A 57,671-nucleotide genomic window follows, 5' to 3' on the forward strand; every position below is an offset into this window, starting at 1 on the left:
TCCGGTTCGATAAGTCTGAACACCATATCCAGAAAAACAAGGATTGAAACACCCTCCATTTCTTTTTTTAAACATTCAACAGGCATGTCTGAACACCATATCCAGAAAAACAAGGATTGAAACTGTGACAATCAAAACGTCATATAGCTTGAAATCTCCTAAAACAGAAAAAAAGCATGAAAAAGAGCATAAAGATAAAATGCCTGCAAGCAGTTTGGGGTAACATTTATCTCATGAAAGTACTTGAAGTCAATACAATTCAAATGTGTTTGCTCCGGGCTCATTTTGATAAACCCTTGAATTCTATGCTCAGTCAGTGTACAATTTAAAGATTCGGTTTGGTGGTATGTTTGCATAAAAGGCAGCTTACCTGAAAAAATGCCAGGCTTTTTTAATATATTTAGAATCTTTGATCACTGCATTTTAGTGTTGAATGGGTTATATCAATTTCGTTTGTTGTTTGCCTGAAGCCGGAAGGATTTTTCATCTGCTAAGTGATTTAAGAGTGTATCAATTTTCAAGACAAGGAGAAAAGATGGACCCCAATAAATTTAGAGAATCCAGACAGGAAATCAATCGGTTATGCGAAAATATTAATGTATTAATTGAACAAAATGCGCTTGAAGCCTCAAAGGAAGGCTACCAGGAGGTAACCACCCAGCTGGATACACTGAAACCCCAGGCTGAAGGTGAAATCCAGAAGCGTTCCGTAAAAAATCTGAGTGTAAAAATTGGGGCTTTGGCAACCTATATTGACAAATTGAAACCCGAAAAAAAACGGGCAGCCGGAAAAAAAGGAACAAAAACCGCTATAATCTGGGATGAAGAACGTGTGGGTCAACTGTCAACTGCGTTTTTAAAAAAATTATTCGCCAATATGGGAAATGATTCAGATGCCAAGGTCTGTTTCGGAACCACAGGCAAGGGTATCAGACCCAGCTATCAGATTGAATTCAGCGATCAAAATATTATAGCTTTCAGCGGATCAGGCCACAGCCCCCAGGAAAAAACTCTTTCAAGTGCTGCAAAAAAACTATCCCAACCCTTTCCCCATGAGTTGATTGCTTCAATCCTGCGCGAAAAATGAAACAATAGATAAAACAACAGACAAAGTGCGGGGGAAAAGATCCCCCCACTGACCACTTTGCCTGTTTTTACAGTCCTGACATAATTTGTACATCCTGCGCAAAATCATATGTCAAACAAATTGACAATCCGCCCTGAATCATGCATAACATGATCCTTTTTAAAAACAGCTACAGAAGATTATCCAATGCATCAATTCATTACAGGCCAGAGATGGATCAGCCAGGCAGAACCTGAGCTGGGTTTAGGAACCCTTATTAAGGTTAATGACAGAACAATATCCATTAGGTTTGATTCAAGTGACTGCACCCGGCAATATTCACTCCAATCCGCACCGCTAAAGCGCGTTGTTTTTAAACCCGGAGATGAGATTCAATTCAAAGACAATACAAAACTGATCGTCCAAACTCTGTCGGAATCAGAAGGGCTAATCTATTATTCAGGAAAAGACACCATTGTTTGTGAAAAAGAGCTGTGTGATACGATTTCATTTTCCATGCCCCAGGACCGGCTTTTTGCCGGGATCACAGATTCCAGCAAACTGTTTGATTTGAGGTACAGGCTGTTAAAGGCCAAAGCTGACTATGACGCATCCATGGTAAAAGGGTTTCTGGGTGGCAAGGTGGAACTGATCCCCCACCAGTTTTTTATTGCAGACAAGGTAACCACACGGTATATTCCAAGGGTTTTGCTCTCCGATGAAACAGGCCTGGGTAAAACCATCGAAGCCTGCCTGATTCTCCATAAACTGCTCATAACCCACAGGGCGCAAAGGGTATTGATTGTTGTCCCGGAATCCCTGGTTCACCAATGGTTTATCGAATTGTACCGCAAATTCAATTTGTCTTTCATGATCTTTGATGCAGACTGGTGCGAAAGCCTTGAACAGGAAAGCTCAAGAACAAATCCTTTTTTGAACCGGCAACTGGGTATTGTCAGCATAAATTTTCTTAAAAACAAAAAACGCCAGACACAAATCATTGAGGCGGGTTGGGACATGGTTGTCATTGACGAGGCCCACCATATTACGGACGATAAAAAAACCTATGAATTTATTCAAACACTTGCCAGAACAACATTCGGTTTGATGCTGCTGACAGCCACACCGGAACAGATGGGAATTAAAAATCATTTTCTTCATCTTCAACTGCTTGATCCGGAACGGTATTTTGATTTTAACACCTACCTTGATGAAACCAGCCAGTATAAAAAAACCATCCATACGGTCACACAATTGATAAAAAAAAGGAAAAATACGGATCACATTCTTGATTCCTATGGTCCCGGCCGGATAATTTTTAGAAACAAAAGAGATGTGATCAAAGATTTCCCCAAACGCGTGGCCCATTTAAAACCCCTTGCGGCAACAATCTCTCAAATAAAGGCTGCAAACCGGGAATTTTTTGATACCAACGAGACCAAAGCTCATGTATTCTCGGATGACCCAAGAATATCCTGCCTGGTTGAATTGATCAAACAAAAAAAGAAGCTCCTGGTGATTTGCAGTTCTAAAGAGAAGGTAAACGCCATTGCAAAAGCTGTTGCAAACCATATTTTTGTTGATGTGGCCAAATTTGATGAAAACATGAGCCTTTTACAGCGGGACAGAAATGCTGCCTGGTTTTCCAGAAAAGACGGCGCAAGAATTCTTATCTGTTCTGAAATCGGCAGTGAGGGAAGAAATTTCCAGTTTGTGCATCACCTGTTCTTATTTGACCTGCCTCACAACCCGGAACTTTTAGAGCAGCGAATAGGAAGGGTTGACAGGATCGGCCAGAAAAGCGATATCCAAATTCATGTACCTTATATCCTTGGAAGTGTTTATGAAATCCTGGCACGATGGTATATGGACGGCTTGAACCTGTTTGCCCGAAACATCAACGGAAGTCATTTGATCTATGAAAAATTCAAAGCAAATCTTTTCGACCTTTTCAGCCGCTCGGCAGAATCAGCTGCTGTTAAAGCATTTGTATTGGAAAAATTGATTGAAGAAACAAAGGCCTATTGCATCAAAGTGGACAAAAAACTTGCCCATGGTAAAAACATCCTGCTTGAAATGAATTCATTTAAACCGGAATCTGCTAAAAAAATCATTGACCATATCACCCGGACAGAAAAAAACAATGCGTTTGACGATCTTTTGACCATGGTTCTGGATCATTATGGCATTGAAATTGATTTTATTGACAAAACCATCTTCAAACTGAATTCAACCACCATGACGGACGAAAAATTCCCGGCACTGACAAGCCTTTCCAATGCAATGACATTTAACAGAAAAACAGCCATTGCCAGGGATGATATTGATTTTTTCTCCTGGGATCACCCTTTTGTCCAACAGACCTTTGAATATTTTATCACCAATGATACAGGTTCTTGTGCAACAGCTCTTTTAAACGGGCAGCAAGGTCCGGGGATTTTACTGGAAACAATTTTCATACTGGAATGTATTGCTCCCGGAAATTTGAACATGGAAAGATATTTAATGCCCCATCCCATTCGCATTATTGTGGATCATGAAGGCCGTGACACCAGTTTGGACAATCAATTTACAAGTCTTTCAAGCAAACTGAAAAAGAATCAAAGCACCTGGTTCATGGACATGGAACAGGTAAAGCAGGTACTGATCCCTTCCATGATTGAAAAAAGTGTTTCAATTGCCGAAAATCATTGTGAAAAGATGATAAAAAAAGGACAAAACCGGATAAAAGATATCCTTGGCAAAGAGATTACCCGGCTTATGCAATTACAAAAAATAAATCCCGATATAAGAACAGCGGAAATCAAACTTGCCCGGAACCGTATGGCGTCTCTTTTAAAATACCTGGACACATCCCGGCTCAGGATGGATGCAGTAAGACTGATCCGCGTTCAATAGCCCGAAGATTTCGGGTTAATCATCACTTAATCATCACGGTTCAAGTGCCGCAGGATCTCCTGGTAATGGGGTCTTTGCTTGTCCTGGAAAAAGATCCCGCATCCATAAGGTTCATTTTCAGCAGCCCGCATGGCTGTCTCCATGTTCTTGTCATCAATGCGGATATTTAAATCACAAACATTTTCTTTCAGATTCTTCCAGGTCCTGTTTTCCTTGTCAAATGTCACGCAGGGGGTCAAAATCTGGATAAAACTGAATCCCTGGTGCAGGATACCCTCTTTTATGATCTCCTTGAGCCCCTGGGGATTGCCAGCATATCCTCTTGCCACAAAAGATGCGCCATAGGCCAGAGCAAGCTTGATGGGATTAAGCGGCGTATCCGGATTTCCAACAGGATGGGAACTGGTCCTCATTTCATAGGGGGTTGTTGAAGACGACTGGCCTTTGGTCAGCCCGTAAATGGAATTGTCAAACAACAAAAAGGTGATGTTAATATTTTTCCGTGCCACATGTGGCAGGTGACCGCCACCGATTCCCAATGCATCTCCATCTCCTGCAACAGCAAATACGGTCAGATCTTCCCTGGCAAGCTTCAATCCCGTTGCCACGGGTATGGACCTGCCATGAAGGGTATGAAACCCGTAGGAGTTAATAAAAATCGGGGTTCTCCCGGAACATCCTATACCACTGACAGTTACAATATCTTCTTGTTTCAATGCAAGTTCCCGGCAGGCCCTGTACAAGGCATCAACAATTCCGAAATACCCGCACCCCGGACACCAGGTCGGCAGATCCGGTGACCTGTATTGTAAAAAATCAACCTTTCTGACCATGTCTAATTTTTCATCCAAATATGCTGATCTGATCTGTTCCATTACATTTCCCTCATCTTTTGAAGAATATCCTCTGAAGCCATTGGACGGCCGGTAATAAAATTGAGTCTTTCAACAGGTCTTTTAATAATTTGAGTTGCAAACCCGGCAAACTGCCCTGAAAAATTCAATTCAGGTATGAGAATTTTTTTACATTTACCTGAAAATTCCAGCAATAGTTTTTCCGGAAACGGCGACAGCATCATGGAACTGAAAGCTGCGGCATTGATCCCTTCCTTTTGAGCAGACATGACCGCCTCGTGGGCAGCCCCGGCTGATGACCCCCAGGAGATCACTCCAATATCAAACTCATCCTTACCGTTTAGCGACATCTGGGGTTCAGGCGCTTCCGACAATACTGCATTGAATTTTTCAAACCGTTTTTGGGTCATCTTCAGGTGACCTGCCTGGCTGTAATCAGGCCTGCCATATTCATTGTGTTCAAGCCCGGTTGAAAAAAATATCCCTCCTGGCGTACCAGGAATTGCACGAGGTGAAATCCCGTTTTCAGTGATTTTGTACCTTTTATAGTCTTTAAGCGCCTCTTTATCCGGGGCAATATTTGCATCCAGGTATTTTTGAGACGGTTTTTGAGGCCTGTCAATATTCTTGATACTGTTGGACAGAAAAAAATCAAGCAGCACCACCACAAGGGTCTGATATTTTTCAGCAAAATACAGCGCCAGGACAGTGGCATCATAACAGGACTTTGTATCCGTGGGTGCAAGGACAATCCTCGGGCAATCCCCTGTCCCGCCTGATACGGCAATATTAAAATCACTCTGCTCAGTCTTTGTCGGCATTCCTGTAGACGGACCCGCCCTCTGAGAGTCAATAATAACAGCCGGCACTTCCGCCATAACCGACAATCCTGTAAACTCCGTCATCAGAGCAAACCCCGGCCCGGATGTGCCTGTCATGGCGCGTTTACCGCCAAACCCGGCACCAATGACAGCACCAATGGCACAAATCTCATCTTCCGTCTGCAGCAGGACACCCCCATGTTTTGGCAATTCTTTGCTCAAGATTTCCATAATTTTTGTGGCAGGAGTGATAGGATATCCCGCATAAAAACAGAGGTTGGCATCCAGCGCAGCCTGTGCCACCAGTTGATTGCCGTTGATAATGAGTTTTTCTTGTTGCTCTGGCAATCTTACATCTTCAAAAGAATAGGAATCAATTTTTTTAATATTCTCTTTTGTCCAGTCATATCCTTCCAGAAAAGAATTCACATTGGAATCAATCACAACCTGTTTCTTTTTTCCATAACGCGTTTTAATGGAATCGGTAAACCGGTCTTTATCCACACAAAAAAGGGCGGCAAGCGCCCCAAGAGCAACCATATTCATTCCCCTGGCATTTCCGGCTGCTTTATTGGCCAGCATATTCAAGGGAATACCATAGGAAACAATGCCGGGTTTTGCCCACCCCACCACACTCGTATCTTCCTCATGGGGTCTGGGCGGCTGGCTGTCAAATATCAAAACACCGGTTTGCTTTAACGAAGGCAGCTGGGATATGGAATGTTTGTCATTTAAGGAAATCAAAACATCGGCAAACTTTCCCGGAGAATAAATAGGGTCGGAACTGATCCGTGTATGTGCCACACATTTTCCAAACCCTCTGATTTCAGCAGGATACGAATCAAAAGACATGATCTCAAATCCCTGACCGCTCATAAACCTGCTCAATATTTCCCCGGCGGAAATGGTTCCTTCTCCTGCACTGCCGCAGATCTCAATAACTATATTAATATCTTTCATGAATTTATGATCCTTGTTTGCGCATTATCGTTATAGCTCATCATCAATATCTTCCCACCAGGTGGTCTTGATTTTTACGCCTTCCAAATCAAAATATTTTCTGCCTGTAGATTCGACAACCTTATGATCACCCAGAAGGTTCAAGGCTGCGGTCTCTCCCTGGGCCACGGCATTGGGCCATCCAATGGAGACGGTATAGCTTTGAATGTCCCGGTTGTAAATCTGGGCACATGATCCGCATGCATAAATACCGTCAATATTTGTCCTTAAATATTCATCCACAAGAATACCGTGATCCGTATCAATCCCAGATCCTTTTGCAAAATCGATATTGGGGCTCAAACCGTTAAACGAGAACACCATATCAACATTTTTTTCAATCCCCTTTTGCGTCTTTACCCGGTATGATCCGTTTTGAGCATCAATTGTTGATATATCATCTTTCACAATAATATCTGAGGTATATTTTGAAAGGCTTCCAACGATCTGCTTCAGCATGGCATCGTTTAAATTATAAGGCCAGAATGCATTGGGATAGATCAGGACGGTTACGGTTTTTCCCATGTCAGTCAACATTCTTAAAAATTTAAACCCCACAAGATCACCGCCGAAAACAAAAAAATCCTTTGCTTTTTGAATTTTTTCTTTGTACTCAATCACGTCCGCATATGAGGTGACAAATTTCAAATGATCTGAATAACGGGACATGGACGGCAGAACCCTTGCCCGGCTTCCCGATGCAATGATGAGCCTGGAATAGCTGATTTTTTCCATGTGCTGCAAAAAAAGAGTTTTTGAATCCGGATCAATTCTTTCCACTGCCTGCCCACACCGAAGCCTGATATTTTTTTTCCGATAGGATTCCAGGGATGTTACCATGAGTTCTTCTTTGTTGATCTCACCGGCAATAAACCGGGTCAGCTTTGGTTTATAATAAAAAGCAATACACTCATCGGAAATAATTGTGATTCTGGCATCTTTATTATTTTCACGCAAAATTGCGGCAGCATGATTTCCTGCAGGTCCGTTTCCAATGATCACATAATGGTCTTTGAAAGGCATGATTTTCCCCCAAACTTAGGTATCAATTTTTATGTATCAATTTCAATGAGTTCAGTCTTTGTCACACTGATGCAATCCATGGGGCAGACAGCCACGCAATTGCCGCACCGGATACATTTATCATTGTCAATGGCTATGGAGACAACCTTGTTCCAATCCTTTGTTTCCAGGTATGTGCCATAAGTGCCATCGGCATTGATCGGTACATCTTTGATCATTTTAATACAGTCTTTGGGTGCCACATCAATGCATAACGAACAATAGATACAGACCAGCGGATCAATCTCATATTTCAAATTGCAAAGATAACATCTTTTGGCTTCTTCACGGGCCTGATCATCCTTGTAACCTGTTTCCACCTCATTGGTGGATTGGGAAAATCTTTCTTGCATATCAAGGGTATTCATCCCGACCTTGCCGATAAAATCATATGATCTCGGCCTGTCTGTTGTTTCATGGTTCTCAAGCCTGACCACGGTCTGCTTTCTTTGTTCACCAATCAAATATTGATCAACAGCTCTTGCACATTTCCTGCCGCCTGCAATGGCGGAAATGACATCAGAAGAGCCGGTCACAAAATCGCCTGCTGCAAAGACTCCATCAATTGATGTGTTATGCCCCTTTTTATCCAGCCCGCCCAAATCGCGGGAAACCATATTCCCATCCGGGGTCTGACCCAATGCTGCAATAACACAATCTGCAGGAATTAAAAACCGGGAATTTTCTATGGGAACAGAAACTCGATAAGGCGGGGTATCGCTTGTTTCCATGCGGGTTCGCACAAATTCAACGGCAGTGACCTTATTATCGATCCCTATAATTTTTGAGGGCTGGACAAGGCTGTAGGTCTTAATGCCTTCAAACTGTGCTTCATGTTTTTCAGTCTCATCAATCCGCATATATTCAATGGTTTTACGGATATTAATGCTGACATCGGTGCTGCCAAGCCGAAGGGCGGATCTTGCACAATCAACAGCGGTAAACCCGGCTCCGATAACCACCACCTTGTCTCCCACAAAGGGTGTTTGCCCTTCATTGACCGCTTTCATAAACTCAAGCCCGTTGTGAACATTTTCAAGTTCTTCACCCGGAATATCAAGTTTTCTCGGACTTACACATCCTGTTGTCACCACAACGGCATCAAAATCTTTTTTCAACTGATCCAAGGAGATATCAGTGCCGACAGCCGTATTTGTTTTTAATTCAACTCCCAGCCTGAGGATATTTTTGATTTCAAGCATGAGCAGATCCCGTGGCAGCCTGAATTCTGGAATCCCGTACATCAGCATACCACCTGGTTTTTCCATGCTTTCAAAGATCACCACCTTATGCCCCAGACCGGCAAGATCATGAGCGGCTGCCAGTCCTGCCGGACCAGAGCCGATAATGACAACTTTTTTATCTGTGGGTGCATAAAGCGCCTCAATAATCCTATGGGAGGCAGGTTTTAAGTCGGCACAGGATCGTTTTAAATGACAAATCCCCACACTTTGACCATTATCCGGTTCGCCATGGCGACAGGCTGATTCACAAGGCCTTGAGCAGATCCTTCCCAAAACACCAGGCAGGATATTGGCACTGCGGTTTATTTCATAGGCCCGGCCATATCGTTTTTCATAAATGCACCGGATATAGCCCGGAATATTTGTTTGGGCAGGACAGGCATCCTGACAGGGAATGCTCTTGGCGACCTGACCAAAATCCCTGACATCGGTTGAGTAAACAATCTGTTTTACAGACTGGGCGGAATAAATCTTATTTTTATCCTGAAAGAGTTTTTCTTCTTTGGAATAAAGATCTTTTTTTTTCAATATTTACCCCCTAATTCATAATAGCTAAAAATTGGGATTAGAACAGCATGGCTTTATCATAATTAAGCAACATTAAAAAATTGATCTTTCACCATAAAAATTGGGTATCAAAATTAATGACTGACAGGCAATCGCAAAAAAAAAAAAACGATACACGTTCAATTTAATGGAGAAACGAAAAAGAGTGTACCGTTTTCTACAAAGTCTGTCAAAAAAATTTTACCGATCCAAACACGTTGATTTATGCTGTAAAGGAACGGCTGAAAAGATCTTCAATCGCTTTTTCACCTTCTTTGGAAAGATTTCTGGTTCCTGTACCACAAAAAGTTTTATGTGAAATCACAGGTTCATCCGCTACCCATTCATCCCCTTTCCATGTGTACCACCCATTTTTTCCCTGATCAAAAACACTGACAGGTCTGTTAAAAAATTTGGCAAGTTCAACCCCCCAGCCGGTTCCGCCTTTAACTGTTTTATCAGATTGAATCCAACCGACTGCAACCACCTGATACCCTTTGTTAACCATATGAAAGATAACCTGAAAAACTTTTCTGATCTTATCCGCCCGTGAATATCGCCTTCCCATTCGCGCAGAAACGATTTCCATGCTGATATTGCCTTTTTTCAGTTCCTCTTCGCTCAGCAGTGTAATGTTTTTATCCCGCGAGGGCCTGTGACCTTCAAATGAAAAATTAATTTCATTGATGCCATATTTTTCCGCGCATCTACCAAAAGTTTCTTCTGCACCTTTCAGTCCGCCACTGTAGATACTGCATTCGTTATTGTTCATTTTATGATTTCTCCTCATTTTAACGTTCTGTTAACATAAATTTAGATTTTCCTTACAAACTGCTACGGGCAGACCTGGTCTTTGGCTCAAATTCACCCACAACAAAACAGGAAAGTCACTGTTTGGATTTTTGAAGACTTTCATATAAAAAATATTTTGTCTTCCCGTGTTGTAACACGGCAACAATTGAACCTCATCTTAAATACAAGCTTTTGTCTCAAAGAAATATTTTACGGTTTACCGGATGCAAGCTCTGTTTTTTTTGAACAGGCGAAAGTAAATAAGCGAATTTGAAAATTTATGCAAGTGTTTTTTTAAAAAGAATAAAACCAGGTTGTCTGACCCCAAAAAAAACATTGCTTTTTCATCCATTTAATAATAATAGAAGCATTTTCAAAAAATTAGGACAATCACATGAAATTACAAAACTTAACCTATTTGATCCCCTGGAATCTTTTTTTAATCACACTGGGAAGTATTATCTTTGGTATCGGACTCAAAGCCGTTGTGATTCCAAATCAAATGATTACCGGCGGATTTTCAGGTGCAGGAATTTTACTTTTTTATTACACCAATTTTTTAACACCCGGCACCTGGTATTTGATTTTAAATATCCCTGTATTTATTCTTGGATGGCTGTTTATCAGCAGGCGATTTTTATTGTACAGTCTCTACGGAACAATTGTACTGACCCTTGTCATTGATTTAATCCAGATTGAGTTTCCCATCAAGGATCTTGTGCTTGCCGTATTAGCGGGCGGAACGCTAACCGGCGCAGGTTCCGGCATTATCTTTCGCTCTCTTGGATCTGCTGGCGGCAACGATATTATCTCCGTTATTTTAAACCAGAAATATGCCGTCCGTATCGGGACATACAATTTTGTTTTTAATTTTGTTTTATTCCTTTTTTCCTTTGGTAAAATGGATACAAATCTGATTTTATACTCCATGGCCATGAGTTATATATCCTCCCAGGTGATTGAATATTTCATGACCCTGTTTAACCAGAGAAAAATGATTTTTATTGTTTCAAACAATCCCAGACAAATCTCACATGAAATAATGAACAAACTCAAACGGGGAGTAACTTTTATAAAAGGAGAAGGAGCCCACTCCGGACTGGAAAAAGATATCATCCTGACGGTTGTCAATACGTTCCAGATCAAACGAATTGAAGAGATTGCCTTTGCAATTGATCCGGATGCGTTCTTGATTACGGAAAACACCTTTAATGTTCTTGGAAAAGGATTTTCCAAACGTAAGGTTTATTAATAAGGAATAAAACAAAGCTTATTACAATTTGTGAGCCATCTACCAGGTATTAGTTGTGATAAGACTCTTCGAATTTAACGTTTACGGACGCAATTGCCTATAAGTACCAGAGCATAAATAATTCCAAAAAATATAAAAGACACCAAATCATCTAAAAAAATATCGGATTAATTTTGGCCTGGTACTTATTCAGACTATTATTACGCTAAACCCTGTTCGCTTTATTTAATACGTCTATGTAAAAATTTTACTATTTTTATGTATTTTTTTTCACATTAAACCAGGTTGCCCATCACACCACACCCATAAAATCGAAGATAGCCAACGATATCAAGTTTTTATAATAATACGATTTATTGGCGCGTAAATTGCTTATATTTTATATAAACTGCTGCTTTTCTGCCTGCATCCCTCTATTATGTTTCCACCAGATCCTCCTCATATTCGAAATCAAATTTTTATCTGTTGCAATTAAATAGTTCTGTACTTTTTTTAATAAAAATTTTTTATGAATTATTTTTCATGACGAAAGGAGGTGAATAAAACTTTATGAGGCAATGTTACAAGGATATTGATTTCATAATATCCATCTCACAAACTTAAATTATATTTATATACTGAAAAAAGGAAGAAATATGAAAAAATTTTTATTAATACTTTTAGTTACTTTGCTGCTGCCATCCATTTTAATGGCAGCAACAGAAGCTGAAAAAAGGACGGCTATCGACAATGGTTTAGCCTATCTCGCTACAACCCAAAACGCCAATGGTTCATTCGACGGTGGAGGATTAGACTATTTGATATCCCAGACCGGATCAGCTCTTCTTGCCTTTTTGGAGGAAAAAGACAACTGGGGCACAAATGCAGCCGCATATCAGACGGTAGTGGACAAAGGCCTGAGCTATCTTCTGGAAAATGCCAATGTGGTTGGTATCACTCCACAAACGCACGGTAATCCGGACGGTGACGGCAACGGAGTGGGTGTAAAGTTTTATCCGGGTGTAACTAATAGTCGTGACACCTATGTCACAGGGCTCGTGCTTCCGGCCATCGCCTCTTCCGGGACGCCGGATGCACTGGTAACAACAGGACCATTGGCCGGCAGGACCGACGGAACCGGTGCAGGCGGTGCATGGACATATAAAGACGTGGTACAGAACACCATTGACTACTTTTCCTTTGGTCAAACTGAAAACGCCGGCACTATGGATGGAGGATGGAGATACTATGCCAATTATGGCAACTCCGATCAATCCACCACCCAGTGGCCGGTTATATCATCTCTATACGCTTCCAAGATGGGCGTCTCCACCCCCGGCTTCGTGGGAACCGAACTGGACAAATGGATCAACAATATCCAGTATCCTGATGGAGGAGCTGGATATTATCCTACCAATTACGGCACCCGCTATGGCGAGATGAACGAGACCGGCGCACTGCTCATCGAACAGGCTTTCCGGGGTTTGGGTGTTGGCAATGCAAATGTTGATGCAGCGTTAGCTTACATCAACAGTGGTTGGCTATGGTCATTAGGCTCAGGCGGCAGCTATGACGGGAATTTTGGACATCCATATGCCATGTGGGCCATTTACAAAGGCCTTGATTTGACCATCGGCCGTGATGACATGACCACCATCACCAATCTCCATGGCGATCCAGGCGATGTGGACAACCCGTCCCACGGGTGGAACTGGTGGGAAGATTATTGCGAAAGCCTTGTTAGCAGCCAAGCCGCTAATGGTAGTTGGGCAGGCTATTCCTCTTGGGGGACGGGTCTGGCGACCCCTTGGTTCATCAATATCCTTGCAGGCACTACAATTCCAGGTGGCAATGGGGAAAATATAATCCCAGAACCTGCAACCATGCTCCTTTTTGGACTTGGACTGCTGGGAATAGCCGGAATTTCAAGAAGAAAAAAGAACTAACTTTATCCGATTATTCACACAGGGAAAGCAGGCGATTTTCTGCCTGCTTTCCCTGTAGTTCCTGTTGTATCGATTTTTATTAATATTATAAAAAGCTCAACTCCAGATAACATAGGTTCTAAATAGCTGCTATCACTCACCATCTTTGAAAGGAATTAAAATGTTTCTGATAAGAAAAAAAACTTTTTTCATCTTAATTGTATTAATCTTTTATTCAGTTCCATGTTCGGGTGTCCAAATAGTTAATGACAGCATTGTTCAACCTGATTCATTCTCAACAGATGATTTTTCAACCCTGGAACCATATATTGATTCCAACACCCTTGCCATTACGATTGCCGTTGAACGGCTTAGGCAGGGACGGCTTAAACAAGCATTTGAGTATGCCCAAGCCACCCTTTCCCAAAACCCTGAAAACATTTCCGGTCATGGGATTGCCGGGGTTGTTCTTGCACTTAAAGGGCAGAAAGAACAGGCCCGAAAAAAATTAAAGTTTTTTAAAAATCATAAGCAGGAAATCTTTTTTCCTGAATTGATCAACGCCATTATAAATGCCCAGGAAGGGAATCTTAAAAAAGCAGAAAAACACCTGGCAGCCAGTTTGAAAAAGCAGCCTGAGCATCCGGTTGCCTTATATTACAAGGGCAGCCTGTTTCTTACAAAAAAACAGTATAAATCCGCTATCACAATATTTGAAAAGGTTATCCGATTTCAGCCTGAATTTGTTCCTGCCCTGGCAGGACTTGGCAGGGCTTTTCTGATGCTAAAAGACGTTGAACAGGCAATAGTATATTATGAAAAAGCTGTTACGCTTGAGCCTGAAAATTTGCTCTATCGAAGGCAGCTTCTAACCATTTATCAGGAAACCGACAAAAAAGAGCTTGCCAACAAACAGATCAGGGAGATGCTCTATTACACGCCCGGTGTCAAGCAGGGATATCTTAAAAAAGGCAGACAGCTTTTGGTTATGGGTGCTTATGAAGAGACTGCAACCCTTATGGATAAAATTTTAAATATTTACAAAGATGTCCCGCTTGCCTTTTACATAAAGGCTGCTGCTCACAGCAACCTGAACCAAACCGAGGAAGCGGTTAACAACATTAACAACTTCCTTGACGCCCAACAAAACTCAGCCATGACACACCATTATGCAGGCATGTGTTACATGGTACTCAAACAGTACAAAAAAGCCGAAGACCAATTTATAAAAGCGATATCTATAAATCCTAATATGGGAAAAAGCTTTGTGCCCATGATAATTATCGAGCAGCTTAACGGCAATTTCATAAGGGCTTTAGAAGGATTAAGCCTGGCAGAAAAAGGCGGAGAACCCGCTAATCTTATTGATTTTCTTTCTGCCCATATTTTTTTACAGCGAAAAAACGATCCAGCCTTTTTCCAGAAAATGGAAACCGGGGTCAAACTGATCCCAGGGCTGAGACAGAGCAACACTCTATCACTGCCGAATAATAAAAATAGAGATTTTTTTGCAGAAAATCGAAACTTGATGGTACTTTTTTTCTATAACGGCTGGTATGGTAAAACATTAAAAACAAGTCAGGCCCTGCTTAAAAAAAACCCACAGGATCGATTTGCCCTTTATTACAAGGCCTTATGCGAAACTGTACAAAATACAAACATGGATGGTATCAGTTCATTTAATGCATTGCTTAAATTGGAAAAAAACCTATATTCAGCGCATATGGGGCTTGGGCAACTTTATTTAAAAACATTTGACCTGAAAAATGCTGAGAATGCCTTTAAAAAAGTTATTGATATCAATCCATCCTATGGCCCTGCTTATGCTGCTCTGGGAGATACTTTCCAAATGGATGACAACAATGAAAAAGCCATAGAAAATTATCAAAAAGCCATAGAAATAAATCCACAAATCTTGAGTGTCTATCCAAAGCTAATCATCCTCTTGTCAGAAAAAAAAGAAACTATATCTCAAGCAGCACGATATTCTGAAAAACTTAAAACATTTTCTCCAAAAGATCCGTATTCAATAGATGCAATCGGTTGGATCAGCCTGAATCTTAAAAAAACAAAAAAAGGATTTGAACTGATTCAAAAAGCCCACAAGTTATTGCCTAATGATCCAATAATCCTTTATCATCTTGGGATTGCATATTATCAGTCAAAAAATTTAAAGGCCGCTGAAAAATATTTACAAGCTTCAATTGAACGTTCAAATAACTTTCCAGGATACAATCTTGCCATGAACGTTCTGAAAAAAATAAAGTCAGATTAAAAGAATTTTTATATTCGAATATTTAGTATTGGCCCGGATCAAAAACAACTATTCATAAAAGGTGTGCAGTTTCGGGTCAAAGGCCTCTCTTATGCCTTCACCGATAAAGGTGACGGTCATCAGGGTGACCACAAGGGCAGCCACCACAGAAGAGACAATCCACCATGCATCCATGTTCTGCCAGCCCTGAGAAAGCAATTCCCCCCAGGAAGGTGTAGGAGCCGGCAGGCCGAATCCCAGGTAATCCAGGGATGTTAAAGAGACGATCCCCCCTGAAATGGCAAAAGGCGCATAGGTCACTATAACGGATATGGTATTGGGGATGATATGCTTGAATATGATTCTGGCGTGGGATGCTCCAAGGGAACGGACAGCCAGGATATATTCTTTTTCTTTTTCTTTATATGTAATTGTTCTCATGACCCAGGTAATGCCGATCCACCCGAAAAAGGCCATGATCAAAATCAATATCATAAAACTGGGGATCACAACCGAAGCAATGATGATGATCACATATAAAAACGGAATATTATTCCAGATTTCAATTATCCGCTGAAAAATCAAATCAAATTTACCACCGAAATACCCCATGGAACAGCCAATGGTAATGCCGATTGTATAGTTCATGATCAAAAGAACAACAGAAAAAACAATGGCCGTCCGAAATCCGTATACCAGCCGTGCCAGGATATCCCTGCCCACATTGTCGGTCCCAAAAAAATGCCGTTCCTTAAATGAGGGGGCAAACGGCGGATAAGAGTTTTGCTTAAGATCATTCTCATACGGGTTATAGGGAACCGGGGGCAGGATCACAAAATCAGATGATGCCTGAGCTTGACACTTTTTTTTAAGATCCCGGTAATTGGTTTCATACTCATATCCCAAATCAAATTCAGACCCAGGGATCATTTGTGTATAGGTTGGAAAATAAAATCTGCCGTCATAATAGACCAGCAATGCCTTTGAGTTGATAAACACCTCGGCAAAAAAAGAGATGAACATCATGACCAGAAGAATAACAAATGACCAGAATCCCCTTTTAATGGATCGAAACCGCTTGATCTTTTTGATGGTAACAGGATTCAAGGATATCATTTAAACCTCACCCGGGGATCAACAAAGGCAACACAAATATCGGATAAAATATTGCCGATCATGAACAAGACAGAAGAGATCACAAGAATTCCCATGACCACAGGATAATCCCGGTCAAGAATGGATTCATATCCTAAAAGCCCCATCCCATTGATATTAAAAACTTTTTCAATTAAAAATGATCCCATTAAAATAATGGAGATATTGTTACCAAAGCTTGTGGCTATGGGGATCAGGCTGTTTTGCAGGGCATGGTTGAGTACGGCTTTTTTAAAAGAAAGTCCCTTGGCTATGGAGGTCCTGACATAATCGGACGACAAAGAGTCCATCAGTGTGTTTTTCATCAAAAGCGTCATCACGGTAAAAGAACCGATAACATAAGAAAAAAGCGGAAGAATGGTATGCCAGGCAATATCAATTATTTTTTCAATTGGACTCATCTCCTCAAACAGTTCGGACACAAGCCCGCCCAAAGGGAAGACATCATAATTGGATGCAAACAGAACCAGCATGAGTACGCCTGCCACCCAGCCGGGAATTGCATACCCCATGAAAATAATGATGGACGTGATGTTATCAAAACCGGTTTTATGGCGTACGGCCTTTGCCATGCCAAGTGGGATGCAGACCCCGTAAATCATAATCAAACTTAAAATACCAAAATAAAGGGAGATGGGAATGCGTTCTTTGATCATGTCCCAGACCGGGTCATAATATCGGGTGGACCTGCCAAGATCCCCTCTCAACACCTTTGCAAGCCATATAAAATAACTGGTTAAAACGGGTTTATCAAACCCGTAATACTCTTTTAACTTTTGAATCTGTTCTTCGGAAAGAGGCTGTCCATTTCCAGGCCCGGATGTTGCGGATGCAGATGATCCGCCCTGGCCCGTCTGCATGGCCCTTGCATCGGAAATGATCCGTTCAATGGGACCGCCCGGCACAAAACGGGTGATGGTAAAAACCATGATGGTGATACCGATAAAGGTCGGTATCACCAGCAACAATCGCCTTATAAAATATGCGGTCATGACATTGTTTGATAAACCGATTCCAGTGCCTTGTCCAGGTTTTCAGGTTTTGTGCCGCCGGCCTGGGCCATATCTGGCCTGCCCCCGCCTCCGCCACCGACTATTTTTGCAGCTGTTTTTACAATATCACCGGCTTTGAACTTTTTTGTCAAATCGTTTGTGACAACACTTATCAACAAGGCTTTTCCATTGGATTGGGCACCCAGAAGAATGACTCCGGAGCCTATTTTGTTCTTGAATTTATCTGCCAGGTCCCTTAACTGGGAAGGATTTTCAATTTCCACCCGCTTTGAAATCACTTTGACCCCGTTGATTTCCCGGATGGCATCATCCATATTTTCAACAGACTTTGATGCCATTTTTGCTTTCAAGGATTCCAGTTCTTTTTCAAGGTTTTTCTTATCCTTGACCAGAGCCTCAACCTTTGAAACCAAATCCTCTTTGGCACCTTTTAACAGACCGGCTGCCGATTCAATAAGGCCTTGCTCTTTATGAATATAATCCAGCGCTGTCTGACCTGTTGCAGCCTCGATTCTTCTTACACCAGATGCGATTCCGCCTTCGGACAAAATTTTAAACAGCCCGATATCACCGGATTGTTTTGTATGGGTTCCCCCGCAAAGCTCCCGGGAAAAATCACCCTGAGACACGACCCGTACAACATCTCCGTATTTTTCTTCAAACAATGCAGTGGCACCTTCTTTAACCGCATCATCCATGTTCATCTCTTTGGTTTGAACGGGACAATTTTCACGAATCCTTTGATTGACCTCATTTTCAATGGCCAAAAGGTCTTGTGTGGAAATAGATGAAAAATGGGTAAAATCAAATCTTAACCGGGTATCTGTTACAAGTGAACCCGACTGTTTGACATGTTCTCCCAGAACCTTTCTCAAGGCGGAATGCAGGATATGGGTGGCTGTATGATTCGCCGCAGTGTTCTGTCTTTTCACGGCGTCCACGGTAAGGCTGAATAGATCCCCTTTTTTTGCCGAACCTTTTTTGACCATCCCTTTGTGGATAAAAAGCCCGCTGGGATCTTTGACCGTATCCGTAATCCTGATGACACAATTTTCATTTTCAAATATTCCGGCATCACCTGCCTGTCCGCCTGATTCCGCATAAAAAACAGTGGAAGCGGTTACAATTTCTATGGAATCACCCGGCGTTGCCGCCTCAATCTCTTTATCGTCTTTTACAAGGATAAGAACTTCGGATGTTCCAACAATCTTGTCATAACCTTGAAAATCGGTTTTCACTCCTTGTGATGTCAAAGCTTTATAGGCATCGCCAACCCCTGTGAACTTTTTAGTGGACCTGGATCTTGCCTTTTGTTCTGCCATTGCCCGGTCAAACCCATCCATATCAAGATTGATCTGCATATCCTTGACATGATCTTCAATAATATCAACGGGAAATCCAAAGGTATCATAAAGTTTAAAAATCACTTCCCCGGAGATGGTGGAATGATTGTTTGATTTCATGTCATCTGATTTAATATCACCTGATTTTATGTCCTCCAGGGTGGCTTCCAGCAATTTCATGCCGGTATCAAGGGTTTCAAGAAATTTTTCTTCTTCATTTTTCACCACGTTCAAGATAAATGCAGAAGACTCTTTCAGTTCTGGATAGGCCTGGTCCATAATTTTAAAAACCGTCTGTACGGTCTCGTGCATGAAAGGCTTGACAAGCCCGATACTCCTTCCGTACCGGATGGCCCGCCTCATGATTCGGCGCAGCACATATCCCCGGCCTTCATTGGAGGGCAGCACCCCGTCACTGATCAAAAACGCGGTGGCCCGGGAATGATCGGCAATAACTTTCATGGCCACTTCAACCTGGTCTGATTCATGCCGTTTTTTATTGGAAAGTTCCCCGACTTTTTCCATGATGGGAACAAACAAATCCGTGTCATAATTTGTTGGAACCCCCTGAAGAACGGAAATTACCCGTTCCAGTCCCAGGCCAGTATCAATACTTGGTTTGGGCAATGGGGTCATATTGCCCTGTTCATCTCGTTCAAACTGCATGAAGACAAGGTTCCACAACTCAAGCCATCGATCACAGTCACACCCCACGGCACACTCTTTAGCACCACACCCGAATGCCTCTCCCCTGTCAATATGAATTTCACTGCAAGGCCCGCAAGGCCCGGTATCTCCCATGCTCCAGAAATTATCCGCTTCCCCAAGCCTTACGATTCTTTCTTCTGATACGCCCACCTGGTCCCGCCAGATGTCATAGGCTTCATCATCTTCATGAAACACGGAAACCCATAGTTTTTCTTTGTCAAACCCATACCCTTTGGTGAGCAGGTCCCAACCGAAAGCAATGGCTTTTTCCTTAAAATAATCACCAAAAGAAAAATTGCCCAGCATTTCAAAAAAGGTATGATGCCTTGCCGTATACCCAACGTTTTCAAGATCATTATGCTTGCCACCGGCCCTGACACATTTCTGGGCGGTTACCGCAGTTGAATATTCCCTTTTTTCATCTCCCGTGAACACGCGTTTGAACTGAACCATTCCGGCATTCACAAATAAAAGGGTGGGATCATCCTGTGGCACAAGAGAGGAAGACCTTACATATTGATGATTGTGTTTTTTAAAATAATCTATAAAAATCTTTCTGGCATCATTGCCTGTCATGTTACAACTCCTAATTCACTGATATGTTACGCTTTGACTTCTTTGTCCTGGTTTTCTTTTACGGCAGGCTCTGAAAGCCCAAGCTTCTCACGAACTTTTTGCTCAATTTTTTCAAATATATCCGGGTTATCGATCAAAAAAAGCTTTACATTCTCTCTTCCCTGGCCGACTCGTTCGCCTTCAAACGAATACCATGATCCGCTCTTGTCTACAATTTCAAGTTGAACCCCCATATCCAGCAGATCTCCGGTTCTTGAAATGCCCTCGCCATACATGAGATCAAACTCAATATCTTTAAAAGGAGGCGCCAGTTTGTTTTTCACGACTTTAACTTTGGTTCGGTTCCCAATGATTTCCTGGCCGTCTTTAATCGGAGCCGCCCTTCTGATCTCAAGGCGCATGGAGGAATAAAATTTTAAGGCGTTCCCACCGGTTGTGGTTTCGGGATTGCCATAGACCACACCGATTTTCATCCTGATCTGGTTGATAAATATAAGGGTGGTATTGGTTTTACCGATGGTTCCGGTAAGCTTTCGCAAGGCCTGGGACATCAGCCGTGCCTGCAGTCCCATATGAGAATCTCCCATATCCCCTTCAATTTCAGACCGGGGCACAAGCGCGGCTACAGAGTCCACGACCATGATATCAACCCCACCGCTTCTTACCAGCATATCAGCTATTTCAAGAGCCTGTTCCCCTGTATCGGGCTGGGATATCAGCAGTTCGTCGCAATCCACCCCCAGCCGTTTGGCATATGCCACATCCAGGGCATGTTCGGCATCTATAAAGGCGGCAATCCCGCCGCACTTTTGTGCCTGAGCAACAGCATGAAGAGCCAGGGTAGTCTTTCCGGATGATTCAGGACCGTAAATTTCAATCACCCTGCCCCTGGGATATCCGCCGACCCCAAGGGCTTTATCCAGAGCCAGGGAGCCTGTTCGTATGACCGGAACGGCTTCAATGGCCCGACCGCCCAGTTTCATGATAGATCCTTTGCCAAACTGACGTTCAATCTGGCTCATTGCCGTTTTTATGGCTTTATCCTTTTCCGAATTTATTCCCATCCCTTTTTCTCCTAAAATATACCCGATAAATATAGAATTCTTAAAACAATTGCAGAAAAAACACCTGCCATAATATCGTCCAACACCACTCCTGCTCCCCCTGAAAAATTATTTTCAAAATATTTAACAGGTCCGAATTTCACAATATCAAAAAAACGGAATATAAAAAAACCGGCTGCAAGCGTAGAAACAGAAATATGAGACGGAACCATTGACAGGGTAACTACATACCCTGCAATCTCATCAATAACAATACATCCGGGATCTTTCTTTCCCAGTATTTTTTCAGCCTGATCCGCAACATAAATGGCACCAAGTATAACACTCACGATATAAAAACCATAAAATGATGGTGAAATGATTAAAAAAACCAGAGCAAAAGGAACCGCCGCAAGAGTGCCGAATGTACCTGGTGCAAAAGGGCTTTTACCGGTAAAAAATCCTGTGGCAAAAAACATTATTATTTTATTATTTAAAGTCATCTGGCAGTTCTATATTCTGCATCATCCCCTGTCAAGAAAATTGGATCAAGAAAATCGGGTCAAGTGAATTGAATCATAAGGAATCTGATCAAAAATTTTGTATCAATTTATATCAAGGGGGCGTTGTCTAAAAGAGAGTTGACATCACATAAAACTTGGTTATACACATCTTTGAGCGGTATCTTTTTTTTCTTTGCCACCTTTTTTGCAGCCTCATATTCCGGAACAAACCTGATACTCTTGTCAGGATTGGTTATCTTTTTCACCTGCATTTTTCCAAACAAGGTATCAATAACAGCTGTTTCCCTTAAGAGAAAGGATCTTTCACATTCATGATATCTCACGCCGATTGATGTGGTCTGGGCAAGTATAAGGCGAACAATATGATCAAGATTTTCTTTACGGCACATCACCTCAATCTGGATCCCCGGCCTGTTTTTCTTCATCTGAACCGGAACATAACAGACATCCAGTGCCTGATTTTCAAACAAAGTCTCCATCAAAAATCCTGAAACCTCGGGACTCATGTCATCCACATTGGTTTTTATCACATAAATGGTTTCTTTTTGAATGTTTGTATTCTCCTGTTTCTGATCTTTTCTCTCTTTGCCCAATACAATGCGCAGCAAATTGGGAAGAGTTGAGCCGGTATCTCTTTTGCCCGAGCCATAACCGACCTGTTTGACGGTCATTTCCGGCATACCCCCGAATGAAGCTGCAAGAGTGCAAATAATAGCTGCTCCTGTAGGGGTTACAATTTCCGTCTTGGCATCGGACGGTTTTACCGGGATGTTTTTTAAAATGGCTATGGTTGCCGGAACAGGAACCGGTATTTTTCCATGGGAACAGGTTACAAATCCTGACCCTAACGGAATACAAGAGGCATAGACCTGTTTGATACCCAGATATTCCACGCACAAAAAAGAGCCGATAATATCAACAATGGAATCAATGCCGCCGATTTCATGAAAATGAACCGTTTCAATATCTTTGCCATGAATGACGGACTCGGCTTGTGCTATTTTTTTAAAGGCCAAAAGACTGTTCATTTTTACTGTTTCAGACAACGAACAGGTTTCAATCAAGGTTTTAATATCTTTGTAATTCCTTGATGAGCAGTCTTCTTCAATAACATCAACAACAACGTCCATTGCTTTTAAGTGGTGTTTATAGACAATACTTGTCTTTAATTCAAAGCCTTTTAAAACTCCGGATAATTTTTCGTTCAACCAGTCAACTGGTACGCCAAGATCCAGGAACGCTCCAAGGGTCATATCCCCGCTGATACCGGAAAACATATCAAAATAAGCAATCATCTCAGGACAAGCCTCCTGCTGCATGAACCTTTAGAATCTCCAGCACCAGCCGTGCTGAATTTTCCATATCCTTGATGTCAATGGATTCATTCAGGGTGTGAACATCCGTCATTCCGGTTCCCAAAACACCGGCAGCAATACCGCGGCTGAAAAAGATATTGGCATCTGCGCCACCGCCTATGGTTTTGCTTTCCATGGGAATGCCGATATTGTTTGCCGCTTTCCTGGCAAGCTTAACAACCTTGTGGTCTTCAGAAATATTTGTAAGGGGAAAATCATTCTCAACAACGGCTTCTATCCGGGGAAGATCCGAATTGCCATCAAACTCCTCGGCTGCAACATAAAATGCATCGACAATCCAATCCGTAACATTTTTCAGTTTTTCCACATCATGACTTCTGACTTCCCCGCAGATTTTGACAAACTCAGGAACAATATTGGTGGCAACTCCTCCTTTTATGGTTCCAAGATTGCAGGTGGTCTCTTCATCAATGCGGCCCAACTTGAGTTTGGAAATGGCTTTTGAGGCAACGGCAATGGCGTTGATACCGTTTTCAGGCGCTGCACCCGCATGAGCCGCCCTTCCATAAACCTTAAGGGTGATCCTGTTGGCAGCCGGGGCTTTTGTGACAATCCCTTCCGTATCGGTTGAATCCAGTATATATCCGAATTTTGACTCTATTAAAGAATAATCAAAATTTTTTGCACCTAAAAGACCGATTTCTTCACAAACCGTAAAAACAATTTCAACCGGCGGGTAATCCATTTTATTTTCAATGATCACGTCCATGACCTCAAGAATAATGGCAAGGGCTGATTTATCATCCGAACCCAAAATGGTTGTTCCATCGCTTTTAAAAATACCGTTTTCAAACAGCACTTTTATGCCTTTTCCAGGCCCAACCGTATCCATATGACCGGACAAGAAGACTGGGGCTGCATCAACGGTTCCCTTGAACCTGGCCACAAGGTTTGAACAATCGCCTTTCACCGCTTCCTTTGCCGTGTCATAACAAACTGTTGCTCCCATCCTAATTAATATTTTTTCAAGTTCCAGCGCAACATTTCTCTCCTGCCGGGAAAGAGAATCAATTTCAACAAGTGATTTAAACCGTTGAGCCAGTCTTTGTGAATTTATCATTTATTCATCCTTCAGTTAATCGAACGTCATAAACGCAAATTGATAAATCAAAGAAATAATATGTACTAAAATTTTTTTATTAATTCCATCATTAATTATGAAAATGGCATGTTATGACCCGGTCATCCCGACCATCACTCCCGGTCAGTTTCCAAGGCTTCTTTTAAACGGCTGAATGCTTATTCCAGATTTTTTCAGAAGGTTTTCTATTTTAAATTTTGCAAAATATTCGTTGAACATTAACAATTTTTAAAGTTTATAATTTGATTTTTTTGCCCGGTCAGGTTATTATCAAACTTGATTATTTTTTTTAAAATTTATTAGTTAGCGCCAAACAAAAAATGCCATAAAAAACGAAATTTATTAATTTTATTGATCATTTAAATATGTTACGTTTAGCCTTTCCTGCTCTTTTTATGACCTGCAATTAAAGTAATAATATTGAAATAATTACTGAACTGTTGGGACAAAAAAAGTGACATAAAAAAATAAATGTAAGCAGTTTATTATGCCCATTAAAAACAAACATATGATTGGCGGCGATACGGGAAGCAACCTTACAGGTCAAAGTCTTACAAATCAAAGCCTGACAGCGGAATTAAACTGTCTATTATCAGTTGTTTTAGCCAAACGGCTTCATCAAATCATATATCTGTATATGCTTGAAATATGGCCGATCCCCGCGATGTCCCAGCAAATATTTAATGCGATATGCAAACTTTTACATGATGTGCCGCAGGATAAATCTCATAAAATATTTCATTATTTGTATCGCGAAAAAATCCTTGAATTTTTCATGCGATTAGAAAAATGCGAAATCAAAGTAGTTAAAGACGATTCTCTCCCCTTGCTTACGAATGTTTTTAAATTGCATTCACACCATAGAATCAATAAAGGTTTGTATCTTGGAACGACTGGGCACTGGTTGAACCACCAAAAAAAACCTCCCTCAGTGATATCCTGTTCAGCTACAAACGCTATCGTTAATTGTATGGGGCATCCTTTGCGACATGTTTTTTTAAAAGTTTTTCTTGCGACAGGACAGTTCTACGAATCGCCTTTTGTTGTTTACAGCACACAGCGTTATGGTCAGTTGGATGAAGAAGACGCTTCCAATCTCCTATATATGAGACCGGGCCTCTTCCTGCTTGATATCCCCAAAAAAGTTCAAAAACACTGGCTTTTAATCCAGCAGAAACAAACACAGCAGCGCCTCAGGAGATTAATCGAAGAAAAAATTAGGATTGAAAACAAAAACAGGTAAAGGATACTGGCTTATCTTCATGATTACATTTTGCATTATACCGCCATTTAATGTAATCTAACTCATGATGGATTCAGTAAAATTGAAATAATGTTAAAAAGAACTCCCTCCTTAATTTACAAATCGGGTTGCAAAATGGAAAATTACCGATTATCCGAACTGCTTGATTTAGCCGCCGTCCAAAATATGGCGGATGCAAATTATGAAGCTACGGGTATCCCAACCGGGATAATTGATGCCTTTGACAATTCACTGCTGGTTGGCGCAGGCTGGCAGGAAATATGCTGCAATTTCCACCGTGCCAACAACGATTCATTAAAACAATGTCAAGCCAGTGATAATTTTATTAAAACTCGCCTTGTTAAAGGTGAGGCTTGCTGCTATAAATGTAAAAATGGTCTCTGGGACATCGGAATCCCTATCATAGTTACAAATCAGCATCTGGCAACACTGTTTTTGGGACAATTTTTTTATAAAGAAGAGCCTTTTGACCGGAATTTCTTTATTCAACAGGCAAAAAAATTTGGTTATGATCTTGACGGCTATCTTACAGCACTTGATAAAGTACCGGTATTAAAGCGTAAAAAAGTCGAATATATTATTGAGTATAATAAATCACTGGTAACCTTTTTAACTGATCTTGCAGAAAATTCCATCAAGAAAAAAATAGCAGAGGGTGAAGTCAATCACCTCCGCAACTATCTGTCTAATATTTTTGATTCCATGCCTTCTGTTCTTGTCGGTGTAGATGATGAATTTAAAGTAACTCAATGGAATAGAACGGCTTCAAAAATAACAGGGATCTCTGCCAATGATGCTAAAGGAAAAATTTTTTCAGACGTGCTGCCCGGTATGAACATTGAAATGGAAACAATAACTGAAAGCATTCAAGCCCGTGAAACCAGACATCTGCTGAAAAAACCCCGCAAATTAAAAAATGAGACCTGTTACGAAGATATAACCATCTACCCCCTGATCGCCAATGGCATCAAAGGAGTGGTAATTCGTATTGATGACGTAACTCAAAATGTTCGCATGGAAGAGATGATGATTCAAAACGAAAAAATGCTTTCTGTTGGCGGATTGGCGGCCGGTATGGCACACGAAATTAACAACCCCCTTGCAGGGATGCTCCAGACCGCTCATGTAATGTCCAATCGATTGATAAATTGTGAATTGCCTGCCAATCTGGATGCAGCCCACAAGTCAGGCACCACAATGGAAACCATCAAACAGTTCATGGAGATCCGGGGAATTTACAACATGATAAACGCCATCAACAAATCAGGTCAGAGAGTGTCAAATATTATTGACAACATGCTCAATTTTGTACGCAAGAGCGATGGCCGGTTTTCTTGTTTTTCCATTTCCGAACTGATTGATAAAACACTGGAACTGGCAGAATCAGACTACGACCTTAAGAAAAAATGTGATTTTAAACGAATTGATATCAAAAAAGAGTATGCAGACAACATTCCTCCTGTGCCCTGCGAAGGTGCTAAAATTCAGCAGGTGCTGCTGAATATTTTCAGGAACGGTTTCCAGGCAATGCAGGAAAACAAAGAAAACAAGCCCCGGTTTATCGTTCGGACATGGTGTGAAAAGAGTCAAAAAATGGTCTGCATTGAAATAGAGGACAATGGTACGGGTATGGATGAGGGGACAAAAAAAAAGATATTTGAACCTTTTTTTACAACCAAACCGGTGGGATCAGGCACTGGGCTTGGCCTTTTTGTATCATATTTCATCATTACTGAAAATCATGGCGGTCAAATGGAAGTCGACTCAACCTTGGGGCAAGGCACAAAATTCATTATCAGGCTTCCTATCACATAAAAAAAATATTCTTGATGATGCTTTTTATACATATCATTTGATGTCAAGTTTTGTAAATTTTCAAAATCTGGATGAGGTTCTGATATAACTTAAGTCCGAAAGTTGAGATTTGCTTTTAATACTCCTTTACACATATTATGAATACTGATAATAAAAGTGCTTCGGCCCATCCGGATGACAGTATAACAACGTCTGAAAACCCATTTTTTCTTGTCTGTCCCGGCCTGTGCCAGCACAAATATTTTTTAAGATATTGAAGATGATTATGATTGATACCATGAAAAAGCAAGTGGAAGATATGGAAATCAGATGGGCAAAACAACTTTACAGGGAACACAAAAATATTTCCTGGCAATACGGAGTCGATATTACTCCCCCTGCAATCAATATCTCTTCCGGCAGAAAAGAGCTTGGTTTATGGAATCATGGAACAAAAACGCTTTCGATCTCAAGTCATCTTATCCAGACTGAAGCCTGGGATATTGTAGTGGAGGTACTGAAGCATGAGATGGCGCATCAATACGTTTCCGAATTTTATGATAATGCAGATGGTCATGGCAAATATTTTAAGAAAGCCTGTAAAAAATTAGGGGTACATCCGGCTTTTGTTGCGGGCAGCAAGGATTTTCATAAAACGCTGCAGGAATTCAAAGGAAGCTTGCCGCCTGATGCTCAAAAAATGTTAAGGAAAGTTGAAAAACTGATGGCCCTGGGGCAATCCAGTAACGAGGCAGAGGCCCAGGCAGCATCCAGAAAAGCCAATTACCTGCTTAACAAATACAATCTTCAGAGAATTAATGCTCATGATGATAATCCGGATATCAAATACCTTACAATCTGCCATAAGAAAAAACGCATTGAAAGTATTCAAAGAGCTATTTTGTCTATTTTAAGAGACTATTATTATGTAAACTGTATCACTTCAGATACTTACAATGCCCAAGACGATACGGTTTATCGATGCATTGTCCTGATTGGAAGAAAAGAGGCTTTAATCGTTGCAGAATATGTTTACCATTTCCTTCTTGATACAGGTCGGACACTTTGGCAAAGCTTCAAAAAGAAAAACAACGCCAAAAGAGGAGATAAAGTTTCTTTTGATATGGGGTTTATTGCCGGGATTGAACATAATCACAAATTGATGTTTGAAGATTCAATCATGGAAAATTCAAATAGTAAGGGCAATATTGACACGACCCTGCCCGTAAAAGCGACCAAGGCATTAATGGCTCAACATCATGAAGAAATCTGTAAAGAAAAATCACGACTGTTCCCAAAATTATCAACCGTCCGATACGGCAGACATCAAGCTTCATCAGGTGCCTTCAAAGAAGGGTTTAACAATGGTAAAAACACTCATATAAAAAAAGGGGTGTCCAACCGGGGAACAGGGATATCCGGTTTTTTAGAAGCTTGATTATTCCCCCTGTGTCAGGAGAAAACAAATAAAGGCCCCCGGCGGAAATCAAACATATCCGCCAAGGCCGTACCGTTAAAAAACAGGTTTAATCACAGAAGATCCGCATAAAAATCATTGCCTTTATCGTCAACAATAATAAAGGCCGGGAAATTTTCTACGGTGATCATGTAGACCGCTTCCATCCCCAACTCTTCGTACTCGATGATATGCGCCTTTTTAATGAAGTCTTTTCCGATCCGGGCAGCAGGCCCGCCGATGGAGCCCAGATAAAACCCGCCATGGATCCTGCAGGAATTTGTGACTTGGTTTGTTCTGTTGCCCTTGGCCAGCATTATCATGGAAGCACCCTCTTCCTGGAAGACGGGCACATAAGTATCCATTCGCCCTGCTGTTGTGGGGCCGAATGATCCTGAAATTTCTCTTTCAGGCCGTTTGGCAGGGCCGGCATAATAGACAATATGATTTTTCAAGTATTTGGGCAGGCCTTTGCCTGCCTCAAACCGTTCCATGAATTTTGCATGGGCAATATCCCTTGCCACAACAATTTGTCCGGTTAAAGCCAGCCGTGTGGAGACCGGATACCTGGACAACTCCGCCCGGATCTCATCCATGGGCCTGTTCAGATCAATATGAACCGCTTCTTTCATGTCAGGTTCTTTTTTCGGCAGGTATTGGCCGGGATTTTCTTCCAGCTGTTCCAGAAAGACCCCATCCTTTGTGATTTTCCCCTTGATCTGGCGATCGGCTGAACAGGAAACCCCCAGACCGATGGGACAGGATGCCCCGTGTCTCGGCAGGCGGATCACCCGCATATCAAGGGCAAAATGCTTGCCCCCGAACTGGGTGCCGATGCCCAATTCATGAGACCGGGCCAACACTTTTTTTTCAAGATCAATGTCCCTGAAGGCATGAGCGGTGTCACTGCCCCGGGTGGGAAGAGAATCCAGGTATCTGGCGGATGCAAGTTTTACGGTTTTCAGATTGAGTTCCACAGACGTGCCGCCAATGACAAATGCAATATAATATGGCGGGCAGGCAGATGTCCCAAGCCCTTTCATTTTTTCCACCATAAAATCGATCAGGGTCTGTTCCGATTTCAATATGGTTTTTGTCATCTGGAACACATTGGTTTTATTGGCTGATCCGCCCCCTTTTGCCATGAACAGGAACTTGTATTCATCGCCCTGAACAGCTGTGATATCGATCTGGGCCGGCAGGTTGGTCGTGGTATTTTTCTCTTCATACATGGTAAAGGGCGCATTCTGAGAATATCTCAAATAATTTTGTGTATACACCTTGAATACGCCTTTGGATAACTCTTCCACATCATCGGTCCGGCTCCAGACCTGCTGCCCTTTTTTTGCCATGACAATTACGGTTCCCGTGTCCTGGCACATGGGATACACTTTTTCCGCTGCAATAACTGCATTTTTCAACAATTCCAAAGCCACATACCGGTCATTGTCGGAACTTTCCGGATCATCAATAATCTGTCTGAGTCTCTCAAGATGCCTTGGCCGGTAAAGATGGGCCACATCCTTAAAGGCTTTTTCAGCAAGCAGGGTCAGTGCCTGTGGTTCCACCATGAGAACATCTTTTCCGTCAAATTTGTTTATCCCGACATATTCCCCGGTAAGATAACGATATTCCGTCGTATCCTTTCCCAAGGGGAACATACGTTCATATATAAACTCATTCATGTTGCTGTCACCTTTATATAATACAACAGCCAGCGGGCCATTTCCTGCCCGCTGCCTGATTTTCTTTTTTATCCCGAGCCGGCCTGCCGGCAGTTAATCAGTTATCCATCGTGCATTCACACCAGAATTTTTCCATTCTCTTTCTCAAGGATGCGGCATATGCTTCCCAGTCATTGATGTTAATGGTGGCAAGCCCCTCCTCAATGGCCGCTTTGGCCACGGCAACGGATTCCCACTCAATCACCTTTGGATCAAAGGGTTTGGGAACAATGTACTCCTTGCCAAAGGCAAATGTCTTGCCGTTATAGGCTTTCTTCACCACTTCAGGCACCGGCTGTCTGGCCAGATCTGCCAGTGCCCTGGCTGCGGCAAGTTTCATTCCCTCTGAGATCTTGATTGCCCCCACGTCCAGAGCGCCCCGAAAGATAAAAGGAAAGCCCAGCACATTGTTGATCTGGTTGGGATAGTCGGAACGGCCCGTGGCCATAATAACGTCATCCCTTGTGGCTGTGGCCAGTTCATAGGTGATTTCAGGGTCAGGGTTGGCCATGGCAAACACCATGGGATCATTGGCCATGGAGAGGAGCATCTCGGCAGTAACAACATCTTTCTGGGATACGCCGATAAACACATCCGCACCTTTTATGACATCTTCCAGGGTTCTATGTTCCGTTTCCAGGGCAAAGATCTCTTTGTACTTGTTCATACCCTCTTTACGGCCCTTATAGATAACCCCTTTGGAGTCGCACATGGCAAGGTTTTCATATTTTACACCAAGGGAGACCAAGAGTTTAGCACATGAAATACCGGCGGCACCTGCACCGTTAAAGACCACTTTGATATCTTCAACTTTTTTGCCGGTAATTTCCAGCCCATTGATAAAACCTGCCGAACAGATGATGGCAGTACCGTGCTGGTCATCATGAAAAACAGGGATATTGCAGATATCAATCAGGGTTTCTTCAATTTCAAAGCATTCCGGTGCCTTGATATCTTCAAGATTGATACCGCCAAAGGTCAGTTCCATGATTTTGACAATATCTATAATTTTTTCAGGATCTTCGGTGTTGAGCTCAATATCAAAGACATCCACATCGGCAAATCTTTTGAACAATACTCCCTTTCCTTCCATCACCGGCTTGCTGGCCAGGGCACCGAGGTTCCCAAGCCCCAGGATTGCCGTGCCGTTGGAGACCACAGCCACCAGATTCTGACGGCAGGTGTGCAGTCTTGCAGTATCGGGATTGTCTGCAATATCCCGGACCGGCAGGGCAACCCCAGGTGTATATGCCATGGAGAGGTCTTCTGCGGTTTGACATGGCTTGGTAGGCATGACCTGAATTTTACCTGCAACCGGGGTACAATGATAATCAAATACATTCTGTTCAAATTGTTCCATTTGTTCATAATCCTTTGGTTAATTAAAAACTATTAAAAAAAATAAAGGGTAACGAGTTTAATTTTAATTTGCACTTAACAGGGCCCACTGGGGAATCTCACCAGGAAAAATGGCAAACACCATGGTACCCAGGGTGAGGAATATTCCGGTGATGACAATCACACCGATAAAGTTGATCAGAACACCGGCCTTGACCATTTCGAACATTCTGATTCGCCCGCTGCTGAAGACAATGGCATTGGGAGGTGTTGCAATGGGCATCATAAAGGCACAGGATGCGGACAGGGTGGCCGGAACCAGCAGCATCAGGGGATTGATTTTCATGGCCACGGCCATGGATGAGAGGATGGGCAGAATCATCTGGGTTGTGGCGGTATTGGAGGTCAATTCCGTAAGAAAGGTAAGGGTTGTGCAGATGCTTGCGATCATGGCCACGGAACTTGTCCCCTCCAGGATCTGGAGCCTGTTGCCGACAAATTCCGACAGGCCTGACAACTGGAATCCTTTGGCCAGGGCAAAACCGCCACCGAACAAAAGGATGATTCCCCAAGGGATTTTGGAGAAAATACGGGTGTCAAGGATGGTGGCACTTTTCGCATCTTTCCGGGTGGTGGGCAAAAAGAAGAGAAACATGGCCATGGTGATTGCAACCGTGCCGTCATCAACAAGTTTTGGAAATGGCAGAAGGGATGCCCATCCTGGAATAACGGCAAAACCCAGGTTGAGTTCCTTTCTGAAAATCCACAGCAGGGCGGTGGCGGCAAAGACCATCAATACCTTCTTCTCTTCGGGAGAGATGGGACCCAGCTGCCTGTACTCTTTTTCAATAACGTCGGGATCCACCTTTACATGGGAAGGCGTTCTGTAGAACACCTGTGTCAAAAGGAACCAGATAATGGCTATCATTATAACGCAGAGGGGAAGGGCCATGAGCATCCAGGTACCAAAGGAGATGGATGAAGCTGTGGGAAAAAGCTGCTCAAAGGTCCGGCTCAGAACAAGGTTGGGCGGGGTGCCCACAAGGGTGGCGGCTCCTCCCATGGATGCGGCATAGGCAATACCGAGAAGCAGGGGCATGGTAAAAGTCTTGGTGTCTGCTGCCGAGAACTCCTCTTCCATTTTAAAGACAATGGAGAGGGCGATGGGCAGCATCATCACTGCGGTGGCTGTATTGGAGATCCACATGGAAAGAAAAGCCGAAGCCATCATAAAACCAAATACGATCCGGGCAGGGCCGCCGCCGATGGTTTTTACGGTCAGCAGCGCAATCCGCTTATGAAGGTTCCATTTTTCCATGGCAAGGGCAATGAGAAATCCCCCCATGAACAAAAATATGGTGCTGTTGAAATAGACGGCTGCGGCGGATTTTCCGGCCATGATGCCCATGAGAGGATAAAGCACAACAGGTAAAAGGGAGGTGGCTGCCATGGGGATGGCTTCAGTGACCCACATAATTGCCATGAATCCTGCAATGGCTGCCATCCGGGTCACTTCCGGTTTTGCCGGGTCCAGATTCAGCATCCAGATAAGGGCAAAGACAATGGGACCGACAATAAGGCCCGTCACCTGCATTTTTGATCGTCTGTTCATCGCGTTGTGGGACTCCATGGTGTCTTCCTCCAAAATTAAGGGTTTTTTTTAAGGTGTAACCAGTGTGATCCATACTGTAGCAAAAGGCGTACCACCATCCGGAAAGCCCTTTGCAAAGCCGGTAATAAGAGGGATGGTGTAATTTTAAGCAAAATATAAAGAGAGATAAAAGACCAAAATCCACCGGTAATCGGCGAATTTTCGCCGTTTCATTTTCATTGATTTACAAGACGTATATTGATATGGATTAAGAAGATTTTTTTTTTCGTGAAAGCCGTCAGAGATGTTAAATTTACTGGAAATTGCATGAAATTTGGTATTCGTAAAAAATTTTTAACCGGTTTTCTGATGCTCTCCCTTCTCCCCCTGATTGCCTTGAGCTTCTATATCCGGGCTCACATTGATTCTGTTTTCAATACGCTTTTGGAGCGTAACCGCACCGCCCTGACAAAAAATTCAATGTCCCTGCTTGAAGCCCGGGCCCAGGCCATTGCAGCCCAGGTGGAACAATTATTGTCTGCCTGTGTTGATGATTTAAGGATGCTTGCCACCCTTCCTGCCGACCCATCTGTTTATCTTGATTTTGAAGGCATTCACCAGAGAAAAACATGGTATCGGTCCCGGACCGGCCGGGAAATGAGAGGAGAGAAACCCCTTTACCGTGAAGTGACCTTTATCAATGCTCAGGGTGTGGTAGAGATCCGGGTTGAAAATAGACGGCTTGCCTCCCCGGGGCAAAAGGTTTCCACTGTTTTCAACACTGATTTCGGTCCGGAAGATTATTTCAACCAAGGTCTGGCCCTTGAAAATAATGAAATTTATGTTTCCCGTTTAACAGGTTATCACATCAGCAGGGATGAGCAGCTCAATGGGGCTGCCAATGTGGAAGAGGCATCAGGGGGAGGGGCTTATGAGGGAATCATTCGATTTGCCGCAAAAAAGATGGACAAAGGCATCTGTCAGGGCGTTGTCTCCCTGGCCCTGGATCACCGGCACCTGATGGAATTTACCCAGCATGTTCTTCCCTTTGGCAACGGGGAAGTCCTTTTTCCAAGCTATGAAAGCGGCAATTATGCTTTTATGTTTGACGATGAAGGCTGGATCATCACCCACCCAAAGCTCTGGGATATACGGGGCTTTGATGCCGAAGGAAACCTGATTGATCCGGCATCGGATGCCTATGGTAAAGAAAATCTAAAGAAAGGACAGTTTCCCTTTAACCTGCTCCATGTGCCGTTTGTACATGAAAACTACCATCATATTGCCCAACAGGTGATTGCGGGAAATTCAGGTGTTAAGGAGACTGCCAGTGTCAAGGGAGTCTCCCGGGTGCTTGCCTATGCGCCGGTGATGTTCAACCATGGGGTGTATGAAAAGAACGGATGCTTTGGCGGGGTGACCCTGGGGGCGCAGACCGATGAATTTCACCGGTCGGTGGCGCAGACATCGGCTGAGATTGATTTCATGATTAAACGGTTGTCTGGCAAAGCCATTCTGCTTATTCTTGTTATCGGTGTTCTGGTTGCCGCCATTGCCCTGTTTCTGGCCAAAAGTTTTACCACCCCCATTGTCCGGTTGACGGAAAAGGTCAATGAAATCAGTTCCGGAAATTATGATATAAATATTGAAATCAAAAGCGGGGATGAACTGGAAATTCTGGGCGGACAATTTACAAAAATGGGAGGCCGCCTCAAACAGCATGAACAGAACCTTGTCCGATCCCTGGATGAACTCAGACAGCATGTTGATCTGCTCAAGAGTATCCATGCCGGTATGCTGAGCAGTCTTGTTGTTTTTAACAGGAACGGAAAGATTCTTTCTGCCAACCCCCGTGCATTTGATTTCTTCAATCTGTCCCAGGAACAAATGCTGAAAAGTGATATTCATACCCTTCTGGCACCTTATCCCGAGTTGATGGCCCTGACACAAAAAAATCGCAGGGATAAGGAAATCCATCCGGAATCCCTGGAGATTAAGCTACCCGGAGGAAAACAGATGTATCTGGAAACCTCCATCTCCAACATCCGGGGAGAGATAAAGAAAAGTGATCCGTCAACACTTTTAATCTTCCGGGATGTGACCAGGAGAAAAAAGATGGAGAGACATATCCGCCGCTCCGACAAACTGGTTTCTTTGGGCATTCTGGCCGCCGGCATTGCCCATGAAATCCGAAATCCCCTGACCGGCATCACCCTGATGCTGGATGATCTCCATGACCGAATTGCCAACCGCACCAATGACAGGCTGCTCATCCAGCAGGCGCTGGAAGAAATCGAAAAACTTGAGAATATTGTCACACGACTGTTGGAGTTTGCCTCAAGACCAGGTCATGCGCCGGTATTGGAAGATATCAACCGGGTGGTGGCAGACACCCTGTTTTTTGTCAAAAAACAATGCAAGCAAAAGGGGGTTACCCTTCGAAGTGAAACCACACCCGGCCTTCCCCGTATTCCCATTGACCGGGAGCGTATCCGGCAGGCCTTGTTGAATATTGTTCTCAATGCCTTGAATGCGCTGGAAAAGTCCAGGGAAAAAGACTCCGGCCGGGAGGATGAAATTCTGATATCCACTTTTCTTGTTGACACATCGGAAGAAAAAATGGTCGTACTTTCCATCCGGGATAACGGACCGGGAATTGCCAAAGAGGATATGGATGCCATATTTGACCCTTTTTTCAGTCATAATGCCGACGGATTCGGTCTGGGGCTGTCCATCACCCATACCATCATGGAAGAGCATGGCGGCACAATTACGGTGGAAAATAAGCCCGGCGGCGGTGCCTGCTTTCAGCTCCATCTGCCGGTCGTACAATAAAGAAATTTTGAGAAACCATGATTCCGGGTAAATAAAAATGAAAAATATTCTTGTTGTGGATGATGAAGAGATCATCAGGGAAAATCTGTTCCGTATTCTCACCGAGGAGCAATATGCGGTTTCCACTGTTGCCACCGGTAAGGAGGGTCTTGACTTTATCAGACAAAATGAGGTGGATGTGGTACTGCTGGACCTCAATCTCCCTGATATCCATGGCATTGAAGTGCTGAAAAAGGCACGGGATCTGGACCCGGAACTTCTGGTAATCGTCATCACCGGGTACGCCTCCATAGAATCGGCTGTGGATGCCTTGAAGCTCGGGGCCTATGATTACATCAAAAAGCCCTTTAAAGCCGATGCCATCAAGCTGATTCTCCGCCTTGCCATGGAGACCCGCCAGCTGAAAAAGCAGGTGGGTGTTCTGAAAAAAAGTCTCAATCTTCCCGACAAAACAGATGTTGTTGCACAAAGTGCCCAGATGAAGAGCATTCTGACCCAGGCCCGGGAAGTGGCCCGGCATGAAGGGGCAAACGTTCTTATCACAGGAGAGAGCGGTACGGGCAAGGAGGTGGTGGCCCAGGCCATTCATCAGGCAAGCCCCCGCCGTGACATGCCCCTGGTAATTATCAATTGCGCGGCGCTTCCTGGAAATCTTCTGGAGAGTGAGCTTTTCGGACATGAAAAAGGGGCTTTCACCGATGCGGTAAAACAGAACAAGGGGTTTTTTGAGATGGCCCAGGGCGGAACGGTATTTCTGGATGAGATCGGGGAAATGCCGGTTCAACTCCAGGCAAAGCTTCTGGGGGTGCTGGAACGTAAAAATTTCAGAAGGATTGGTGGAAGGCGTGATATTCAGACCGATGTGAAGATGATTGCCGCCACCAACATTGATTTCAAACAGGCCATTGCAGAAAAGAAATTCCGGGAAGACCTTTATTACCGGCTCAGTGTTTTTCCGATACATATTCCTCCCTTGAGAGAAAGGCCTGAGGATATTGTGGCCCTGGCCAAAATATTTTTAAACAAGTTCACAAAACAATTTCACAAAAAATTCCAGGATATGGATGCGGATGCAAAAGAGAAGCTCATGCAGTACAGGTGGCCCGGAAATGTGAGAGAGTTGAGGAATGTCTTTGAGCGTATCTGCATCATGCACAACGAAACTGCCTTGAAACGTTCACATCTTCCCCCGGAAATTGAGAATGCTGTCAACAAAATACCATCGGATTCAGATGCGTTTCTGGAAATTCCGAAAGATCTCTATGACATCGAATCTGTGCTGGAGGAGGTGACGGCCCGCCTGATCACCCGAGCCTTGAAAAAATGCCGGGGGAACACCACCAAGGCAGCAAAACTTCTGGGAATCCCCCGTGGGACATTACGCTATAAGATCAGCAAATTAAAAATCATGTGAGAAGAAATTACCGCCCTCTTCCATGTGTGCAGAAGACTTACAATTCATGTAAAATAAAATGATGTTTTTCAAACAGGCATTTGAATGTCAATTGACAATCAAAGGGGCGATCTTAAATTTAGAGGTAATGATAATTGCCCTGCGGCGTACCATGAGAAAAAACAATTATAATGAGGAGGAAATTCCATGACTGAAGATAAAGGAAAAAAAGACTATTGTGATGCTGAAGACCAGAAAAAAGTTGTCGAAAAAATGACCGATTGCGATAAAAATTCAGAGACCGATAAGGAAAAAGGAGAATGCTACTCCGAAGTCGTTAAAAAAGATGACGGCTGTATGTCTTCCTGATATGAGAGTCAGAACTGTAATTGAAGCATACATAGAAACAAGTAACAGTGGATGTTACACAAACAGAAACAAATCCTCGGTCCATTTTATATAAAATAGTGAGCCACACACCATTAAAATTGCCAAAAAAGGTTGACAAACAAGCCTCTCCAGTTATACTGTACCTTCGTTAATTCGATTGCGGAAGTGCGCGGCTCACTGGTGGGGCCCTCGGACTTCAAATCCGATGTGGGGCGCTAGAACCGTCCCGGGTGGGTTCGATTCCCATGCACTTCCGCCATTTCTTTTTTTAAATCCCTCAAAACTTCAAAGTGTTAGACCAAAGTATTTTTATATTTTCACCATCAAAGCACCTACAGGACACCTACAAACTATTTTGCCCTATATTACAGGTTATACAAGATTTATAAAAATATAATTCTATTTTAAGCAGTTACAGAATATTAAAAACTATTATCCAGATATAATCTCATATTTTTTTACTAAATGCATTGATTTACTTTTATTATTGCAATTTTTCTGCCATTTCCTCAATATCAAATTTAATTTTTAAACAATCGAATCGTTAGTTATATCTATTGACAGCAATAATTTTGGGATGCCATTGATATCAATAAAATCAAAAATCGGTCAGATATCAAAATCTTCGTGGCGATTATTTGAAAAACTTTGTAAAACAAAGAAAACCGGCCCATAAAACCAGGTTTTCTCTGTTTAAAATAAAACCACAAAACGAAGCAACAACTCATTATTCTTCAACAAAAAATTATTATTAAACGTCACTCAACAATTTCCAAAATAACCCTTTTTTGTTCTTTTGCAGATGCACATGACAGAATAGTTCTCATAGCCTGGGCAGTTCGGCCCTTTTTCCCAATTACTTTTCCAAGGTCTTCTTTTGCAACCCGCAACTCCAACACAACAGTCTGCTGAGCTTTAATTTCCTGAACATCAACCTGATCCGAATTATCAACCAGCGCCTGAGCAATATACTTAATCAACTCTTTCATAATCCATTCTCCTTTTTTTCCTGTCCGATGATAGAAGAAAATATAATATGGGCTACTGCAAGTATTGCTATAATTATTGATTTTTTTGGGGAAATCATCCCAGAAAACTTTACGATATATGATATCACAGCGTATAATAATCTCAAGTATTTTTTATTTGTATTATTTATCAACCAAATTTACAAGCATTTGTAATTTTTTTTATCCTTATCCAATTCAACCTGATAAAATAACAATTATAGACAGAACGATTTATTCACGAATGAAATGATCAATATCACCATGATAGATCGCAACAAATGATATGTTTTATCCATTTTGCTTGACATAAAAAAGAAATTCATTATTTTAGGATACATGTTTTATTTTTAATAATAGAATATTTTATTATCATGCCCGGTAAAATATTCTTTTTGATCAGGGTTAAATGAAGGAATACGCGGTGGTTACAGAAATTACATCATCTGATGCAGAACGTAAAATGCTATCAGATGCAGGATATGCTAATCCGGCAATCAATTATTATCTTGAAAAGAAATATATGGGTCATATTGAAAATGCTGATCAGGTGTCCGAAAAAATAGGATCCTGTGGGGATACGATGAAGGTCTACCTTAAGTTTGATGAACATGATCTCATTGATGATGTCCGGTATGAAATCACAGGTTGTGCCGGAGCAATATCTGCAGCAATGGCAGCTGTTGATCTGGTAAAGGGTAAAACGATTGATGAAGCATTAGCCATCAATGACGGAGATGTTTTTAAAGTCCTTGGAAATATTCCTGAAAAAAAACATCATTGTATTCAGCTTGCTGTTAAAACAATGCACAAGGGCATTCAAGAATACAAAACCATAAAAGCATTTTAAATAAAGGCCATGGCAGATTGAGCTGCCACAACAAGACATGAAAGAGATTTGATTCCAACAGGTTAGAAGTTCTTTCATATAAAATCCCCCCTGAAATTGTTTTCATTTATTTCAGGGGGGATTCATAAAAGGAAAAAATTATTTTCAATCCTTTTCTAAAAAAAATTCTTACTTTTGCTCTTGTTTGCGTTTTTTTATTATTCGGATGCACAGGATCTTCTAAATTTAATATCAAAAATCTTGCCAAAACAGATATTGATCTTGTTTCTGAAATCCACATGAATCAGGTAATCACTCTTTTAAAAGCCCTGACTGAAAAACTTTACAAAAAAAACCCCAATGAATTACAAAAAATTAAAGGCAGGACAATTGAGTCCAGCATAGACCGGATATTTACATGTCCGGTTCATGAAAAACATAAGGAACTGGATTTCAAGGACAGTACAGATGCCATTTTGATGGGATTTGAACCCGAATTCAAAGGGGACCGGATCTTTGCAATGATGTATGGTTTATACACCATGATTCATAAATCCTATAATAATAAATGTGAACTTTTCATGCTGGATTATTTGAATGAACAAAATCTGTATAACAGTGCCAGAAATATTGAAATTTTTGTCTGGCGGCTTAAAACCCGGCATATGAATAACGGCCGATTAGTGATCCTGACCAACAGTTTTGAAGATGACGTCAAGAATCTAAGTTATGAACGTATTTTCGGAAAGCTTATTTCCCTTCAGGATACCATGGCATTAATAGTTGCCAGCAGGAGCGGCAGGGTTATAAAAGAAGTGATTCAAATAGCGGGGATGACATTTTTCCCCATCAGTATTTAAACTTCAGGGGTTTAACATCTTCTCAAATCGCTGCAGCTGACCATCATAATACTCTTTTTTATCTTTCGAACGCTGCCGGGCTTCTTTTGCTGCGGTTACCGCGTTAGGGATATCATTATTCACAAACAATGCTTCTGCATAAGTGTCTAAAATAAAGGCTTCTCGTTTTTGCGCCAGGGCTTTTCCCGCATATTCCAGGGCTTTTTCCCTGTTCCTGTACTCTTCTTGCGGACAGGTTGCAAAAAGCCAGGACAGGTTATTTAATGCATGGATATTTTCAGGATCAACCCTCAAAACATTTTCATATGAATCAATGGCTTTTTCATAGTTTTTTTTATTGTAATAATAATCACCGACAACTGCATATAAATCCGAATTTTCAGGATCAAGGTCCAGCTGTTGAAAAAGAATGTTTTCAGCTATAAAATTGCCGAATGATTCCTTGATCACACCGTAATTAATTGAATATCCAAACCCAAAAATTACCATAATCAGGATAAAATATCCGATAATCATTTTTTTAACATATGAATGATGGGCTTGAATCAAAGCCGGGCTTGATTGACATTTTTCCAGGAATCTTACTCTTTGACCGATACTGTAATGGTGCCAGTTAGGTCTTTCAATGGATTGCCTTGAAAAGGATGCGATCTTATAAAAAGTTGAAATAAGAGGTGAAGCATCAGGGGTAAAGCGATAGACATGAAGATCTGCCTGACGTTCAAAATTTCTCATAAAAAACCCGAATACAAATCTGAAATACAAAACAAAAAATCCAATCAGTGTCGAAATGATCAGGATCGAATGAGCAGCCACCTTTTCGATACCAATCATGGCAAAAAGGTCGTATACCGGTTCCAGTATATATAACAACAGCATAATAGGTTCAAAAAAAACAAAATTACAGGCAATAAATCCTAAAAAAAAGAAAAGGTAAAATAACATGTGATATTTTTGGACATGACCGATTTCATGCAGCATAACAGAATCCAGTTCATCATCATTCAATGAATTGAGTAATGCGGGTGTAACAAGAATATACCGAAACCGCCCGATAATACCCATCACCCCGGCAGTGATCATTGTCCCGCCAAACAATTCCCATCTTAAAATTTGCGAATATTTCAACCCGGCTTTTTGACAGAGAGTTTCGATCCGGGTTCTTGCATATCCAGGCTCCAGGGGGTGACAATTCCATACCATCCTGATTAACACAGGGCCGAAAACAGCAATGGTGATAAGGAACAGGACAATGTAGCAGATTTCACCGGCAGGGGTCTGTAAAAACGTTTTAAACGGCTGCCAGGGCAAAAAACCAAGGATATCTGCAATAAGTGACAGGCAGAACCAGGGCAGCAGAGCCGGCAATGAAAACGAAAGATTGGATAAAATAAAATTTTTTTTCGACACTTTGCTTGAAAAATATTTCTTTTGCACATGATATGCCGCATTCCAGACAATCATGAGATATAAAAGAAAAAGCCCCAGAAAAAGGATGGCTTCAAATGTTGGAACAGCATCAAAAAAAACTATCCCGCTGAAAATACGATTTAATTGAAATCCATAAATATTTATGGCAAAAATCACCAAAGCAATCACAGACAACCTTGAGGTATAAGTGTCTATGAGATGATCAATGTTTTCATAAGGATTTTCAACAGATTTTTTTTCCAGCCTTTTAAATGCAATAAAACAAATAAGCACAAATAATGCACTGACTGCAAGACCGTCAAAAAGACAAACAGGATCAAAGGTTTTAGCCGTTCCAAACAGATCAGAGGTTGTATATATGACCAAGGCAATAAGAAAATATAAAAAATTAGAAAACATTTAAATTATCCCCTGCGAGGCGAAAATATTCAAAACAATCCAGAGTTTCACATCAAATTTGATTTTGTTGTCACATATGATATCCGATGCCTGTTTTCTGGACAACATCATAACCTCAATATCCTCGGATGCTTCATTGAAACTGCTTGTGGGATGGCCTTTGCATTCAACAAACATCATACTTACGGATTCATCAGTCATACCGGAAGATGAAAAAACAGCAGGACTTTTTTTTAATATTTTTGTTGCTGTTAAACCGGTTTCTTCAAACAACTCTCTTTTTCCTGCCTGCTCAACAGACTCGTCCTTATCGACAAGTCCTGCAGGAAATCCATATTGATAACCGCCAATGGCAACCCTGAACTCTTTTATCACCACCAATTTTTTTTCTTGTATGTGATACGGAACAATAACAACCGCATTTGGTTTTGTATAATCTTGTTCAAAGGGATTTAACCTTTCTGATCTTGATGCAAAAATCCATTGTTTTTCATGATTAACCCGATCATTGTAACAAATTGAAAAAAGATTCAGATATTTGCAATCCGTTATTTTTTTAACAGTATTTATTTTCATATTTACTCCTTGTTAAACAATAAGCATGCAAGAAATAAATACTACCCAATATGATTCGTTTTTACAATGGCACCGGCCAGATGGGATATATCATCTACAAGTTTGATGGAGATTTTTACACACATACGCATGTCGCCATACATAAACCCTATTTCTTTTAAATTAATATTATTTTTTATAATTACAAATTACATTTTTTTGCCCTGATCTGCTTAGCAAACCAAATATCGCCCAATAAAATTCTTGAAAAATATTGCAGATATGCTAATAGTCCCAAAAGCTTTAAGAGCCTATTGCAAATAACTTCAACGGGCAGACTTACTCTTTCTCCCGGATTTGCCCATAACCAGATTTAACCACAACACAAACTGAAAGTCACTGTGTGAGTTTTTTAAGCCAGAGTCTTTATTAGTTTTTTTTGGTGTAAAATGAGGATAATTTAATAATGAACATATTAAAAGGAGACCTGATTCAATTGACCCTGGCCGGACGATTTGATGTCATTATCCATGGCTGTAACTGCTTTTGTACTATGGGAGCGGGGATTGCAAAATTGATCAGAGATGATTTTCCCGAGGCATACCAAGCGGATCAGGAGACAAAAACAGGAGACAAAAAAAAGCTGGGGACATACTCTTTGGCTCACATTGAAAGAAACGGCAAACGCTTTACCATTGTTAACGGTTATACCCAATATGATTTTTCAGGCCCTGGCCCTCTGGTTGATTATGGTGCCGTCCAAAAACTCTTTGCCCGGATAAAAAAAGAGTTTCCCAATCAGAGAATCGGCTATCCAAAGATTGGTGCGGGACTGGCAAAAGGAGACTGGGATGTGATATCCGGTATTATTAACACGGAACTGAAAGAAGAAGATCACACACTGGTAGAATACAGCCATTAAAAAAATGAAGTTTGATTCAAAATAAAATTGATTCTTGAAAAAAATTAGTCTATTTGCTAAGCAAAAGACTTTTAAATTGTTTCAAACAAGAAGGAACCATATGATCAACGTAGGCATTGCAGGAGCATCAGGATATACAGGAGTTGAGCTTGTCAAACTGATTTCCAATCATCCAAAAGCAAAATTGTGTGCTGTCACTTCCAACAGCTATAAAGGCAAATCTTTAACAGATATTTTTCCTTCAATGAGAGGGTTTGAAAACCTTATTTGTGAAGACTTGGATATTAAATCACTTTCAAAAAAAATAGACGTCATATTTTTAGCACTACCGCACAAAGTCTCCATGCAGCATGTACCCACAATGCTGGAAAATAACATAAGAGTTGTTGATTTATCCGCTGACTACAGATTTACAGATGCCGCAGCTTACGAGTCAGCCTACCAGACACATACCTCAAAAGACCTTTTAAAACAAAGCGTCTATGGTCTCAGCGAATTATACAGAGACCAGATCAAAGCATCAACCCTTGTGGGCAACCCGGGCTGCTATCCCACAAGCATTCTATTGCCCCTGCTTCCCCTTTTAAAGGAGGGGTTGATCCAGCCTGCCGGCATTATTTCAGATTCAAAATCAGGGGTAAGCGGTGCAGGACGTTCCCTGTCGCTTTCCGCTCATTTTTGTGAAGCCAATGAATCCTTCAATCCCTATAAAGTTGGAAACCACCGGCATACACCGGAAATCAATGAAATTTTAAGCCTGCACTCACAGCAGCCGGTTTCCATAACCTTTGTGCCTCACCTGCTGCCCTTGACAAGAGGAATGATGTCAACAATTTATGCCCGGGTAACTGACACAGCAACCCAGGATAAAATAAGAAAAACCTATGACAACTATTATGGAGATGAACCTTTTGTAAGGCTTCTCAACAAAGGTATGTATCCTGCAATTTCTCATGTTAAAGGGACAAATTGCTGCGATATCGGCATTCACTTTGATGAAACAAGTCGCCAACTCATTATGGTTTCCGCCATTGACAACCTTTTAAAGGGAGCTGCCGGCCAGGCGGTTCAAAATATGAATATCATGTTTGGCTTAGATGATAAAACCGGTTTGAATCGGGTTCAAGGGCCTTTGTAATGATTATTGTGCTTGACATCTAAAAAAATTCTAACTAAGAAGGGTCATAATGAGAAGGGCAATTAAAATATGGTTTCATTCCGGCGACACTTCTGATATCAGGGAATTTTCTATCCGCAAATCAGTATTTGGGGGGCTGCTTCTCATGATCCTTTCTGCGATTGCAGGAGCTGCCTTCATTGGATACGACTACTGTCGATTGAAAAATGTCTCATGGAACAACACTGTTTTAAATCACACCATCATCAAACAGGAAAATGAAATCAAAAGCCAGAGAAGTCAAATCCAGACCTTTGCCGGTGAAATAGAAATTTTAAAAAAACAGGTTGGCAATCTGTCTAAATTTGAAGATAAAGTAAGGATTATAGCCGATATTAAGCAGACCAGTGATTCCAGCGGATTGATCGGCATCGGGGGCATCCCCGAAGATGAGCTTGACCCGGATATTCCGTTGGAGCAGAAACATACCAGCCTGATGCGTGAAATGCACCGACAGACCAACCAAACAAATATTGCAGCCCGGAAACAAGCGCTTGATTTTGAAAATCTTATTAAATTGCTTGAACAAAAAAGAAACCTTCTGGCATCCACGCCTTCCATAAAACCGGTTGACGGATGGATCACTTCCAAATTCGGATATCGGAAATCCCCTTTTACCGGACGAAAAGAATTTCATTCCGGAGTGGATATCTCAAACAGAAGCGGGACAAAAATCGTTGCAACGGCTAACGGCAGAGTTTCCTATGCTGCCCACAAAATGTATATCGGCAATATGGTTATGATTGATCATGGTCATGGTCGGATCACCAAATACGGGCATTTGAAAAAAATTCTGGTTAAACAGGGCCAGGAGATTAAACGAGGGGAGGTCATCGGTATCCTCGGCAATACAGGAAGAAGTACAGGTCCCCATGTACATTATGAAGTCCGACTTAATGGTACGCCTGTAAATCCCTTAAAATACTTTCTGAATTAGTCCATATTATTTTTATTCTTTATCAAAATACAAAATTAATTGAAATTTTTTGTTTTAATTTACCCGATTAATGCTTATATGTTTTCATATGAAACATATAAAAACATATTTTAATTATAGGTAACCCATTAAATGCTATTCAATTTTTTTACGAAAATATTTGGCTCCAATAATGACCGGATTTTAAAAAAGCTCCAACCGGTTGTCGAACAGATCAATCATCTTGAACCTCAAATGCAGAGATTGTCTGATGAGCAGATTGCACTCAAAACAATAGAATTCAAACAAAGAGTGAAAGCCGGAGAAACACTGGATGATATCTTACCCGAAGCTTTTGCCCTGGTCAGAGAAGCCTCTGTCAGAACTCTTGGCCTGCGCCACTTTGATGTTCAGCTGATTGGGGGTATTGCACTTCACAATGGAAGCATTGCTGAAATGAAAACAGGCGAAGGAAAGACATTGATGTCCACCCTTCCCGCCTATCTTAATGCCTTATCAGGAAAAGGGGTTCACATTGTTACGGTAAATGATTACCTGGCCAAAAGGGATGCCGAATGGATGGCTAAGATCTATAATTTCCTGGGATTAAGCGTAGGTGCGATTATCCATGACATTGACGACCAGGAAAGGAAAACTGCATATAGTGCGGACATAACCTATGGCACAAACAATGAATTCGGGTTTGACTATCTCAGGGATAACATGAAATTCGACAAAGACTCCCTTGCCCAGAAAGACCTTAATTTTGCCATTGTTGATGAGGTTGACAGCATTCTGATTGATGAAGCCAGAACACCGCTTATAATCTCAGGACCGGGTGAAAAATCAACCCATTTTTATACCCAGGTCAATACAATTATCCCATCCTTTCAAAAAGACACTGATTATACACTTGATGAAGAATCAAAAAGCGTTTCTTTAACAGAAGACGGAATTGCCAAGGGTGAAAATTTTCTCAAAGTGGATAATCTCTATGATCCTGCAAATATAGAACTTCTCCATCATTTGAACCAGGCCCTGAAAGCACACACAATTTTCAAACGGGATACGGATTATATTGTTAAAAATAATCAGGTTATTATTGTTGATGAATTTACAGGGCGGCTGATGACCGGAAGACGTTATAGTGAAGGACTTCACCAGGCCCTCGAAGCAAAGGAAAACGTTAAAATTGAAAATGAAAACCAGACTCTTGCCTCCATCACCTTTCAAAATTTTTTCAGGATGTATGACAAACTATCGGGTATGACAGGTACGGCTGAAACCGAAGCTGCTGAATTTAAAAAAATATATGACCTTGATGTTCTGGTCATCCCAACCCACCAGGAAATGGTACGCAAAGACTATCCTGATCTGATATATAAAACAAAAAAAGAAAAATATGCTGCTGCCATAGAAGAGATCATACGGCTTTCCAAAAAAGGTCAGCCTGTTCTTGTGGGAACTATTTCTATTGATATTTCAGAGGACATGAGCAAACAACTCAAAAAAAGAGGTATCAAACACACGGTATTAAATGCCAAGCATCATAAAGCAGAGGCCCAAATCGTTGCCAATGCAGGCCAAAAAGGTGCCGTAACCATTTCCACCAACATGGCCGGCCGCGGTACGGATATTGTTCTTGGGGAAGGAGTTAAAGAGCTTGGCGGACTCCATATTCTGGGAACATCACGCCATGAATCCAGACGCATCGACAACCAGCTTCGAGGCCGTTCCGGCAGACAGGGTGACCCGGGCTCCTCAAGATTCTATCTATCTTTGGAAGATGATATTTTAAGAATCTTCGGCGGAGACAGAATCCATGCAATTATGGACAAACTTGGCATTGAAGAAGGCGAGCATATTGAACATTCTTTTATCAGCAAAGCCATAGAAAATGCCCAGTCAAAGGTGGAGGGTCATAACTTTGAAATCAGAAAACACCTGCTTGAATATGATGATGTAATGAACCAGCAACGTGAGGTCATTTACCGGCAAAGACGCAAAGCATTGCTTGAAGAAGACTTAAAACCGGTTGTTTTGGAAATGATTGAAGACAAAGCTTATGATGTTGTTGATGAATTTGCCGTGGAAAAAACTCCTATCCGGCAATGGGATATTGAAGGCCTTGAAAACAGAATCAAACAATTGTTTAACATTAACCCTGAACTTAAAACTGCAGTTGATGATAATTTTACGGCACAACAACTGTCAGAAAATCTTTTTGAGCAATTAAAAGAAACATACAACCAAAGAGAAGCATCCATTGGAGAAGAGATCACAAGACAAATCGAACGGCATATCATTCTTCAAACCGTTGATACCCGGTGGAAAGAACATCTATTGTCCATGGACCATCTAAAGGAGGGTATTGGGCTGCGCGGATATGCACAGCAGGATCCTTTACGGATTTACAGAAAAGAAGGCTTTGATATGTTCCAGGGTTTGATGGAAACGGTAAAAGAAGAAATAGTGGATATTTTATTCAAAATCCGGATATCAACTTCATCCCAGATAGAGGACATAAAAAAAAAAGAACAAGATGATCTTACTTTTTCCCATTCAGACGGGTCCAGCATACAACAACCCGTAAAAAGATCCTCTATAAAAGTACAAAGAAATGACCCTTGCCCCTGCGGAAGCGGTAAAAAATATAAAAAATGTTGTATGCGTTAGGAGTTTAAAATTAATGACATCCACTGATTCCAGAACAAAAGAGGACGTTTCTTCCAGGACAAAAAAAGTCCCGCCGCCCATGTATAAGGTCATTCTCCATAATGATGATTATACAACAATGGAGTTTGTTGTGGAAATTCTTGTAAACGTTTTTGGAAAATCACTTGAAAAAGCAACGCAAATGATGCTTAATATACATAATAAGGGAAAGGAAATCTGTGGTATCTATCCAAGGCAAATCGCAGAAACCAAAGTAGAAACAGTTCACAACCTGGCAAGCAATAAAGGCTTTCCTTTAAAAAGCACTATGGAAAAGGAGTAGGTATGATAAGCAAAGAACTCAGTACAGCTCTCGGTTTTGCCGTACGGGAAGCAAAAAAAAGAAGGCATGAGTATGTATGTGTTGAACATGTTCTTTATGCAATCCTTAACCATGAAACAGGTGCCCAGACAATTGAAAAATGTGGTGGCAGTCCTGAACAGATAAAAGAAGAACTTGAAAAATTCTTTGATGAAAAATTAACAAAAATTGATTCCAAAGAAGAATATGTTTTACAGCAGACCATCGGGTTCCAGCGGATGATACAGCGGGCCATCAACCAGGCCAGATCCGCTGAAAAAACCGAAGTCAATTTAGGGGATATTCTTGCATCCATTTTCCAGGAAAAAGATTCCCATGCCGCTTTTTACCTCGAATCTGAAGGAATTACCCGCCTTGACGTTTTAAAATATATTTCGCATACGTCGGAACCTGTAAAAAAACCAACTCCGCCAATGGATCCTTCACAAAAAATATTCAAACCGACGGATATAAAACCCAAACGGCAAACAAAGAAAGATCCTTTGGAAATTTTCACAACAGATCTGTTGAAAAAGGCATTGGACAAAAAAATTGATCCTCTCATCGGAAGAGCCGATGAAACAGACAGGGTTATGCAGGTGCTTTGCCGCAGAAGAAAAAACAACCCTATCCTTGTTGGAGATCCCGGCGTTGGAAAAACCGCTATTGCAGAAGGACTTGCTTTGAAAATAAACAACAAGGAAGTGCCGGATCTGCTGGAAAATTGCGAATTGTTCTCCCTTGATATGGGAACTCTTCTGGCCGGAACAAAATATCGGGGTGATTTTGAACAAAGGCTCAAAGATGTTATCAATGCTCTTGAAGCAAAGGAAAACGCTTTACTGATCATTGATGAGATCCATACGGTGGTCGGTGCAGGTGCTACCACCAGCGGTTCAATGGATGCCTCAAACATTTTAAAACCGGCTCTTTCTTCCGGAGATATTAAATGCATCGGCACCACAACCTATGAAGAATATAAGAATCATTTTGAAAAAGACCGGGCTTTTTCAAGAAGATTTGAAAAAATTGAAGTACCGGAACCTTCCCTTGAGGAAACCACTCAAATATTGACCGGACTGAAAACTTTATACGAAGAACACCACGGCCTGACCTACCCGGCAGAAACCATTGAAGCTGCGGCCTATCTTTCTGACAAATATATCAATGACCGGTTCCTGCCGGACAAAGCCATTGATGTAATTGATGAAACAGGAGCCTATCTTCGGTTAAAAGGCAAGGGGCATCGAAAAATAGTCAGCCCCAAAGATATAGAAAACATTGTTGCAAAAATTGCCAAAGTGCCGGTCACAAGCGTTACATCGACAGACAAAGCCAACCTGGAATCCCTGCCCAAAAAACTGTTTAAAGTCATATTTGGACAAGATGATGCCATCCAAACCCTGACCACGTCCATCAAACGGTCAAGAGCCGGATTGGCAGCCCCGGATCGTCCCATTGGCTCGTTCCTCTTCATGGGACCCACAGGCGTGGGTAAAACAGAAGTGGCAAAACAACTTGCCTATCAACTGGGGATAGAATTCTTAAGATTCGACATGAGCGAATACATGGAAAAACATGCTGTTTCCAGGCTGATCGGTGCCCCACCGGGATATATAGGATTTGATCAGGGCGGAATTTTGACTGACGGTATCAGAAAATCACCCCACTGTGTTCTTTTGCTGGATGAAATTGAAAAAGCCCATATGGATCTGTATAATATACTTTTACAGGTCATGGATTATGCAACCCTGACAGATAACAACGGCAAATCAGCAGATTTCAGGAATGTTATCATCATAATGACCTCTAATGCAGGTGCAAGGGAAATGAGTTCCAACGCCATCGGATTCGGCTCCCAGGTATCAGATATGGACTCCAAGGGCTTAAAAGCTGTTGAAAAAACATTCAGCCCTGAATTTAGAAACCGGCTTGACGGTATTGTCCAGTTTAACCATCTGTCCCTCAAGGTCATGGAAATGATTGTTGACAAGAACATGACAGAACTTAAATCCATGCTCAAGATTAAAAATATTACCTTGACTTATTCGGCAAAAGTTCGAACATTTCTTGCAAAAGAAGGCTATGATCCCAAGTTTGGTGCCAGACCTTTGGATAGACTTATCCAGACCAGGATAAAAGACAGACTCACAGATGAAATTCTTTTCGGCAGTCTGGAAAAAGGGGGTAAGATATCCATTGGTCTCAGAAATAACAAGATGAATTTTACATATAAAAGCTGAATGCCCCTTTTCAGATTATCAAAAAAATTAGATTTTCCCCCGGCCTGGCTTGCAAGGTCTGACGGCCTTTTATGCATCGGGGGAGATCTTTCGACCAAAAGACTGCTGCTTGCCTATGAAAACGGAATATTTCCATGGTTTTCACAAGATGAACCTATTTTATGGTGGTCCCCTGATCCACGGCTTGTACTATTTCCCCAAGACATCAATATTTCAAAAAGCCTGAAAAAGAAAATAAAAAAAAATCTCTTTAATATCAGAGTTGACTCTGCATTTGAACAAACCATTACCGCCTGTGCAAAACCACGCAAACATGAACCCGAAGGCACCTGGCTTATAGATGAAATGATAGATGCTTATATAAAGCTTCACACACTGGGATATGCTCATTCCGTTGAAACCTTTCGAGAAGACAAATTAGTCGGCGGATTGTATGGTGTCTGCCTTGGCGGATCTTTTTTCGGTGAATCCATGTTTTCTTTTGAAAGTGATGCGTCCAAAATTGCTCTGGTTGCACTTGCAACCCATTTAAAAAAATTTTGTTTTGACCTGATTGACTGTCAGGTTACAACCAGTCACCTGCTTAGAATGGGAGCCACTGAAATTTCCAGAAATTCTTTCCTTGGTATCATCAATAAATCCGTTAAAAGAGAAGATATCAAAAACATCTGGAGTCCGGGTGCCTGTCTCACAGTACTTTAACGTATTGTCAAAAACTTGACAAAAAAGGTTTCAGTACCATTATGTGAGATATATTAGCCCCCAAAATAAGGAGCCCAAAGAAATGCTTTTAAAACTGTTTTTATGTTTTACCCTGATCCCAGTTATTGAACTTTATCTCTTAATAAAAGTCGGAACCGTCATTGGAGGGTTCAATACCATTTTACTGGTTATCCTGACAGGATTTTTAGGAGCCTGGTTTGCCAGAATAGAAGGCATGAATACCATGATTAAACTTAAGATGAACCTGCAACAGGGACTTATGCCGGCCGAAGAATTGGTTGATGCCGTTATTATATTCATTGCAGGTGTCGTACTGCTAACCCCCGGACTTATCACCGATGTGTTTGGATTACTCTTGTTATGGCCTGTGACACGAAATAAATTCAAACAAATGGCAAGAAAAAAATTCGATGAGATGCAATTGCAAAACAATATTAATATTACCCGTTTTCATTAATACCTGGAGGAATCAACCATGTTTTTAAATCTGATTAAAGGCAGAAGAAGTATCCGAAAATTCAAGGACAGGCCTGTTGAAAAAGAAAAAATAAACACACTAATTGAAGCTGCCTTGAGATCTCCTTCCTCAAGAAGCATCAACCCATTGGAATTTATTGTTATTGACGATAAAATCATCCTTGAACAACTTTCCAAAGCAAAACCCCACGGTGCAGGATTTTTAAAAGAAGCTGCCATTGGAATTCTGGTCTGTGGTGATGCATCCAAAAGCGATGTCTGGATTGAAGATGCATCCATTGCGTCTGTCTTTATCCATCTGGCAGCACATGACCTGGGACTTGGCAGTTGTTGGATACAAATCAGAAAAAGAGCCCATAGCGATTCCAAAACTGCGGAGACTTATATTAAAGAACTTTTAAACCTGACACAGGATACAATACTGATTGAATCCATCATTGCCATTGGTTATCCTGATGAAATAAAAAAAGGCCATGCAAAAGATTCCTTGCAATTCCATAAAGTTTCTTTTAATACATAATATTTGAAACTTAAAGGATTGAATGGAAATAAAAGATCAAATTCTGAAACTGGTTCAAAAAAAAAAGAGCGATCTGCCGACTCTTCCGGTTGTTATTGACAAAATTATCACGGTTGCATCAGATGAAAAAACAACAACTAAAGAACTTGCTGATATTATTTCCTTTGATCAGGGAATGACAAACAAATTATTAAAACTTGCCAACTCCATTTACTATGCACAAAAAACAAAAGTTGATACCATAAAAAAAGCCATCATAGTTATCGGATTTGATGAAATTGTCGGCATTGCTCTGGGCATGGGGATACTTTCCACTTTCACGGACAAATCAGGACTCAGCCTTGATATGAAAGCTTTGTGGATACATGGTATTGGTGTAGCCACAGTTTCTAAAGAAATTGCAAAAAAAAAAAATCCCGAACTTTCAAAAAAAATTTTTATTCCTGCCCTGCTTCATGATATGGGAAAGGTTATGTTTTCCATATATTTCAGGGATGAATACAGGAAAGTCAGGCAATTTGCCATGGAGAAAAAAAAACCGTTGTATTTTGCTGAAAATGCCTTATTCAAACTGGATCATGCCGTACTTTCAGCCCTATTGATGAAGCGATGGAATTTTCCCCAATCTATTCTGATGCCCTGCAGGTTCCATCATACCCCTGATTCTTCCCCCCCAAAATTCAAGCATCACGCTTTAATTATAAATCTGGCGGATTATCTGACTCAAAAGGCAGGGATAGGCCATAGCGGGAACCCTTTTCCAGTTGCAGTCAAAAATTCTATTCAAAAAGTCGGTATCAATCCATCAATAGCAAAGCTTATCATAGACCAAGTGAGACGAAAAGAAGATGAAATAAAAGAGTTCTTTAATATCACAACAGTTTCGTAACACACTCAAATATCTCTAAATTTTCTCTCTCCGGGTGACTGTTTGCAGGCTTTGACAAACTCATGAAGACTTTCTTCCAGAACTTCAAACTCTATGGTTCCGCCAGCCTGGACTATTTTATCACCTCGTTGTTCAAATGCAGTCAATACATCTGTAATTGTAAGGCATTCTATATCGTAAGCAGGGACATACCCCTTGCCGTTCAAGACATTTGCTTCCAAAAGGATATGGCAATCAATGAGTTTTGCCAATAATACTTTAACTATTTTTAATGGGATCTTTATCTCAGATGCAATTTCAATATCCAAAGCAGGTGTTTCTTTGTTGGCAAACCGTTTCACACACAGGTGAACGATTCGCAAAACAAGTAATTTCTTTAACCGGATACTGATTTTGTCATAATCAATATCCCTGGTTTCCAGTGCTTCTGTATTTTCCCAGGAAAATGCAATTTCAGCCCCAAATAAAACAATTGCCCAGGAGGTCTGCAACCATATCAAAAAAAGAGGCAAGGCGGCAAAACTGCCATAAATCGCATTATAATTGGAAACTCCAACCTGGAATTTCAGATAGGTCATCTGAGCGACTTGAAATATAGTTCCCGCAATCATACCGCCGGCCAATGCCGCTTTAATCTCCACTTTCTTGTTGGGGATAAAAATATAAAAGAAAATAAATAATATCCAAATTGGGAAAAAAGGGAAAATATTAAACCCAAAGGAAACCAAGTTTTCGATATTTCCGGGAAGCTTTATATTGGACAAAAACTGTGCAAGATATGCGGTAATAAAGATGTTGGCGCTGCTTGAAAAAATAACCAGGATACCTGCTGTAATTGAAATGGCGATATAATCAGTAAATTTTCGAACCAATGATCTGTCGTCATTTACCCACCAGATCTGATTAAATGCGTTTTCAATATGACCAATGAGTTTTATAAGCGAATAAAACAACAGGATAATTGCAAAAACAGCCATCAAGGAGCCTTTTGTCCTTTCCAGAAGATTGACTGAAAAAGCAAGAACATTCCGGATAACATCTTCATTACCAGCAAACAATTCAAGAACCTGTTTTTCCAAAAGCTCCTTAAACCCAAACCCTTTTGCAATACCAAATGCCATAGCCATCACAGGAACAATGGATAACAGCGTGAAAAGGGTCAAAGACGATGCCCGAAGATCACATCGATCCTTCCTAAACCCTTTGACAGCAAAACAAACAACCTTTATGATCTTGTCATAACTGAGCAAAATATTTTTTTTAAAATTATTCATCACCCTTTTTTTAATCTTTGAATTCCCTCTTTTGTTGAAACTTTTGGATAATATCCCAACTCTTTTTTGGCCCTTGAAATATCAAACCAATGAGATGTAGCCAGTTCCTTTGCAACAAAACGGGTCATTGGCGGTTCTTTTTTAATTTTAAACAGCGAATAGACAAATTCAAAAAAAGATCCTGCAATGTATGCCGACTTTGCAGAGACATGTCCTTTTACAGGTGGTAAGCCGGCAGAATCCAGAAAGGCATTGATCATTTCCCATTTTGAAATAGGCTCGTCCTGGCTGACAAAATAAACATTTCCCGACAACAAAGGATTTTCCAACAGCTTTTGAGATGCCAGGATATGAGCATCGGCTGCATTATCAACATAGATGGTATCGACCAGGTCATCTGTTCGCCCTACCCTTTTTAATTTATCAGCCTTATTGACAATGCGCGGCAGCAGATGCTTATCTTCCGGCCCCCAAATCAGGTGAGGACGAATAATAATGGTATTCAACCCCTTTTTCACAGCCTTTATGACCAATTTTTCAGCCATGGCTTTGGTTTCCGGATAAGGTGCCAGATAATTTTTCGGGTATGGGACGCTTTCATCAACATTTTCCATATCATATTCATCAAATATCACACTTGGGGAACTGGTATAAATCAATTGCTTAATGTTATTCTCCAGACCAGCGGCGATAACATTTTGGGTTCCTGTCACATTTACCCGGAAAAAATCCTCAAAAGGCCCCCAAATTCCTGGTTTTGCCGCAACATGAAAAACAGCATCAATATTTTTGAAAGCTTTTACAAGGGCTTTTTTATCGGCTATATCTCCTTGTATCTGTCTAATGCCCATTTTTTCAAGATCAGGATAAAACTTGCGTGAAAAAGAAGTAAGATTTAATTTTTTATTCAATAATTTTTTAAGAATCGCTTTACCTAAGAAACCGCCGCCACCAGTAACCATTATATTTTTTATTTGCATTCTCCACCTTTTTTTATTTACCGCGCTGCATATGAAAAATGAGTATTCTCAATGCCTGATGTTGTGACCAAGCTTTTCAGATGATTATAGCATATTTAATTTAGACACAACAAAAAAGTCCCTCTTATCAAAATTTCTGTTAATCTTCCCTTGACAAAAATAAAATTTTGAAGTAGTTAAAACAAACTTTTGCTGAGCGGGAATAACTCAGTGGTAGAGTGCGACCTTGCCAAGGTCGAAGTCGCGGGTTCAAATCCCGTTTCCCGCTCCATCTTTCATTTTATATAAAAGCACTTCAATATACTGTAATAATTAAGATTTTCAATCTTTGTTGCGGCAGACAATTTTACTATATATGTTATATATAAAAATCTTTGATAATATCAATAGTGACTTTTATTATTTGTTGTGGGCAAACCCGGGTAAAAGACCAATTCTACTCATGGCAGTTTTTCAGAACTAATCAATCAATAAAAGGCTTCAAAAACAAACAAAAAATATTGAAAAACAAAAGGACAATTTTGTGACCGAAACCGTTTTATGCATTAAAAAAGAGCTGTTACCGGAATCATGGGTACAACAAAAAAGTGTCGTACCATTGGATCTGAATCTGTTTATTAAAAATTGTTCTATTGCAGGGTTTAAATTTATCGACCGTCCTGATGCTGAAAAATCGACCTCTTACAAGCAGATTATTCCCTATATCATCCTTCAGACCAGAGATTTAAAAAAAACTGCTGTTTATAATAGACAGGGAAGTGAACAAAGACTTCATGATCTCTGGTCCATTGGAATCGGGGGGCATATCAATCCTGTTGACAGGGAAAAAGAAAACGACTCTTTTGAAAAAATCCTGATGTCAGGCATGGAACGCGAATTAAAAGAAGAACTTTATAAAAGGCCTGAAGGAGAGTTGCCCAGTTTTATCGGAGTAATCAGTGAAAACATTACAGATGTAGGCAAGGTTCATCTGGGTGCTGTTTTCAGGATACTTACAGATTCTCCTGAAAACTTTTTACCCGGACAAGAACTGTTTCAATTTTCATGGAAAAAAACAAAAACCCTTGACCGGTTAAATTTGGAATTATGGTCTACGCTCTCATTAGACCTGATATCTGCTCAATTAAGAATTTAACACCTTTAGTACAAGGGAATCT

The 57,671-nt window shown here is 41.3% G+C and carries 45 protein-coding genes and 2 tRNA genes (1 of these 47 only partly in view); 26 read left to right on the top strand and 21 right to left on the bottom strand.

What is annotated here, in order from left to right; genetic code table 11:
• The first annotated feature begins 535 nt into the window (after window positions 1–535).
• Complete coding sequence (locus BLT94_RS13065; RefSeq protein ID WP_041279565.1) at window positions 536–1,087, top strand: hypothetical protein; 552 nt, start codon at window positions 536–538, stop codon at window positions 1,085–1,087.
• Between the two features lie 186 nt (window positions 1,088–1,273).
• The gene (locus tag BLT94_RS13070; protein ID WP_092234866.1) at window positions 1,274–3,964 is read left to right on the top strand and encodes an SNF2-related protein; all 2,691 of its coding nucleotides are present in this window, start codon (window positions 1,274–1,276) and stop codon (window positions 3,962–3,964) included.
• Window positions 3,965–3,990: 26 nt separating this feature from the next.
• On the opposite strand, the gene BLT94_RS13075 is transcribed toward BLT94_RS13070, so the two are convergent.
• The 5 genes from BLT94_RS13075 to BLT94_RS13095 all read right to left on the bottom strand — a co-directional run bounded on the left by BLT94_RS13075 (window position 3,991) and on the right by BLT94_RS13095 (window position 10,262).
• Window positions 3,991–4,839 carry a thiamine pyrophosphate-dependent enzyme gene (locus BLT94_RS13075; RefSeq protein WP_245743117.1) on the bottom strand — a complete coding sequence of 283 codons (849 nt, stop codon included), beginning with the start codon at window positions 4,837–4,839 and terminating at the stop codon, window positions 3,991–3,993.
• A complete protein-coding gene (locus BLT94_RS13080) occupies window positions 4,839–6,599 on the bottom strand; it encodes a 2-oxoacid:acceptor oxidoreductase subunit alpha (RefSeq protein WP_092234869.1) in 1,761 nt (586 codons plus the stop codon). The genes BLT94_RS13075 and BLT94_RS13080 overlap by 1 nt, the downstream gene beginning before the upstream one ends.
• A gap of 30 nt (window positions 6,600–6,629) precedes the next feature.
• The gene (locus BLT94_RS13085) at window positions 6,630–7,661 is read right to left on the bottom strand and encodes an NAD(P)/FAD-dependent oxidoreductase (protein ID WP_092234872.1); all 1,032 of its coding nucleotides are present in this window, start codon (window positions 7,659–7,661) and stop codon (window positions 6,630–6,632) included.
• A 29-nt stretch (window positions 7,662–7,690) separates the two neighbouring features.
• A complete protein-coding gene (locus BLT94_RS13090; protein WP_014958333.1) occupies window positions 7,691–9,472 on the bottom strand; it encodes an FAD-dependent oxidoreductase in 1,782 nt (593 codons plus the stop codon).
• A 241-nt stretch (window positions 9,473–9,713) separates the two neighbouring features.
• On the bottom strand, window positions 9,714–10,262 hold the full coding sequence (locus BLT94_RS13095; protein WP_092234875.1) for a hypothetical protein: 549 nt from the start codon (window positions 10,260–10,262) through the stop codon (window positions 9,714–9,716).
• 414 nt (window positions 10,263–10,676) lie between these two features.
• Between BLT94_RS13095 and BLT94_RS13100 the strand changes: the two genes are divergently transcribed.
• The 3 genes from BLT94_RS13100 (at window position 10,677) to BLT94_RS13110 (ending at window position 15,713) form a co-directional block, all read left to right on the top strand.
• The gene (locus BLT94_RS13100; protein ID WP_014958335.1) at window positions 10,677–11,534 is read left to right on the top strand and encodes a YitT family protein; all 858 of its coding nucleotides are present in this window, start codon (window positions 10,677–10,679) and stop codon (window positions 11,532–11,534) included.
• A gap of 635 nt (window positions 11,535–12,169) precedes the next feature.
• A complete protein-coding gene (locus BLT94_RS13105) occupies window positions 12,170–13,459 on the top strand; it encodes a PEP-CTERM sorting domain-containing protein (protein WP_092234878.1) in 1,290 nt (429 codons plus the stop codon).
• Between the two features lie 160 nt (window positions 13,460–13,619).
• On the top strand, window positions 13,620–15,713 hold the full coding sequence (locus BLT94_RS13110; protein WP_092234881.1) for a tetratricopeptide repeat protein: 2,094 nt from the start codon (window positions 13,620–13,622) through the stop codon (window positions 15,711–15,713).
• 48 nt (window positions 15,714–15,761) lie between these two features.
• On the opposite strand, the gene BLT94_RS13115 is transcribed toward BLT94_RS13110, so the two are convergent.
• The 7 genes from BLT94_RS13115 to BLT94_RS13145 all read right to left on the bottom strand — a co-directional run bounded on the left by BLT94_RS13115 (window position 15,762) and on the right by BLT94_RS13145 (window position 24,490).
• Window positions 15,762–16,808, bottom strand: coding sequence for an ABC transporter permease (locus BLT94_RS13115; protein ID WP_092234884.1), 1,047 nt, complete (start codon window positions 16,806–16,808; stop codon window positions 15,762–15,764).
• Entirely contained in the window at window positions 16,805–17,839 is a 1,035-nt protein-coding gene (locus BLT94_RS13120; RefSeq protein WP_092234886.1) for an ABC transporter permease subunit, read from the bottom strand. The genes BLT94_RS13115 and BLT94_RS13120 overlap by 4 nt, the downstream gene beginning before the upstream one ends.
• Window positions 17,836–20,487 carry an alanine--tRNA ligase gene (alaS, locus tag BLT94_RS13125; protein WP_092234889.1) on the bottom strand — a complete coding sequence of 884 codons (2,652 nt, stop codon included), beginning with the start codon at window positions 20,485–20,487 and terminating at the stop codon, window positions 17,836–17,838. Before alaS ends, BLT94_RS13120 begins: the two co-directional genes overlap by 4 nt.
• A 26-nt stretch (window positions 20,488–20,513) precedes the next feature.
• The gene (gene recA / locus BLT94_RS13130) at window positions 20,514–21,551 is read right to left on the bottom strand and encodes a recombinase RecA (protein ID WP_092234891.1); all 1,038 of its coding nucleotides are present in this window, start codon (window positions 21,549–21,551) and stop codon (window positions 20,514–20,516) included.
• Between the two features lie 11 nt (window positions 21,552–21,562).
• Entirely contained in the window at window positions 21,563–22,033 is a 471-nt protein-coding gene (locus BLT94_RS13135) for a phosphatidylglycerophosphatase A family protein (protein ID WP_092234894.1), read from the bottom strand.
• 107 nt (window positions 22,034–22,140) lie between these two features.
• A complete protein-coding gene (gene larC, locus BLT94_RS13140) occupies window positions 22,141–23,349 on the bottom strand; it encodes a nickel pincer cofactor biosynthesis protein LarC (protein ID WP_092234899.1) in 1,209 nt (402 codons plus the stop codon).
• Window position 23,350: 1 nt separating this feature from the next.
• Window positions 23,351–24,490: a M20/M25/M40 family metallo-hydrolase gene (locus BLT94_RS13145; RefSeq protein WP_092234902.1), complete on the bottom strand. Its 1,140-nt coding sequence runs from the start codon at window positions 24,488–24,490 to the stop codon at window positions 23,351–23,353.
• 508 nt (window positions 24,491–24,998) lie between these two features.
• Between BLT94_RS13145 and BLT94_RS13150 the strand changes: the two genes are divergently transcribed.
• The 3 genes from BLT94_RS13150 (at window position 24,999) to BLT94_RS13160 (ending at window position 29,007) form a co-directional block, all read left to right on the top strand.
• Window positions 24,999–25,754: a hypothetical protein gene (locus tag BLT94_RS13150; protein ID WP_092234905.1), complete on the top strand. Its 756-nt coding sequence runs from the start codon at window positions 24,999–25,001 to the stop codon at window positions 25,752–25,754.
• A 135-nt stretch (window positions 25,755–25,889) separates the two neighbouring features.
• Window positions 25,890–27,590, top strand: a complete 1,701-nt coding sequence (locus tag BLT94_RS13155; RefSeq protein ID WP_092235143.1) for a PocR ligand-binding domain-containing protein — start codon at window positions 25,890–25,892, stop codon at window positions 27,588–27,590.
• Window positions 27,591–27,849: 259 nt separating this feature from the next.
• On the top strand, window positions 27,850–29,007 hold the full coding sequence (locus tag BLT94_RS13160; RefSeq protein ID WP_092234906.1) for a DUF2786 domain-containing protein: 1,158 nt from the start codon (window positions 27,850–27,852) through the stop codon (window positions 29,005–29,007).
• Window positions 29,008–29,099: 92 nt separating this feature from the next.
• Here the strand turns inward: BLT94_RS13160 and BLT94_RS13165 are convergent, their stop codons facing one another.
• The 3 genes from BLT94_RS13165 to BLT94_RS13175 form a co-directional block, all read right to left on the bottom strand.
• Window positions 29,100–30,710: a FumA C-terminus/TtdB family hydratase beta subunit gene (locus tag BLT94_RS13165; RefSeq protein WP_092234909.1), complete on the bottom strand. Its 1,611-nt coding sequence runs from the start codon at window positions 30,708–30,710 to the stop codon at window positions 29,100–29,102.
• 97 nt (window positions 30,711–30,807) lie between these two features.
• Window positions 30,808–32,109, bottom strand: a complete 1,302-nt coding sequence (locus BLT94_RS13170; RefSeq protein WP_092234912.1) for a malic enzyme-like NAD(P)-binding protein — start codon at window positions 32,107–32,109, stop codon at window positions 30,808–30,810.
• Window positions 32,110–32,172: 63 nt separating this feature from the next.
• A complete protein-coding gene (locus BLT94_RS13175; protein ID WP_092234915.1) occupies window positions 32,173–33,717 on the bottom strand; it encodes an SLC13 family permease in 1,545 nt (514 codons plus the stop codon).
• Window positions 33,718–34,005: 288 nt separating this feature from the next.
• On the opposite strand from BLT94_RS13175, the gene BLT94_RS13180 reads away from it, so the two are divergent.
• The 4 genes from BLT94_RS13180 to BLT94_RS13190 all read left to right on the top strand — a co-directional run bounded on the left by BLT94_RS13180 (window position 34,006) and on the right by BLT94_RS13190 (window position 38,555).
• Window positions 34,006–36,513: an ATP-binding protein gene (locus BLT94_RS13180; protein ID WP_092234918.1), complete on the top strand. Its 2,508-nt coding sequence runs from the start codon at window positions 34,006–34,008 to the stop codon at window positions 36,511–36,513.
• A gap of 37 nt (window positions 36,514–36,550) precedes the next feature.
• Window positions 36,551–37,927 (top strand): sigma-54-dependent transcriptional regulator, encoded by a 1,377-nt coding sequence (locus tag BLT94_RS13185; RefSeq protein ID WP_092234921.1) that lies wholly within the window; start codon window positions 36,551–36,553, stop codon window positions 37,925–37,927.
• 186 nt (window positions 37,928–38,113) lie between these two features.
• Complete coding sequence (locus BLT94_RS22035; protein WP_175530356.1) at window positions 38,114–38,275, top strand: hypothetical protein; 162 nt, start codon at window positions 38,114–38,116, stop codon at window positions 38,273–38,275.
• Window positions 38,276–38,457: 182 nt separating this feature from the next.
• Window positions 38,458–38,555 (top strand) — tRNA-Sec (locus BLT94_RS13190).
• A gap of 499 nt (window positions 38,556–39,054) precedes the next feature.
• Here BLT94_RS13190 and BLT94_RS13195 read toward each other — a convergent pair.
• Window positions 39,055–39,285: a KH domain-containing protein gene (locus BLT94_RS13195; RefSeq protein WP_092234924.1), complete on the bottom strand. Its 231-nt coding sequence runs from the start codon at window positions 39,283–39,285 to the stop codon at window positions 39,055–39,057.
• Window positions 39,286–39,727: 442 nt separating this feature from the next.
• Between BLT94_RS13195 and BLT94_RS13200 the strand changes: the two genes are divergently transcribed.
• Both BLT94_RS13200 and BLT94_RS13205 read left to right on the top strand, forming a co-directional pair.
• Window positions 39,728–40,153, top strand: a complete 426-nt coding sequence (locus BLT94_RS13200; RefSeq protein WP_014958362.1) for an iron-sulfur cluster assembly scaffold protein — start codon at window positions 39,728–39,730, stop codon at window positions 40,151–40,153.
• Window positions 40,154–40,431: 278 nt separating this feature from the next.
• A complete protein-coding gene (locus BLT94_RS13205) occupies window positions 40,432–40,992 on the top strand; it encodes a hypothetical protein (protein WP_092234927.1) in 561 nt (186 codons plus the stop codon).
• 3 nt (window positions 40,993–40,995) lie between these two features.
• On the opposite strand, the gene BLT94_RS13210 is transcribed toward BLT94_RS13205, so the two are convergent.
• Window positions 40,996–42,822, bottom strand: coding sequence for a M48 family metallopeptidase (locus BLT94_RS13210; RefSeq protein ID WP_092234930.1), 1,827 nt, complete (start codon window positions 42,820–42,822; stop codon window positions 40,996–40,998).
• Window positions 42,823–43,398, bottom strand: coding sequence for an NUDIX hydrolase (locus BLT94_RS13215; protein WP_092234933.1), 576 nt, complete (start codon window positions 43,396–43,398; stop codon window positions 42,823–42,825).
• Window positions 43,399–43,843: 445 nt separating this feature from the next.
• Here BLT94_RS13215 and BLT94_RS13220 point away from each other — a divergent pair, with 445 nt between their 5' ends.
• The 10 genes from BLT94_RS13220 to BLT94_RS13265 all read left to right on the top strand — a co-directional run bounded on the left by BLT94_RS13220 (window position 43,844) and on the right by BLT94_RS13265 (window position 54,260).
• Entirely contained in the window at window positions 43,844–44,299 is a 456-nt protein-coding gene (locus BLT94_RS13220; protein ID WP_092234936.1) for a macro domain-containing protein, read from the top strand.
• A gap of 100 nt (window positions 44,300–44,399) precedes the next feature.
• Window positions 44,400–45,437 (top strand): N-acetyl-gamma-glutamyl-phosphate reductase, encoded by a 1,038-nt coding sequence (argC, locus tag BLT94_RS13225; RefSeq protein ID WP_092234938.1) that lies wholly within the window; start codon window positions 44,400–44,402, stop codon window positions 45,435–45,437.
• A gap of 49 nt (window positions 45,438–45,486) precedes the next feature.
• Window positions 45,487–46,413, top strand: a complete 927-nt coding sequence (locus BLT94_RS13230; RefSeq protein ID WP_092234941.1) for a M23 family metallopeptidase — start codon at window positions 45,487–45,489, stop codon at window positions 46,411–46,413.
• A 132-nt stretch (window positions 46,414–46,545) separates the two neighbouring features.
• Window positions 46,546–49,068 carry a preprotein translocase subunit SecA gene (gene secA, locus BLT94_RS13235; protein WP_092234944.1) on the top strand — a complete coding sequence of 841 codons (2,523 nt, stop codon included), beginning with the start codon at window positions 46,546–46,548 and terminating at the stop codon, window positions 49,066–49,068.
• A gap of 13 nt (window positions 49,069–49,081) precedes the next feature.
• On the top strand, window positions 49,082–49,390 hold the full coding sequence (clpS, locus tag BLT94_RS13240) for an ATP-dependent Clp protease adapter ClpS (protein ID WP_014958370.1): 309 nt from the start codon (window positions 49,082–49,084) through the stop codon (window positions 49,388–49,390).
• A gap of 2 nt (window positions 49,391–49,392) precedes the next feature.
• Window positions 49,393–51,651, top strand: a complete 2,259-nt coding sequence (gene clpA, locus BLT94_RS13245; protein WP_092234948.1) for an ATP-dependent Clp protease ATP-binding subunit ClpA — start codon at window positions 49,393–49,395, stop codon at window positions 51,649–51,651.
• Complete coding sequence (aat, locus tag BLT94_RS13250) at window positions 51,652–52,353, top strand: leucyl/phenylalanyl-tRNA--protein transferase (protein ID WP_014958372.1); 702 nt, start codon at window positions 51,652–51,654, stop codon at window positions 52,351–52,353.
• Window positions 52,354–52,435: 82 nt separating this feature from the next.
• The gene (locus tag BLT94_RS13255; protein WP_014958373.1) at window positions 52,436–52,831 is read left to right on the top strand and encodes an FxsA family protein; all 396 of its coding nucleotides are present in this window, start codon (window positions 52,436–52,438) and stop codon (window positions 52,829–52,831) included.
• Window positions 52,832–52,849: 18 nt separating this feature from the next.
• A complete protein-coding gene (locus tag BLT94_RS13260) occupies window positions 52,850–53,371 on the top strand; it encodes a nitroreductase family protein (RefSeq protein WP_092234952.1) in 522 nt (173 codons plus the stop codon).
• 22 nt (window positions 53,372–53,393) lie between these two features.
• Window positions 53,394–54,260: an HDOD domain-containing protein gene (locus tag BLT94_RS13265; protein ID WP_092234955.1), complete on the top strand. Its 867-nt coding sequence runs from the start codon at window positions 53,394–53,396 to the stop codon at window positions 54,258–54,260.
• A gap of 5 nt (window positions 54,261–54,265) precedes the next feature.
• Here BLT94_RS13265 and BLT94_RS13270 read toward each other — a convergent pair whose 3' ends face one another.
• Both BLT94_RS13270 and BLT94_RS13275 read right to left on the bottom strand, forming a co-directional pair.
• Window positions 54,266–55,534, bottom strand: coding sequence for a YihY/virulence factor BrkB family protein (locus BLT94_RS13270; protein ID WP_245743119.1), 1,269 nt, complete (start codon window positions 55,532–55,534; stop codon window positions 54,266–54,268).
• Complete coding sequence (locus BLT94_RS13275) at window positions 55,534–56,514, bottom strand: NAD-dependent epimerase/dehydratase family protein (RefSeq protein ID WP_245743121.1); 981 nt, start codon at window positions 56,512–56,514, stop codon at window positions 55,534–55,536. Before BLT94_RS13275 ends, BLT94_RS13270 begins: the two co-directional genes overlap by 1 nt.
• Before the next feature lie 196 nt (window positions 56,515–56,710).
• Between BLT94_RS13275 and BLT94_RS13280 the strand changes: the two genes are divergently transcribed.
• Window positions 56,711–56,785, top strand: a tRNA-Gly gene (locus BLT94_RS13280).
• Window positions 56,786–57,037: 252 nt separating this feature from the next.
• Window positions 57,038–57,649: a phosphoesterase gene (locus tag BLT94_RS13285; protein WP_092234961.1), complete on the top strand. Its 612-nt coding sequence runs from the start codon at window positions 57,038–57,040 to the stop codon at window positions 57,647–57,649.
• On the opposite strand, the gene BLT94_RS13290 is transcribed toward BLT94_RS13285, so the two are convergent.
• Window positions 57,638–57,671: the 3' portion of a YerC/YecD family TrpR-related protein gene (locus BLT94_RS13290; RefSeq protein WP_014958379.1), read on the bottom strand. The gene runs 227 nt beyond the window's last position; the window shows 34 of its 261 coding nt (coding positions 228–261); the start codon falls outside the window, past its right edge; it ends in the stop codon at window positions 57,638–57,640. The genes BLT94_RS13285 and BLT94_RS13290 overlap by 12 nt on opposite strands.

It is taken from the genome of Desulfobacula phenolica, assembly GCF_900105645.1.
GTDB classification, from domain to species: Bacteria; Desulfobacterota; Desulfobacteria; order Desulfobacterales; family Desulfobacteraceae; genus Desulfobacula; species Desulfobacula toluolica.

What these genes read in the sequence shown, in the direction of transcription:
- aat (WP_014958372.1), top strand. Translation starts at nt 51,652, where the DNA reads ATGCCCCTTTTCAGATTATCAAAAAAATTAGATTTTCCCCCGGCCTGG.
- BLT94_RS22035 (WP_175530356.1), top strand. Translation starts at nt 38,114, where the DNA reads ATGACTGAAGATAAAGGAAAAAAAGACTATTGTGATGCTGAAGACCAG.
- BLT94_RS13155 (WP_092235143.1), top strand. Translation starts at nt 25,890, where the DNA reads ATGGAAAATTACCGATTATCCGAACTGCTTGATTTAGCCGCCGTCCAA.
- BLT94_RS13205 (WP_092234927.1), top strand. Translation starts at nt 40,432, where the DNA reads ATGAATCAGGTAATCACTCTTTTAAAAGCCCTGACTGAAAAACTTTAC.
- BLT94_RS13195 (WP_092234924.1), bottom strand. Translation starts at nt 39,285, where the DNA reads ATGAAAGAGTTGATTAAGTATATTGCTCAGGCGCTGGTTGATAATTCG.
- BLT94_RS13230 (WP_092234941.1), top strand. Translation starts at nt 45,487, where the DNA reads ATGAGAAGGGCAATTAAAATATGGTTTCATTCCGGCGACACTTCTGAT.
- BLT94_RS13065 (WP_041279565.1), top strand. Translation starts at nt 536, where the DNA reads ATGGACCCCAATAAATTTAGAGAATCCAGACAGGAAATCAATCGGTTA.
- BLT94_RS13120 (WP_092234886.1), bottom strand. Translation starts at nt 17,839, where the DNA reads ATGACCGCATATTTTATAAGGCGATTGTTGCTGGTGATACCGACCTTT.
- BLT94_RS13135 (WP_092234894.1), bottom strand. Translation starts at nt 22,033, where the DNA reads ATGACTTTAAATAATAAAATAATAATGTTTTTTGCCACAGGATTTTTT.
- BLT94_RS13270 (WP_245743119.1), bottom strand. Translation starts at nt 55,534, where the DNA reads ATGAATAATTTTAAAAAAAATATTTTGCTCAGTTATGACAAGATCATA.
- argC (WP_092234938.1), top strand. Translation starts at nt 44,400, where the DNA reads ATGATCAACGTAGGCATTGCAGGAGCATCAGGATATACAGGAGTTGAG.
- larC (WP_092234899.1), bottom strand. Translation starts at nt 23,349, where the DNA reads ATGATTGCTTATTTTGATATGTTTTCCGGTATCAGCGGGGATATGACC.
- BLT94_RS13150 (WP_092234905.1), top strand. Translation starts at nt 24,999, where the DNA reads ATGCCCATTAAAAACAAACATATGATTGGCGGCGATACGGGAAGCAAC.
- clpS (WP_014958370.1), top strand. Translation starts at nt 49,082, where the DNA reads ATGACATCCACTGATTCCAGAACAAAAGAGGACGTTTCTTCCAGGACA.
- BLT94_RS13095 (WP_092234875.1), bottom strand. Translation starts at nt 10,262, where the DNA reads ATGAACAATAACGAATGCAGTATCTACAGTGGCGGACTGAAAGGTGCA.
- BLT94_RS13085 (WP_092234872.1), bottom strand. Translation starts at nt 7,661, where the DNA reads ATGCCTTTCAAAGACCATTATGTGATCATTGGAAACGGACCTGCAGGA.
- BLT94_RS13215 (WP_092234933.1), bottom strand. Translation starts at nt 43,398, where the DNA reads ATGAAAATAAATACTGTTAAAAAAATAACGGATTGCAAATATCTGAAT.
- BLT94_RS13160 (WP_092234906.1), top strand. Translation starts at nt 27,850, where the DNA reads ATGATTATGATTGATACCATGAAAAAGCAAGTGGAAGATATGGAAATC.
- clpA (WP_092234948.1), top strand. Translation starts at nt 49,393, where the DNA reads ATGATAAGCAAAGAACTCAGTACAGCTCTCGGTTTTGCCGTACGGGAA.
- secA (WP_092234944.1), top strand. Translation starts at nt 46,546, where the DNA reads ATGCTATTCAATTTTTTTACGAAAATATTTGGCTCCAATAATGACCGG.
- BLT94_RS13255 (WP_014958373.1), top strand. Translation starts at nt 52,436, where the DNA reads ATGCTTTTAAAACTGTTTTTATGTTTTACCCTGATCCCAGTTATTGAA.
- recA (WP_092234891.1), bottom strand. Translation starts at nt 21,551, where the DNA reads ATGGGAATAAATTCGGAAAAGGATAAAGCCATAAAAACGGCAATGAGC.
- alaS (WP_092234889.1), bottom strand. Translation starts at nt 20,487, where the DNA reads ATGACAGGCAATGATGCCAGAAAGATTTTTATAGATTATTTTAAAAAA.
- BLT94_RS13100 (WP_014958335.1), top strand. Translation starts at nt 10,677, where the DNA reads ATGAAATTACAAAACTTAACCTATTTGATCCCCTGGAATCTTTTTTTA.
- BLT94_RS13070 (WP_092234866.1), top strand. Translation starts at nt 1,274, where the DNA reads ATGCATCAATTCATTACAGGCCAGAGATGGATCAGCCAGGCAGAACCT.
- BLT94_RS13260 (WP_092234952.1), top strand. Translation starts at nt 52,850, where the DNA reads ATGTTTTTAAATCTGATTAAAGGCAGAAGAAGTATCCGAAAATTCAAG.
- BLT94_RS13185 (WP_092234921.1), top strand. Translation starts at nt 36,551, where the DNA reads ATGAAAAATATTCTTGTTGTGGATGATGAAGAGATCATCAGGGAAAAT.
- BLT94_RS13145 (WP_092234902.1), bottom strand. Translation starts at nt 24,490, where the DNA reads ATGATAAATTCACAAAGACTGGCTCAACGGTTTAAATCACTTGTTGAA.
- BLT94_RS13110 (WP_092234881.1), top strand. Translation starts at nt 13,620, where the DNA reads ATGTTTCTGATAAGAAAAAAAACTTTTTTCATCTTAATTGTATTAATC.
- BLT94_RS13180 (WP_092234918.1), top strand. Translation starts at nt 34,006, where the DNA reads ATGAAATTTGGTATTCGTAAAAAATTTTTAACCGGTTTTCTGATGCTC.
- BLT94_RS13165 (WP_092234909.1), bottom strand. Translation starts at nt 30,710, where the DNA reads ATGAATGAGTTTATATATGAACGTATGTTCCCCTTGGGAAAGGATACG.
- BLT94_RS13275 (WP_245743121.1), bottom strand. Translation starts at nt 56,514, where the DNA reads ATGCAAATAAAAAATATAATGGTTACTGGTGGCGGCGGTTTCTTAGGT.
- BLT94_RS13105 (WP_092234878.1), top strand. Translation starts at nt 12,170, where the DNA reads ATGAAAAAATTTTTATTAATACTTTTAGTTACTTTGCTGCTGCCATCC.
- BLT94_RS13080 (WP_092234869.1), bottom strand. Translation starts at nt 6,599, where the DNA reads ATGAAAGATATTAATATAGTTATTGAGATCTGCGGCAGTGCAGGAGAA.
- BLT94_RS13075 (WP_245743117.1), bottom strand. Translation starts at nt 4,839, where the DNA reads ATGGAACAGATCAGATCAGCATATTTGGATGAAAAATTAGACATGGTC.
- BLT94_RS13170 (WP_092234912.1), bottom strand. Translation starts at nt 32,109, where the DNA reads ATGGAACAATTTGAACAGAATGTATTTGATTATCATTGTACCCCGGTT.
- BLT94_RS13115 (WP_092234884.1), bottom strand. Translation starts at nt 16,808, where the DNA reads ATGATATCCTTGAATCCTGTTACCATCAAAAAGATCAAGCGGTTTCGA.
- BLT94_RS13210 (WP_092234930.1), bottom strand. Translation starts at nt 42,822, where the DNA reads ATGTTTTCTAATTTTTTATATTTTCTTATTGCCTTGGTCATATATACA.
- BLT94_RS13265 (WP_092234955.1), top strand. Translation starts at nt 53,394, where the DNA reads ATGGAAATAAAAGATCAAATTCTGAAACTGGTTCAAAAAAAAAAGAGC.
- BLT94_RS13175 (WP_092234915.1), bottom strand. Translation starts at nt 33,717, where the DNA reads ATGGAGTCCCACAACGCGATGAACAGACGATCAAAAATGCAGGTGACG.
- BLT94_RS13220 (WP_092234936.1), top strand. Translation starts at nt 43,844, where the DNA reads ATGAACATATTAAAAGGAGACCTGATTCAATTGACCCTGGCCGGACGA.